The 56570-nt window shown below is 74.0% G+C and carries 51 protein-coding genes and 1 pseudogene (1 of these 52 running past the window's edge); 27 read left to right on the top strand and 25 right to left on the bottom strand.

The annotated features are described in order from the left end of the window. The 3 genes from merA to Q1V71_RS16760 all read left to right on the top strand — a co-directional run. Positions 1-767, top strand: partial view of a mercury(II) reductase gene (gene merA, locus Q1V71_RS16770; protein ID WP_300645274.1) — the 3' portion only. It extends 619 nt beyond the left edge of the window; only the last 767 of its 1386 coding nucleotides appear in the window; the start codon falls outside the window, past its left edge; its stop codon occupies positions 765-767. Between the two features lie 623 nt (positions 768-1390). Next, positions 1391-1738, top strand: a complete 348-nt coding sequence (locus tag Q1V71_RS16765; RefSeq protein ID WP_300645271.1) for a hypothetical protein — start codon at positions 1391-1393, stop codon at positions 1736-1738. Between the two features lie 163 nt (positions 1739-1901). Next, the gene (locus Q1V71_RS16760; protein ID WP_300645268.1) at positions 1902-2315 is read left to right on the top strand and encodes a hypothetical protein; all 414 of its coding nucleotides are present in this window, start codon (positions 1902-1904) and stop codon (positions 2313-2315) included. Positions 2316-2329: 14 nt separating this feature from the next. Here the strand turns inward: Q1V71_RS16760 and Q1V71_RS16755 are convergent, their stop codons facing one another. From Q1V71_RS16755 to Q1V71_RS16745, 3 genes are read right to left on the bottom strand one after another with little or no spacing between them, the layout of a single operon-like run. Further along, on the bottom strand, positions 2330-3217 hold the full coding sequence (locus tag Q1V71_RS16755) for a ThuA domain-containing protein (RefSeq protein ID WP_300645266.1): 888 nt from the start codon (positions 3215-3217) through the stop codon (positions 2330-2332). Positions 3218-3249: 32 nt separating this feature from the next. Then, positions 3250-4956, bottom strand: coding sequence for a GMC family oxidoreductase (locus tag Q1V71_RS16750; RefSeq protein ID WP_300645265.1), 1707 nt, complete (start codon positions 4954-4956; stop codon positions 3250-3252). Continuing rightward, entirely contained in the window at positions 4953-5903 is a 951-nt protein-coding gene (locus tag Q1V71_RS16745; RefSeq protein ID WP_300645263.1) for a gluconate 2-dehydrogenase subunit 3 family protein, read from the bottom strand. The genes Q1V71_RS16750 and Q1V71_RS16745 overlap by 4 nt, the downstream gene beginning before the upstream one ends. A 113-nt stretch (positions 5904-6016) precedes the next feature. On the opposite strand from Q1V71_RS16745, the gene Q1V71_RS16740 reads away from it, so the two are divergent. Next, entirely contained in the window at positions 6017-6274 is a 258-nt protein-coding gene (locus Q1V71_RS16740; protein ID WP_300645261.1) for a hypothetical protein, read from the top strand. Between the two features lie 68 nt (positions 6275-6342). On the opposite strand, the gene Q1V71_RS16735 is transcribed toward Q1V71_RS16740, so the two are convergent. From Q1V71_RS16735 to Q1V71_RS16725, 3 genes are all read right to left on the bottom strand, one after another. Next, entirely contained in the window at positions 6343-6777 is a 435-nt protein-coding gene (locus tag Q1V71_RS16735) for a hypothetical protein (protein WP_300645260.1), read from the bottom strand. 147 nt (positions 6778-6924) lie between these two features. Further along, a complete protein-coding gene (locus Q1V71_RS16730) occupies positions 6925-7944 on the bottom strand; it encodes a succinylglutamate desuccinylase/aspartoacylase family protein (RefSeq protein WP_300645259.1) in 1020 nt (339 codons plus the stop codon). Between the two features lie 73 nt (positions 7945-8017). Beyond that, positions 8018-8506, bottom strand: coding sequence for a RimK/LysX family protein (locus tag Q1V71_RS16725; RefSeq protein WP_300645257.1), 489 nt, complete (start codon positions 8504-8506; stop codon positions 8018-8020). Positions 8507-8541: 35 nt separating this feature from the next. On the opposite strand from Q1V71_RS16725, the pseudogene Q1V71_RS16720 reads away from it, so the two are divergent. The 3 genes and pseudogenes from Q1V71_RS16720 to Q1V71_RS16715 all read left to right on the top strand — a co-directional run. Continuing rightward, positions 8542-9399, top strand: a pseudogene (locus tag Q1V71_RS16720) (RimK family alpha-L-glutamate ligase); the annotation flags it as partial. A gap of 30 nt (positions 9400-9429) precedes the next feature. Then, positions 9430-9744 (top strand): cation:proton antiporter regulatory subunit, encoded by a 315-nt coding sequence (locus tag Q1V71_RS20080; RefSeq protein WP_367280156.1) that lies wholly within the window; start codon positions 9430-9432, stop codon positions 9742-9744. A 115-nt stretch (positions 9745-9859) separates the two neighbouring features. After that, positions 9860-12688: an alpha-amylase family glycosyl hydrolase gene (locus tag Q1V71_RS16715; protein ID WP_300645254.1), complete on the top strand. Its 2829-nt coding sequence runs from the start codon at positions 9860-9862 to the stop codon at positions 12686-12688. 68 nt (positions 12689-12756) lie between these two features. Here Q1V71_RS16715 and Q1V71_RS16710 read toward each other — a convergent pair whose 3' ends face one another. Both Q1V71_RS16710 and Q1V71_RS16705 read right to left on the bottom strand, forming a co-directional pair. Then, the gene (locus Q1V71_RS16710) at positions 12757-13611 is read right to left on the bottom strand and encodes an ABC transporter permease (RefSeq protein WP_300645253.1); all 855 of its coding nucleotides are present in this window, start codon (positions 13609-13611) and stop codon (positions 12757-12759) included. After that, positions 13608-14603 (bottom strand): ATP-binding cassette domain-containing protein, encoded by a 996-nt coding sequence (locus Q1V71_RS16705; protein ID WP_300645252.1) that lies wholly within the window; start codon positions 14601-14603, stop codon positions 13608-13610. Before Q1V71_RS16705 ends, Q1V71_RS16710 begins: the two co-directional genes overlap by 4 nt. Before the next feature lie 155 nt (positions 14604-14758). Here Q1V71_RS16705 and Q1V71_RS16700 point away from each other — a divergent pair, with 155 nt between their 5' ends. Genes Q1V71_RS16700 through Q1V71_RS16690 form a run of 3 tightly spaced genes read left to right on the top strand, consistent with a single transcriptional unit; the run spans position 14759 to position 17786 of the window. Further along, entirely contained in the window at positions 14759-15991 is a 1233-nt protein-coding gene (locus Q1V71_RS16700) for a cytochrome P450 (protein WP_300645251.1), read from the top strand. Then, positions 15988-16866, top strand: a complete 879-nt coding sequence (locus tag Q1V71_RS16695; protein WP_300645250.1) for a PfkB family carbohydrate kinase — start codon at positions 15988-15990, stop codon at positions 16864-16866. Before Q1V71_RS16700 ends, Q1V71_RS16695 begins: the two co-directional genes overlap by 4 nt. After that, positions 16863-17786: a pseudouridine-5'-phosphate glycosidase gene (locus tag Q1V71_RS16690; protein ID WP_300645248.1), complete on the top strand. Its 924-nt coding sequence runs from the start codon at positions 16863-16865 to the stop codon at positions 17784-17786. The genes Q1V71_RS16695 and Q1V71_RS16690 overlap by 4 nt, the downstream gene beginning before the upstream one ends. A gap of 254 nt (positions 17787-18040) precedes the next feature. Here the strand turns inward: Q1V71_RS16690 and Q1V71_RS16685 are convergent, their stop codons facing one another. Further along, on the bottom strand, positions 18041-19357 hold the full coding sequence (locus Q1V71_RS16685) for an MFS transporter (RefSeq protein WP_300645247.1): 1317 nt from the start codon (positions 19355-19357) through the stop codon (positions 18041-18043). 105 nt (positions 19358-19462) lie between these two features. On the opposite strand from Q1V71_RS16685, the gene Q1V71_RS16680 reads away from it, so the two are divergent. Genes Q1V71_RS16680 through Q1V71_RS16665 form a run of 4 tightly spaced genes read left to right on the top strand, consistent with a single transcriptional unit; the run spans position 19463 to position 26671 of the window. Then, positions 19463-20359 (top strand): ABC transporter ATP-binding protein, encoded by an 897-nt coding sequence (locus Q1V71_RS16680; RefSeq protein ID WP_300645246.1) that lies wholly within the window; start codon positions 19463-19465, stop codon positions 20357-20359. Continuing rightward, positions 20356-21264, top strand: coding sequence for an ABC transporter ATP-binding protein (locus Q1V71_RS16675; protein WP_300645245.1), 909 nt, complete (start codon positions 20356-20358; stop codon positions 21262-21264). Before Q1V71_RS16680 ends, Q1V71_RS16675 begins: the two co-directional genes overlap by 4 nt. Continuing rightward, positions 21261-23579, top strand: a complete 2319-nt coding sequence (locus tag Q1V71_RS16670; RefSeq protein ID WP_300645243.1) for an FtsX-like permease family protein — start codon at positions 21261-21263, stop codon at positions 23577-23579. Before Q1V71_RS16675 ends, Q1V71_RS16670 begins: the two co-directional genes overlap by 4 nt. After that, positions 23576-26671 (top strand): FtsX-like permease family protein, encoded by a 3096-nt coding sequence (locus Q1V71_RS16665; RefSeq protein WP_300645241.1) that lies wholly within the window; start codon positions 23576-23578, stop codon positions 26669-26671. Before Q1V71_RS16670 ends, Q1V71_RS16665 begins: the two co-directional genes overlap by 4 nt. Positions 26672-26850: 179 nt before the next feature. Here Q1V71_RS16665 and zwf read toward each other — a convergent pair whose 3' ends face one another. Next, positions 26851-28299 carry a glucose-6-phosphate dehydrogenase gene (gene zwf / locus Q1V71_RS16660; RefSeq protein ID WP_300645240.1) on the bottom strand — a complete coding sequence of 483 codons (1449 nt, stop codon included), beginning with the start codon at positions 28297-28299 and terminating at the stop codon, positions 26851-26853. Between the two features lie 144 nt (positions 28300-28443). Here zwf and Q1V71_RS16655 point away from each other — a divergent pair, with 144 nt between their 5' ends. Both Q1V71_RS16655 and Q1V71_RS16650 read left to right on the top strand, forming a co-directional pair. Then, the gene (locus Q1V71_RS16655) at positions 28444-28632 is read left to right on the top strand and encodes a hypothetical protein (RefSeq protein ID WP_300645238.1); all 189 of its coding nucleotides are present in this window, start codon (positions 28444-28446) and stop codon (positions 28630-28632) included. Positions 28633-28708: 76 nt separating this feature from the next. Further along, entirely contained in the window at positions 28709-29203 is a 495-nt protein-coding gene (locus Q1V71_RS16650) for a DUF427 domain-containing protein (RefSeq protein WP_300645237.1), read from the top strand. 124 nt (positions 29204-29327) lie between these two features. Here Q1V71_RS16650 and Q1V71_RS16645 read toward each other — a convergent pair whose 3' ends face one another. The 3 genes from Q1V71_RS16645 to Q1V71_RS16635 all read right to left on the bottom strand — a co-directional run bounded on the left by Q1V71_RS16645 (position 29328) and on the right by Q1V71_RS16635 (position 32645). After that, entirely contained in the window at positions 29328-30368 is a 1041-nt protein-coding gene (locus Q1V71_RS16645; RefSeq protein ID WP_300645235.1) for a glycoside hydrolase family 6 protein, read from the bottom strand. Between the two features lie 67 nt (positions 30369-30435). Beyond that, positions 30436-31287, bottom strand: a complete 852-nt coding sequence (locus Q1V71_RS16640) for an SDR family oxidoreductase (protein ID WP_300645232.1) — start codon at positions 31285-31287, stop codon at positions 30436-30438. Continuing rightward, a complete protein-coding gene (locus Q1V71_RS16635; protein WP_300645230.1) occupies positions 31284-32645 on the bottom strand; it encodes a cytochrome P450 in 1362 nt (453 codons plus the stop codon). The genes Q1V71_RS16640 and Q1V71_RS16635 overlap by 4 nt, the downstream gene beginning before the upstream one ends. A gap of 131 nt (positions 32646-32776) precedes the next feature. Here Q1V71_RS16635 and Q1V71_RS16630 point away from each other — a divergent pair, with 131 nt between their 5' ends. Together Q1V71_RS16630 and Q1V71_RS16625 are read left to right on the top strand one after the other, a co-directional pair. Continuing rightward, positions 32777-33394 carry a TetR/AcrR family transcriptional regulator gene (locus Q1V71_RS16630; protein WP_300645229.1) on the top strand — a complete coding sequence of 206 codons (618 nt, stop codon included), beginning with the start codon at positions 32777-32779 and terminating at the stop codon, positions 33392-33394. Positions 33395-33527: 133 nt separating this feature from the next. Next, entirely contained in the window at positions 33528-33842 is a 315-nt protein-coding gene (locus Q1V71_RS16625) for a hypothetical protein (RefSeq protein WP_300645228.1), read from the top strand. Between the two features lie 33 nt (positions 33843-33875). On the opposite strand, the gene Q1V71_RS16620 is transcribed toward Q1V71_RS16625, so the two are convergent. Next, positions 33876-34271 carry a hypothetical protein gene (locus Q1V71_RS16620; protein ID WP_300645226.1) on the bottom strand — a complete coding sequence of 132 codons (396 nt, stop codon included), beginning with the start codon at positions 34269-34271 and terminating at the stop codon, positions 33876-33878. A gap of 188 nt (positions 34272-34459) precedes the next feature. Here Q1V71_RS16620 and Q1V71_RS16615 point away from each other — a divergent pair, with 188 nt between their 5' ends. Then, on the top strand, positions 34460-35686 hold the full coding sequence (locus tag Q1V71_RS16615) for an acyl-CoA dehydrogenase family protein (RefSeq protein WP_300645225.1): 1227 nt from the start codon (positions 34460-34462) through the stop codon (positions 35684-35686). Between the two features lie 298 nt (positions 35687-35984). Next, on the top strand, positions 35985-36584 hold the full coding sequence (locus Q1V71_RS16610; protein ID WP_300645223.1) for a hypothetical protein: 600 nt from the start codon (positions 35985-35987) through the stop codon (positions 36582-36584). A 122-nt stretch (positions 36585-36706) separates the two neighbouring features. Here the strand turns inward: Q1V71_RS16610 and Q1V71_RS16605 are convergent, their stop codons facing one another. The 3 genes from Q1V71_RS16605 to Q1V71_RS16595 all read right to left on the bottom strand — a co-directional run bounded on the left by Q1V71_RS16605 (position 36707) and on the right by Q1V71_RS16595 (position 38586). Continuing rightward, on the bottom strand, positions 36707-37630 hold the full coding sequence (locus tag Q1V71_RS16605; RefSeq protein WP_300645221.1) for a GNAT family N-acetyltransferase: 924 nt from the start codon (positions 37628-37630) through the stop codon (positions 36707-36709). A gap of 78 nt (positions 37631-37708) precedes the next feature. Next, on the bottom strand, positions 37709-38281 hold the full coding sequence (locus Q1V71_RS16600; RefSeq protein WP_300645220.1) for a YceI family protein: 573 nt from the start codon (positions 38279-38281) through the stop codon (positions 37709-37711). A gap of 167 nt (positions 38282-38448) precedes the next feature. After that, positions 38449-38586, bottom strand: a complete 138-nt coding sequence (locus Q1V71_RS16595) for a hypothetical protein (RefSeq protein ID WP_300645219.1) — start codon at positions 38584-38586, stop codon at positions 38449-38451. Positions 38587-38863: 277 nt separating this feature from the next. Here Q1V71_RS16595 and Q1V71_RS16590 point away from each other — a divergent pair, with 277 nt between their 5' ends. Continuing rightward, positions 38864-40702 (top strand): DEAD/DEAH box helicase, encoded by a 1839-nt coding sequence (locus Q1V71_RS16590; RefSeq protein WP_300645218.1) that lies wholly within the window; start codon positions 38864-38866, stop codon positions 40700-40702. Between the two features lie 176 nt (positions 40703-40878). On the opposite strand, the gene Q1V71_RS16585 is transcribed toward Q1V71_RS16590, so the two are convergent. Then, complete coding sequence (locus tag Q1V71_RS16585) at positions 40879-41778, bottom strand: NAD(P)/FAD-dependent oxidoreductase (RefSeq protein WP_300645217.1); 900 nt, start codon at positions 41776-41778, stop codon at positions 40879-40881. A gap of 59 nt (positions 41779-41837) precedes the next feature. Here Q1V71_RS16585 and Q1V71_RS16580 point away from each other — a divergent pair, with 59 nt between their 5' ends. The 4 genes from Q1V71_RS16580 (at position 41838) to Q1V71_RS16565 (ending at position 47087) form a co-directional block, all read left to right on the top strand. After that, positions 41838-42314, top strand: coding sequence for a MerR family transcriptional regulator (locus Q1V71_RS16580; protein ID WP_300645215.1), 477 nt, complete (start codon positions 41838-41840; stop codon positions 42312-42314). Positions 42315-42354: 40 nt separating this feature from the next. Continuing rightward, on the top strand, positions 42355-44256 hold the full coding sequence (locus Q1V71_RS16575) for a penicillin-binding transpeptidase domain-containing protein (protein ID WP_300645213.1): 1902 nt from the start codon (positions 42355-42357) through the stop codon (positions 44254-44256). 331 nt (positions 44257-44587) lie between these two features. Further along, positions 44588-46063, top strand: coding sequence for an NAD-dependent succinate-semialdehyde dehydrogenase (locus tag Q1V71_RS16570; RefSeq protein ID WP_300645212.1), 1476 nt, complete (start codon positions 44588-44590; stop codon positions 46061-46063). 16 nt (positions 46064-46079) lie between these two features. Further along, complete coding sequence (locus Q1V71_RS16565; protein WP_300645211.1) at positions 46080-47087, top strand: DUF2332 domain-containing protein; 1008 nt, start codon at positions 46080-46082, stop codon at positions 47085-47087. Between the two features lie 133 nt (positions 47088-47220). Here the strand turns inward: Q1V71_RS16565 and Q1V71_RS16560 are convergent, their stop codons facing one another. The 7 genes from Q1V71_RS16560 to Q1V71_RS16530 all read right to left on the bottom strand — a co-directional run bounded on the left by Q1V71_RS16560 (position 47221) and on the right by Q1V71_RS16530 (position 53934). Further along, complete coding sequence (locus Q1V71_RS16560) at positions 47221-47352, bottom strand: hypothetical protein (RefSeq protein WP_300645210.1); 132 nt, start codon at positions 47350-47352, stop codon at positions 47221-47223. A gap of 277 nt (positions 47353-47629) precedes the next feature. Next, on the bottom strand, positions 47630-49156 hold the full coding sequence (locus Q1V71_RS16555) for a flotillin family protein (protein WP_300645209.1): 1527 nt from the start codon (positions 49154-49156) through the stop codon (positions 47630-47632). Between the two features lie 123 nt (positions 49157-49279). After that, positions 49280-49795 (bottom strand): NfeD family protein, encoded by a 516-nt coding sequence (locus Q1V71_RS16550; protein ID WP_300645208.1) that lies wholly within the window; start codon positions 49793-49795, stop codon positions 49280-49282. Between the two features lie 80 nt (positions 49796-49875). Next, the gene (locus Q1V71_RS16545) at positions 49876-50490 is read right to left on the bottom strand and encodes a maleylpyruvate isomerase family mycothiol-dependent enzyme (RefSeq protein ID WP_300645207.1); all 615 of its coding nucleotides are present in this window, start codon (positions 50488-50490) and stop codon (positions 49876-49878) included. Further along, a complete protein-coding gene (locus Q1V71_RS16540; protein ID WP_300645205.1) occupies positions 50487-51512 on the bottom strand; it encodes a sigma-70 family RNA polymerase sigma factor in 1026 nt (341 codons plus the stop codon). The genes Q1V71_RS16545 and Q1V71_RS16540 overlap by 4 nt, the downstream gene beginning before the upstream one ends. Positions 51513-51805: 293 nt before the next feature. Further along, a complete protein-coding gene (locus tag Q1V71_RS16535) occupies positions 51806-53344 on the bottom strand; it encodes a glycerol-3-phosphate dehydrogenase/oxidase (protein WP_300645202.1) in 1539 nt (512 codons plus the stop codon). After that, positions 53341-53934 (bottom strand): TetR/AcrR family transcriptional regulator, encoded by a 594-nt coding sequence (locus Q1V71_RS16530; RefSeq protein WP_300645200.1) that lies wholly within the window; start codon positions 53932-53934, stop codon positions 53341-53343. Before Q1V71_RS16530 ends, Q1V71_RS16535 begins: the two co-directional genes overlap by 4 nt. A gap of 17 nt (positions 53935-53951) precedes the next feature. Between Q1V71_RS16530 and Q1V71_RS16525 the strand changes: the two genes are divergently transcribed. After that, on the top strand, positions 53952-55553 hold the full coding sequence (locus tag Q1V71_RS16525; RefSeq protein WP_300645198.1) for an FAD-binding oxidoreductase: 1602 nt from the start codon (positions 53952-53954) through the stop codon (positions 55551-55553). Beyond that, a complete protein-coding gene (locus Q1V71_RS16520) occupies positions 55550-56455 on the top strand; it encodes a diacylglycerol kinase family protein (RefSeq protein WP_300645196.1) in 906 nt (301 codons plus the stop codon). Before Q1V71_RS16525 ends, Q1V71_RS16520 begins: the two co-directional genes overlap by 4 nt. Positions 56456-56570: the final 115 nt, after the last annotated feature.

The following is a 56570-nucleotide window of genomic DNA, read 5'->3' as shown; positions in this document are numbered from 1 at the left end:
CGGAGCCGGAGTTGCGGCAGGTGATGGCCGGGGTGTTCGCCGATGACGGCATCAGCGTGCTCGCCGAACACGCAACCGGTGTCGAGGCCGCCGAGGACGGCGGCGTCAGGGTGATGACCGCGTCCGGGGAGGAAGTCAGCGCCGAGCGGCTGCTGGTGGCGACCGGCAGACACTCCGACACGTCCGCCTTGGACCTGGCGGCAGCCGGAGTCGACACCGACGAGCGGGGCTTCGTCGTGATCGATGAACACCAGGCCACGTCAAACCCGCGTGTGTACGCGGCAGGCGACGTAGCGGGCACCCCGCAGTACGTGTACGTCGCCGCCGACTCCGGACGAGTCGCCGCAGCCAACGCGCTCGGACACAACGCCCCCCAGACCGTTGACTACACCGGTCTGCCATCGGTGATGTTCACCCGGCCACAGTTGGCCTCCGCCGGACTCACCGAGGAAGAAGCACTCAAGCAAGGCCACGAATGCGCCTGCCGCATCCTGGCCTTGGAAGACGTCCCCAGGGCGCTGGTGAACCGCGACACCCGTGGCGCGTTGAAACTCGTCGCCGACGCTAGCACCGGCAAGGTCCTGGGCGTCCACGCAGTCGCCGACGGAGCAGGAGAGATCATGCTCGCCGCTACCTACGCGATCAAGGCGCAGATGACCGTCGACGACCTCGCCGAGACCTGGGCTCCGTACCTGACCATGGCCGAGAGCCTGCGGATCGCCGCCGGACTGTTCCGTAACGAACTACCCACCTCCTGCTGTGCCTGACCCGGCCCGGCCCGCCGCTCTCGGAGCCCTCGCGATGGTTGTTGCTGCGCCGGGCATGCAGTGCTGCTAGCGGTCGGACTTGGTGGCATCACAGCGCTAGCGCGTTCGGGTTCTCCGCGCCCAACCTGGAGTACCCACTCAGCACCAACGTTCGCGGGTTCATCGCGCTCCTAGTGTTCGGCCTCGCCGTAGCCGCGAGCGTCGAGACCGGCTGGGCAATCATGCGACGCCTGCGCTAATCGCACCGGCAAGGTGTGTGAGACCGAACCGGTCGGCGGGCCCCCGACGCCGAACTTGAAACAGGGCTGCTGTTCACTGACCTCCCGAATGCGCAACACCGGCGTAGCAGTCGGCCGCGCCCTGAATCCCCAGGTTCGCCGGTACCTCAGTCATGGCAGCACCGGCCGATGCCTGTGGAGGAACGACATAAACGTGTCAGCACTGACATCAGTTGACGTGACCACTGTCAGGTACATGTCGCCCAACAACTGAGTCGCTCGGGTCGGGCCGGCCCAGACCGGCCGGGTCTAAGCGGCGATTTGCCACCAGTCCGCCCCGGGGCGGCCGATGGGAGGGGCAACGACCTCCCCGCCGTACGCGGCGACCACCCGTCGAGGACCGCCATGCCCCACCCCGAGGACCAGGACCCCAGCCCGAGCCAGGCCGGCGCGCCGCTGCAGCGGGACGCCATGGACCTGCCGCCGCCGGAGTGCGTCGCGCTGGACCGACGGCGCGCGATCGAGACCCAGCAGGCCACCGGCCTCCTGGTCGGGACCCTGGCCCTGGTGACCGCGGCGGTGCTGGGGCTCGACGCCGTGCTGCCGACCTGGGGCCGGGGGTTCCTGCTGCTGCTCGGCCCGGGGCTGGTCGCCGCGGTGCTCGGGCGGTACCGGCTGCCCGTGGGTGCTCGGGCGGCGCTGGCAGCGCTGGCGGCGACGTACGTCGTGGTGCTGCTGCTCGTGATCGGCTGATCGCGTCGAGCTCGGCCCGGGGTCTCGCGGCTCGCTGCGCTCGCACCTCGACCAGCGGGGGCGACTGCTCCTCGACCACCGGTGGGCGACTGCTCCTCGACCCGCGGGGCGCATCGTGCCGAAGGGCGGGCGGCGGGCGCCGGGAGGCGGCACAGTGTCACCTGTGAGCAGGTTCAACCGCCGTGCCGACGAGCACCCCGCGCACTCCGGGCCCGGTCGGCTGGCCGACATCAACGACCCGTCCGTGCCGGAGTCGCTGCGACGCGTGGTGAAGAGCGCCGGCGGGCGGTCCCACCCGCACGTGCTGCGGATCGTCGGCGGCCGACCGCGCGTGCTGGTCGCGGCCCGGCCCGAGGCGCTGGTGCACGTCAGCTTCGCGGGCGAGGACGAGGCCGAGGCGACAGCTGCCTTCTCGGTGGCGTTCGTGCCGTGGGCGCAGGTCGAGGAGGTGCGCGTGACGGGGGTGTCGATCGCCTTCAAGTGGTCCGGGCACAGCGTGTCCGTCGAGATGGACACCCACGAGGACGCGCTGCAGAAGGTGCTGTTCTTCCTCGACGTCGCCGCCGGCGGGAGCTGACCACCGGAGCGGGATCAGGAGCGGTTGCGGACACCGTGCCGCAGCACGGTCAGCAGCCCCCCGAGCAGGTGGTCGGTGAACTGCGGCAGGTAGTACATCCCGATCTCGTGGCCGAGCGCGGTGTACCAGGACCGCCCCCGTCCGACCCGGTGCGTCCAGGCCATCGGGTGGTCGCCCATCACGCCACTGACGCCGGGGAAGGTGGGCAGCGGGTTCTCCGGGCCGGTCGGCAGGTTCGAGGTGTTGGGGTCCTGCAGGTAGGTCGACTCGTCGATCGACAGCAGGACCCGCGACCGCCCGCGCACCGAGCTGGTGAAGGAGTAGAACTCCTCGAAGGGCACCAGCCAGGTCTCGCCGAGGTGCTTCGTGGAGCGGTGCCGCTCGTCCTCGCGGACGATCAGGCCCGGCTGCTGGAGCGGGTGCGCGAGGAACCGCCCGCCCGCGAGCAGCTCGGTGTAGAAGTCGTTCGAGTACTCCGTGTCGGCGGCCGAGTGCACCCCGGCCCAGCCGCCGCCGCCGCGGACGAAGCGTTCGAGCGCGGTCCGCTGGCTGCCCTCGAGGACGTCACCGGTGGTGTTGACGAAGGCCACGGCGGCGTACGCCGCCAGCGAGCGTCGCGTGAAGACCGTCGGGTCCTCGGTGGCGTCGACGCCGATCCCCCGCGCTGCGAGCATGCCCTGGATGGTCGAGACGGCCGTCTCGATCGAGGCGTGCCGGAAGCCGGTCGTGCGCGTGAAGACCAGCAGGCGCGGGAGCGACGCGGCCTGCGTCCCAGCGGCTCGGGCGACCGCCGCTGGGGCGAGGAGCGCGGCCGGTGTGGCGAGGGCGGCGCCGAGCAGGGCGCGCCGGCCCAGCCCGGTGCCGGCGCTTCCGCCGGTGGTGCAGGACGTCTCGGTGCACATGGGTCGCTCTCCTGGGTACGTCGTCGGGTCGCTCAGACCGCGGAGCCGTCGGCGATGCCGCGGGCGATGCGGAGCGCGTTGGCCATGACGGTCAGGGTCGGGTTGAAGCCGGGGAACGTAGGGAAGGTCGAGGCGTCGGCGACGAAGACGTTGTCGACGTCGTGGAGCCGGCCCGACGCGGTGGTCACCGAGGTGCGCGGGTCGGTGCCCATCCGGGCCGTGCCGGCGAGGTGGGCGGTGTAGGTGATGCCGTCGCTGAGGATCGGGAACGGCAGCGCGATCGCCGCCAGCGACTGCGGGGCCGCCTGGTGCGCCAGCAGCATCCGCGCGCCCAGCAGGGCTGCCGCGGCCTGCTCGTGGCGGTGCGGGGAGTAGGTGATGCGCGCCGCCGGGTTGCCGAGGAAGTCGCGCACGTCGGGGTCCAGGTCGACCCGGTTGTCGGCCTGGGGGAGGTCCTGGTGCACCAGCTGGGAGCCGGCGACGCCCGAGTGGGGCCCGACCCGCATCGCCGCCTTGTGGGCCAGGCCGTAGCCGGCGAAGCCCGCCAGCAGCTGGGCGCCGTTGATCGGCGGCCCGCCGGAGCCCAGCTGGATGATCCCGCCGGTGACGTAGGGGACACCGAGCGCCTGCACCTCGGGGCCGGTGAACGGTCCCACCAGGTCGTCGATCTGCAGGGTCGTGGACTGCGCGCGCAGCGGGTGGACGTCGTAGGGGAAGGCTGCGGCCACGATCGTGAAGTTGTGGAACATCATGTTGCGCCCGACCTGGTCCGAGCGGTTGCCGAGGCCGCCGGGGTGCGCGCGGCTGGCCGACATCAGCAGCAGCCGGGCGGTGTTGATCGGGCTGCCGGCCAGCACGACGGTCTGCGCCGGGACGCGGTGGACCCTGCCGCGCACGTCGCGGTAGCGCACGGCCCGCGCCCGCCGGCCGTCGCGGGTCGTCTCGACCCGGTCGACGAACGCACGGTCGACGACCCGCACGCGCCCGGTCCGGACAGCGGGGTTGAGGAACGAGACCAGCGCGTCGCCGCGGGCGTTCGTGGGGCAGCCGAAGCCCGAGCACAGCCCGCACGAGTTGCAGGCCGGTCGGCCGTCGCGCTCGACGGAGTTGACGGCGGCGGGGTAGGGGTAGGGCTCCATCCCGACCAGCCGGGCGCCCTCGGCGAGCAGGCTGGCGGCGTACCCCGTCGGGTTGGGAGGCATCGGGAAGTCACGCCGCCGCGGGGACTGCTCGAGCGTGCGCGCGGGCATCGCCGAGCGGTCGCCCTGCACGCCGAGCCGCTGCTCGACGGTGTCGTAGAACGGGCTGAGGTCGTCGTAGCCGATCGGCCAGTCCGCGACCTGGGCGCCGTCGATCGGACCCATGTCGGAGAGCAGGCTGAAGTCCTGCTTCCAGAAGCGCGGGGTCTTGGCGTTGTAGTGCAGCGTCGTGCCGCCGACGGCCGCGCCGAGCTGTCCGAGGGCTCCCTGCGCGGAGCGGGCCACGCCCGAGGCCGCCTCGGCCCGGGTGCGCGTCGTGTAGGGCTCGAGGTCGCCGTCGGGGAAGCCGAAGCCGCGGTAGCCCTTGATCTCGTCGGAGCCGTACGTCGTGCCCAGGTCGCCGCTGGCCCGCCGACCGAAGCCGGGGCGCAGGTTGCGACCGCGCTCCAGCACGGTCACGTCCCAGCCCTGACGGGCCAGCTCCCACGCCGCGACCGACCCGGCCGCGCCGGACCCGACGACCACTGCCTCGCGGCTCATCGCCGGGTCTGCTTCCCGCCGCCCAGGACCCCGCCGAGGAGCTCCTCCAGCGCGCCGCCCGGGTCGCCGTCGCGCACGCCCGCGGCGACGTCGTCCAGGACACCGGCGGCACCGCCCAGCAGGGCCTGCACGCGGTCGGCGAGCACCCGCGCGTCGCCGTCGGCCAGCGCCAGCAGCCCCATGGAGGCCTCGGAGGTCGCCAGCGCCAGCGCGGGCCCGTACGCCGCTAGAGCGCCCGTCACGTCGAGGACCGGCAGCGGCTCCAACGGCGGGTCGAGCACCTCGTCGTCGGTGTAGCCGCGGGGCTGACGGTCGCCCTCGAAGCCGATCGCCTGCCAGCCCAGGGTGTCGCGGTTGCCGCCGTACTCCGGCGCGCCCCAGGTGCCCTCGAAGGCGTGGGTGACCGCGAGGCCCGTCATGGCGGTGACCGCGGGGTCCTGGCTCGTCTGCAGCACCAGGTCGCGGGCGGGGCCGGGCAGCGTGGCGAAGCCCGGAGTCGAGGCGGCCAGGGCGTCGAGGCCGGCGGTGTAGGTCTCCTGGAACCGGCGGACCTTGCCCCGCCAGGCTTTCTGCTCGTAGGCGTCGAGCGGCAGGAACCGCTCGAAGTGGTTGACGCGCGAGCCGGCCCGGTCGGAGAAGGGGCCGCCGGCGTAGATGCGCGGAGGGTCGGTGCGGAAGGCGCCGAGCAGGGCGTCGATGCTCTCGTGCGCCCCGGCCTCGAGCGCACCCGGCGTCCCGTCCTCGCCCGGGACGACGCGGTCCACCACGGCGGCGAGGGTCGCCAGCTGCTCCTCGGACAGGAAGCGGTTGCGGTCACGACCGACCGGGACGGCCACGGTCGGCAGGCCGGGCAGCGCGACCAGGGCCACCGCGCCGAGGGCGGCACCGGCGAGGAGCCCGCGGCGGCTGGGCCAGGGCAGGTCGGTGCGTGGCGTGGTGGGGGTCACACGATCTCAACGCGCAGAACTGGAACGAGTTACACCTCGAGGTCCGACCCGTCCCGTCGGCTGCACCCCGCCGGTGCCGGTCGGGGCGGGTGGAGCGTGGGTAGCCTGCCGGCGTGGCAGACGGTCGTGGTGCGGGACGCACCTTCCTCAGTGACGCGGCCGGCGACCTGGGTGGGGACCTGAAGGCCTTCCTGGTCGCGGCGGTGCTGGTGCTCACCGGCGCCGGGGTGGGCTACCTGGTGGCCGAGGGGGAGGGCGTCGTGCTCGGAGGTCTCGCCGGCGGCGGCGTGTTCCTCCTCGTCGTCGCGTGGTGGGCGCTCAGCTGGGCCTGGCAGGCGGGTCACAGTCTGCGCGAGCGCACCCGCCGCTGACCTCCCGCCGACCATCGCACGGCCCTGGCTCACGGCGCTGGCTCACGGCCATGGGGCTGCAGCCCCGCTCAGCGCGTGAGTCCTGGGACCTGTGGTGGTTCCTCGCCGTAGTTGTAGTGCACGTTGGCCAGCTCGTAGGCCGGGACCTTCCAGTTGCCGTCGAGCCCGGTCAGGTGCCGGACAATCGGCTTCTCGACGGCCGCGCGGAAGACGAATCGCTTCTTGAAGTCAAGGCCCTTCAGGAACGCCTTGTAGGCGCGCAGGGCGTCGCGGACCCGGGCGAGCACCGTGGCCACCTTGCTGAGCAGGTTGGCGATCTTGGCGCCGGTGACGCCGGCCTTGGCCGCGGCGGTGGCCGCGCCCGCCACCGCGGAGGCGCCCAGCGTGACGATGGCCGTCGCGGCGCTGACCGCCAGGGTGATGGCCGCCCACTCGACCAGCTCCCGGACGAGGTCCTCGGCGTTGCGCACCTCCTCGGCGGCCTCGCGAAGGAAGCCGCTCACCCCCTCGAGCTGCCCGGCGATGTCGTCGATCTGGGTCGCCAGGTCGGCGGCTGCCGCGCCGAAGGCGTCGTGGGCTAGGCCCGCCCACGGTCCGACCGGGCCGCCTGGTGTTCGCTGCGGTCGGCCACGCGCGGGCCATTGCCACGCTCAGGCCTCGTCGGTCTCCTCGACGGTGTCCGGCTCGGGCTCGGCGGCCACGGTCGAGGTCGAGCCGTCCAGGACCTCGGCGAGGTGGACGACCGCGTCGCCGGAGCTGACCAGGGGCGCCTCGGTGCGGCCGACGACGATGCCGTCGCGGTCGGCGTGCACCAGCCGCACCCGCTTGCCGAAGGAGTCGAAGAGCCCGCCCAGCCGCTGTCCGCGGGTCACCCGTTGGCCGAGCTCGGCCTCCAGGTGCAGCATCCCGGTGCCGCGGGCGCGGACCCAGCCCGAGCGCCACGACTCCAGGGTGGGGGTCGGGGCGTCGCCCTCGAGCGGGTCGATCATCCCGAGGTGGGCCAGCACTCGGCGTACGCCGAGGACACCGGCGTCGACCGCCCAGCCGTCCATCCGCCACGCCTCGCCGGCCTCGTAGAGCAGCACCTTCGCGCCGGCCTCCCGCGCCGCCGCGCGGAGCGAGCCGTCGCGCAGGCGGGCGTGCAGCATCACCGGGGCGCCGAACGCCAGGGACAGCTCGCGGGTGCGCTCGTCCTCGAGGTCGGCGCGGATCTGCGGGAGGTTGGTGCGGCGGTCCGAGCCGGTGTGCAGGTCGATGCCGACCTCGCACTTGGCGACCACCTCGGTCATCACGAGGTGGGCGATCCGGGCGGCCAGCGACCCGCGCCTGGAGCCGGGGAAGGAGCGGTTGAGGTCGCGGCGGTCCGGCAGGTAGCGGTCGCCGTTCATGAAGCCGAGCACGTTGACGATGGGCACCGCGATCACCGTGCCGCGCAGCTTCTTGGCGTCCAGGTCGGCCAGCACCTGCCGGATGACCTCCACCCCCACGGCCTCGTCGCCGTGGATGGCCGCGTCGATCCAGACCGTCGGGCCCTCCTGCCGCCCGTGCACGACGCGGACCGGGAGGTCGACGTCGGCGCCGGTCACGAGCCGGGTGATGGGCAGGGCCAGCGCCTGCTTGCGGCCCGCACGGACCCGCACGGGACCGATCTCGAAGGAGTCGCGGGGCACGGGGGCAGCCTAGGGCGACCGGCCGGGTGGTCGGGCCGGGTCGTCCAGGCCGGGTCGTCCGGGCAGGTGCGGCTCAGCGCCCGCGGTTGCGGCGTCGTACGGCGACGGGCGGGCGCGGCCCGAGGTAGGACCGTCCCGGGTCGACGGCGTACCCCTGCCGCAGCGCCTCGCGCCCCACGAGCATCCGGAAGCCCATCTCGTCACGCCGCGACAGCGTCATCTCGCAGGAGATGGTGCGGCCCATCAGCGTGACGTCCATCGGCACGACCAGCCGCTCCTCGGCGTGGCCGGAGGAGGAGCGCACCTCGCGCACGTCGATCACCGGGCACCGCGCGGCGACGGCGTCCTCGTCGGTGGCCTGCCAGGGGTGGACGGAGAAGGAGACCCAGCGCTCGCCGCCGACCCGCTCCTCGCTCAGGTCGAAGGCGTGGATCGCCGAGCTGCGGGCGCCGGTGTCGAGCTTGGCCTTGATCCACGGGACTCCCACGCCGGGCAGGCTCACCCACTCACGCCACCCCGCGAGGGTGTAGGAAGGGTCGGGGGCGGGCAGGTCGTCAGGCACGTCCTCGACTCTCCTTCCTCCAGACTCGGGTGGTCATGAAGCTAGCGATCCTCTCCCGCGCACCCCGCTCGTACAGTACGCAGCGCCTGCGCACCGCCGCGCTGGACCGTGGGCACACGGTCAAGGTGCTCAACACCCTGCGCTTCGGCATCGACCTGTCGGGTGACGAGCCGGACCTGCAGTTCCGCGGCAAGCAGCTCTCGCACTACGACGCGATCCTGCCGAGGATCGGCAACTCCATCACCTACTTCGGCACCGCGGTGGTGCGGCAGTTCGAGCAGATGGACGTCTACACGCCCAACACCTCGTGGGGCATCGCCAACAGCCGCGACAAGCTGCGCGCGACCCAGATCCTGTCCCGCCACCAGATCGGGATGCCGGCCACGACCTTCGTGCAGGGCCGCGGCGACGTGATCCCCGCGATCGAGCGGGTCGGCGGGGCGCCGGTGGTCATCAAGCTGCTCGAGGGCACCCAGGGCATCGGCGTCATCCTGGCCCCCGACATCAAGGTCGCCGAGGCGATCATCGAGACGCTGCAGTCGACCCGGCAGAACGTGCTGATCCAGCGCTTCGTCAAGGAGTCCAAGGGCCGCGACATCCGCGCCCTGGTCGTCGGAGACCGGGTCGTGGCGGCGATGCGCCGGGTCGCGCAGGGCGACGAGTTCCGCTCCAACGTGCACCGCGGCGGGTCCGTGGAGCCGGTCGACCTCGACCCGGCCTTCGAGCGCGCGGCCGTGCGGTCGGCCCAGATCATGGGCCTGCGGGTCGCGGGCGTCGACATGCTCGAGGGCAACGACGGTCCGCTGGTGATGGAGGTCAACTCCTCCCCGGGCCTGGAGGGGATCGAGACCGCCACCAAGCTCGATGTCGCCGGCGCGATCATCGACTACATCGACAACCAGGTCGCCTTCCCCGAGATCGACGTGCGGCAGCGGCTGACCGTCTCGACGGGGTACGGCGTCGCCGAGATCCAGGTCGGTGAGGCCTCCGACCTCGTGGGCAAGACGCTCGGGCAGTCGAGCCTGCGGGAGAAGGACATCAGTGCGCTGACCCTGCACCGCGGCACCCAGGTCATCCCCAACCCCAACGCCCAGCACGTCCTCGAGGCCGGCGACCGGCTGCTCTGCTTCGGCAAGCTCGAGGAGATGCGCTCGATGATCCCCAGCCGTCGCAAGCGCAGCCGGAAGCTGAAGAAGCTGCCCAAGGAGCCCATCCACGACGTGCCGCCGGGTGGCTGAGCCCGTCACCCGTACTCGCCTGGTTGACCGGTCCACCTCCGGCTGGCTAGCCTCCCGCTCGTTGTGAGCCGGGTCACAGGGCCTGGCTCGTCCTCACACTTCTCGGGAGGAATCCATGGGTCACACCCCTGCCCGGACGCGGCGCTCGCTCGCCGCCTCCGCGGTCGGCGCCCTCACGCTGGGCGCCCTGACCTTCGCCGGGCCGGCCACCGCCCCGGCCCGGGCCGACGACGGCGCCGGACCGACCGCCACGCCGGCGGCCGCCAAGCCCGGCCGCCCGGGCAAGGGCGTGCGGTCCCTCGCCGACCACGCGCTGCGCCCCGCGGGCGCCGACCAGAACTTCTACTTCGTCATGGGCGACCGCTTCGCCAACGGCGACCCCGCCAACGACACCGGCGGGATCGAGGGCGGCCGGCTCGAGCACGGCTTCGACCCGAGTGCCAAGGGCTTCTACCACGGCGGCGACCTCGCCGGCCTGACCGAGAAGCTCGACTACGTCCAGGGCCTGGGCACCGACGCCATCTGGCTCACGCCGATCTTCAAGAACAAGGCGGTCCAGCTCGAGGACGGTCCCTCGGCCGGCTACCACGGCTACTGGATCACCGACTTCACGCAGGTCGACCCGCACCTGGGCACCAACGAGGAGCTCGCCGCCCTCGTCGACGCCGCCCACGAGCGGGGGATGAAGGTCTACTTCGACATCATCACCAACCACACCGCCGACGTGATCGGCTACGAGGAGGGGGCGCGCACGGCGTACGTCGACAAGGACGTCGAGCCCTACCGCACCGCCGCCGGGGACCCCTTCGACGACCGCGACTTCGCCGGCACCGGCGACTTCCCGCTGATGGACCCGGCGACGTCCTTCCCCTACACCCCCGTGCTGGAGGAGGGCGAGGAGGACCTGAAGGTCCCGGCCTGGCTCAACGACCCGAGCCTCTACCACAACCGCGGCAACACGACCTTCGTCGGCGAGGACAGCCAGTACGGCGACTTCTTCGGTCTCGACGACCTCTTCACCGAGCACCCGACCGTGCGCGACGGGATGATCGACATCTACCGCACCTGGGTCTCCGAGTTCGGCATCGACGGCTTCCGCATCGACACCATGAAGCACGTCGACGACGAGTTCTGGAAGGCCTTCGGCCCGGGGCTGCTCGACTACGCCCGCGCCAACGGCAAGCCGGATTTCTTCATGTTCGGCGAGGTCGCCCTCGACGGCAGCGACGCCGAGGCGACCTCCTTCACCTCGCACTACACGACCCACCTCGGCATGCAGGCGATCCTGGACTTCCCGTTCCAGTGGGCCGCGCGCGACTTCGTCTCCCGCCAGGGCAGCGCCGCCGCGCTGCGTGACTTCTTCCTCGCCGACGACTGGTACACCGACGCCGACTCCAACGCCTCGGTGCTGCCGACCTTCCTGGGCAACCACGACATGGGCCGGATCGGCCACTTCCTGGGCGCCGACGACCCGGACGCCACCGCGGAGGTGAAGCTGGCCCGGTCGCGGCTCGCCCACGACCTGCTCTACCTCTCGCGTGGCAACCCGGTCGTCTTCTACGGCGACGAGCAGGGCTTCACCGGCACCGGCGGCGACCAGCTGGCGCGCCAGGACATGTTCCCCAGCACCACCCCGGAGTACGTCGACGACGAGCAGCTCGGCTCCTCCTCGACGCCCGCCGAGGACAACTTCGACACCGACCACCCGCTCTACCAGCACATCTCCGGGCTGGCCGCGCTGCGCGAGGAGCACCCGGCCCTGAGCACCGGTGCCATGCAGGTGCGCACCGCCGAGGGCGGCGCGCTGGTCTTCTCCCGCATCGACGCCGAGGAGCAGGTCGAGTACGTCGTGGCCGTCAACAACAGCGAGGAGCCCGCGCGCGTCACGACCTCGACCTTCGCCGGCGGCCAGCGGCTCGAGCGCATCTACGGTGAGGGACCGGACCGGCTGCGCACCGACCGGCGGGGCGAGGTCAGCCTCGAGGTCCCCGCGACCGGCTCGGTCGTCTACCGCGCGACCGCCGCGCTGCCCGCGTCGCGCACGGCACCGAAGATCACGCTGCGTGCCCCGGCTCCGTCGCAGGAGGCGCACAGCCGCTACCTCGTGCAGGCCGACCTGCGCGACTACTCCTCCTTCGCCGAGGTCACCTTCCTGGCCCGCGAGCCCGGCGAGGAGTGGACGCCCATCGGCACCGACGACGCCGCGCCGTACCGCGTCTTCCACGACCTGTACGACGCCGAGCCCGGCACCCGGGTGCAGTACCGCGCCGTGGTGCTGGACAACGCCGGTCACACCCGGGCCTCGGAGGTCCGGCGCGCCACCGTGGCACCGCCGCGCCTGGAGGTGACCACCTCCGGCTCCGACGGCTCCGTGACCGCCATCGACCCCGTGCGGGTCTCGACCGTGCCCGACCCGGAGCACCCCGACCAGGTCGTGACCTTCGAGCGCCGCGTCGGCGACGGGTCCTGGACCGAGATCGGCACCGACTCCTCCTCGCCGGTCTACACCGTCGACGACGACGTGAGCGAGCTCGACCTGGGCACCTCGGTGTCCTACCGGGCCTCGATGGTCGTGGGCGACCGGGTCGTGCGTTCCCGCCCGGTCACCGTCGTGACCGCCGCGCCCACGCCGGCCCGGGAGTCGGTCACCGTCGCGGGCAGCCTGCAGTCGGAGATCGGCTGCCCGGACGACTGGCAGCCCGGCTGCACCGAGAGCCGGCTGGAGTTCGACGAGACCGACGGGCTGTGGCGGGCGACCTTCACGCTCCCCGAGGGCGAGTACGAGTGGAAGATCGCCGTCGACGGGTCCTGGGACGAGAACTACGGCGCGGGCGGTGCCGCCGGCGGGGACAACCTCGCGCTGTCGGTGCCGGCCGGGGGCGGTGAGTTCACCTTCACCTGGGACCAGGTGACCAAGGTGCCGGCGGTCGCGCCGGCCGGCTGAGGCGGTCGACGTCATACGGACGGGACCGATGGACGTCCCGTCCGTATGACGTCACGCGAGCGGTGGCCTCAGGCCTTGCCGGCGGAGAGGCGGTACTGCCGCACCGAGAGCGGCACGAAGACCGCCAGAATGATCGCCACCCAGATCAGGGTGTAGAGCTCGGCGTTCTGCTGGGGCCACGCCTCGGGGGCCGGGATGCTCGGGTCGATGTTGCCGAAGAGCTCCCGGCTGGCCTGGGTGAGCGCCGAGACCGGGTTCCACTCCACCAGCGTGCGCAGGAACCCGCTGAAGGACTCCAGCGGCACGAAGGCGTTGGAGACGAACGTCAACGGCATGATCACGATGAACGAGGCGTTGTTGATGACCTCGACGCTCGGGACCATCAGGCCGACCCAGGCCATGACCCAGCTGACGGCGTACGCGAAGAGCAGCAGCAGCCCGAAGCCGAGGATCGCGTCGACGACGCCCTCGCGGATGCGCCAGCCGACGGCCAGGCCGGTGAGCGCCATGATGATGAGGCTCAGCACGTTGTAGACCACGTCGGAGGTCGTGCGGCCCACGAGCACCGCGGCCGGCGACATCGGCAGCGACCGGAAGCGGTCGATGATGCCCTTCTGCATGTCCTCGGCCAGGCCCGCGCCGGTGAACGTCGCGCCGAAGACGACGGTCTGGGCGAAGATCCCGGCGATGAGGAACTCGCGGTAGGCGACCTCGCCGCCCGGGTCGATCGCGCCGCCGAAGACGAACGCGAACAGCAGCACGAACATGATCGGGCTGATCAGCACGAAGACGAGCACCTCGGGCACCCGCTTGATCTTGATCAGGTTGCGCTTGGCGACGACCCAGCCGTCGGTCAGCGCGCGCACGACACCGTTGGGTCGGGCCTGCTCGAGCGGGCCGGCGGGGGTGGTGGGGGAGGTCATCGGGTCACCTCGGGGGTCGGGGCGTCGGCAGGAGTGGAGGCACCGGTCGCGTCCTCGGTCGCGTGCCCGGTGAGGGTGAGGAAGACGTCGTCGAGGGTGGGGCGGCGCAGGCCGACGTCGAGGACCTCGATCCGCTCGCGCTCGACGCCTTCCAGGAGGCGGCGCAGCGCGCCGACGCCGCCGTCGACGGCGGCGGTGAGCTCACGGCCGTTCTCGGCGAGACCGATCTCACCGGTGGCGACCTCGGCCAGGAGCCGCTGCACCCGGTCGCGGTCGGCGGGGTGGGCCAGCACGACCTCGACCCGCTCGCCACCGGTCTGGGCCTTGAGCTCGTCGGCGGTGCCGCGCGCAATCGCGCGGCCGTGGTCGATGACCAGGATGTCGTCGGCGAGGCGGTCGGCCTCCTCGAGGTACTGCGTGGTCAGCAGCAGCGTGGCCCCCGAGGAGACCAGCTCGCGGATGACGTCCCACATCTGCACCCGGCTGCGCGGGTCCAGCCCGGTCGTCGGCTCGTCGAGCACCAGCACCGGCGGCGCGGCCACGAGGGCGCCGGCGAGGTCAAGGCGCCGGCGCATGCCGCCGGAGTAGGTCTTGGAGGGCCGGTCGCCGGCGTCGGAGAGGGCGAAGCGCTCGAGCAGCTCGCGGGCGCGCGCCCGCGCGGCGGTGCGGGACATGCCGTAGAGGCGGCCGACCATCTCGAGGTTCTCGAAGCCGGTCAGGTGCTCGTCGACGGCGGCGTACTGCCCCGACAGGCCGATGCGCGAGCGCACCCCGTCGGGGTCGGCGAGCACGTCGACGCCGGCCACGACGGCCGACCCGGCGTCGGGCTTGAGCAGCGTGGTGAGCACGCGCACGGCGGTGGTCTTGCCGGCGCCGTTGGGGCCCAGGAGCGCGAGCACCTTGCCCTCGGGCACGTCGAGGTCGAGACCGGCCAGCGCCTCGACGTCCTTGTACCTCTTCACCAGGCCGGTGGCCCTGATCATGTCGGTCATGGCGTCCTCGTGGTCCTCGCGTCCGGTGTGTGGGGGATGGCTCCCGCGTCGGCACCTGACGATGCCGTGTGCAGGCTATGGACCGCCACCGACATTCGGACTCATCGGTGCGCGCCACCCTGGACATCAGCGGTCGTGTGGTCCAGCGTGTCGGCGTGGACGGACGGGCGGACGTGCGGGCGGTGACCTTCCGGCAACGGGGGGCCGAGGACTGGGCGGACCCCTGGGCGGAGTACGCCGCGCTGCGCGACCACGACCCGGTGCACCACGTGGTGCCGCCCGCCCGGCCCGACCACGACTTCTACGTGCTGTCCCGGCACGCCGACGTCCTCGCCGCCGCGGTCGACACCGCGACATTCTCCTCCGCGCAGGGGCTGACGACGACGTACGGCGAGCTGGAGGCGCTCGGCCTGGCCGAGCCACCGCTGGTGATGCAGGACCCGCCGACGCACACGGCCTTCCGGAAGCTGGTGGCCCGGGGGTTCACGCCGCGCCAGGTGGGCGACCTAGAGCCGGTCGTGCGCGACTTCGTGCGCGAGCGGCTGCCCGCGTTGGCCGACGGCGGGGACGTCGTGGAGGCGCTCTTCAAGCCGCTGCCGAGCATGGTGGTGGCGCACTACCTCGGCGTGCCCGAGGCCGACCGGGTCTCCTTCGACGGCTGGACCGAGGCGATCGTGGCCGCCGGCGGCGCGGGAGACGCGCTGCGGGCGGCCGAGGCGGCCGGGGAGATGCTCACCTACTTCGCCGCGCTGGTGGAGCGGCGCCGGCGCGAGCTGCGCGAGCGGCCCGGCACCGACCCCGGTCCGGACACCGTCTCCCACCTGGTCGCCGCCGGGCGCGCCGACGACCCCGACGGGCTGGTCGCGGTGCTCGGCTACGTCTTCACGATGGTCACCGGTGGCAACGACACCACCACCGGCCTGCTCGGCGGTGCCGTCCAGCTGCTCGCGGAGGCGCCTGGGGAGCGCGCGCGGCTGGTCTCCGGCGAGGTGCCGGTGGGGGTCGCGGTGGAGGAGCTGCTGCGCCTCACCTCGCCCGTGCAGGGCCTGGCCCGCACCACCACCCGCGACGTCGAGCTGCACGGCGTCGAGATCCCCGAGGGCCGCAAGGTCCTGCTGCTGTACGCCGCCGGCAACCGCGACCCGCGGCGCTACGGCCCCGACGCCGAGCGGCTCGACGTCGGGCGCCGACCCAGCCAGGTCCTCAGCTTCTCCCAGGGCGCGCACCACTGCCTCGGGGCGGCCGTGGCCCGGCTGCAGGCGCGGGTGGCGCTGGAGGAGCTGCTCGCGGCGTACCCGGACTTCGAGGTCGGCACCGCGGGTGTCACCTGGGCGCCGGGCCCCTACGTCCGGCGGCCGCTCTCGGTGCCGTTCGTGGGTCGCCCGTGACGGGCGTCGGCCCGGTCGTCGTGGTGGGCGGCATCAACGCCGACCTCAAGGCCCGCACCAGCGCCCCGCTCGTGCCCGGGACCTCCAACCCCGGCACCGCCACGCTCACCCCGGGCGGGGTCGGGCGCAACGTCGCGGAGAACCTCACGCGCCTCGGCACCCCCGCGGCGCTGGTCGGCGTCGTGGGCGAGGACACCATGGGGACGCTCGTGCTCGAGGCGACGGCGGCGGCCGGCGTCGACGTCGCGGCCGTGCGGCGCCGCCCGGGGCCGACCGGCTCCTACACCGCCCTGCTGGACCACCGCGGCGAGCTGGTCGCCGGGGTCGCCGACATGTCGGCGACCGACGACCTCGCCCCCGGCGACGTGCCGCCCGCGCTGGTCGCCTCGGCCGCCCTGCTCGTGCTCGACGGCAACCTGCGCGTCGACACCTTCGCCGAGGCCCGGGAGCTGGCGCGCGCGGCCGGGGTGCCGGTCGTCGTCGACCCCGTGAGCGTGCCGAAGGCGACCCGGCTCGCACCCGAGCTGCGCGACCTGCGCTGCGTCACGCCCAACGCCGAGGAGCTCGTCGCACTCGGCGGCGCCGCGGTGCTGCACGCCCAGGGGTGCGCGCTGGTGTGGGAGCGGCTGGGCGCCGCCGGTTCCCGCCTGCACGTGGCCGGGTCGCCGCCGGTGGAGGTGGCCGTGGGAGTGCTGGCGGCGGAGGTCGTGGACGTCACCGGTGCGGGCGACGCGATGCTCGCGGCGTGGTGCCACGCGGTGCTCGGGGGTGCGGGTGACGCCGAGGCGGCGGCGTACGCCCAGGAGGCCGCGGCGCTCACCGTGGCCTCCCCGCTCACCGTCCGCCCCGACCTGCGCGAGATGCTGGCCCGATGAGCCGTCCGACGCCGCACCCGATGCTGACCCTCACCGACGAGGTCGCCACCGCCCTGCGCGAGGGGCGACCGGTCGTGGCGCTGGAGTCGACGATCATCAGCCACGGCATGCCCTACCCCGACAACGTCGCCATGGCGCTCGAGGTCGGGGGGATCGTCCGCTCGTGCGGTGCCGTGCCGGCGACCATCGCGGTGCTCGACGGCCGCCCGCGGATCGGGCTGACCGGCGAGGACCTCGAGCTGCTCGCCTCGCACCCCGACGTGGTGAAGGCCAGCGTGCGGGACCTGCCGTACGTCGCCGCGCGCGGCCTGCACGGGGCCACCACCGTCGCCGCCACGATGCGGCTCGCGGCGATGGCCGGCATCGAGGTCTTCGTGACCGGCGGCCTCGGCGGGGTGCACCAGGGCGCGGCGACCTCGATGGACGTCTCCGCCGACCTCACCGAGCTCTCGCGCACCCGGGTCGCGGTCGTCTCCGCCGGGGTGAAGTCGATCCTCGACATCGGGCTGACCCTCGAGGTGCTCGAGACCATGGGCGTCCCGGTGCTGGTCGAGGGGGCTGAGGAGTTCCCGTCGTTCTACTCCCGCGCCAGCGGCTTCGCCGCGCCGATGCGGGTCGACGGTGCGGCGTCGGCCGCGGCCGTGGTGCGGGCGACCTGGGACCTCGGGCTCGACTGCGGCGTCGCGATCGCCCACCCCGTCCCGGCGGAGGACGAGATCCCCGCCGACGAGATCGGCGTGGTCATCGACCGGGCGCTGGCCGACATGGCCGCCCTCGGGATCACGGGCAAGGCCACCACGCCCTACCTGCTCGGGCGGATCGTCGAGCTCACCGACGGCGCCTCCCTGGCCACCAACATCGCCCTCGTCCGGGCCAACGCGCGGTACGGCGCCGCCCTCGCCGTCGCCCTCGCCGGCTGACCCGGGGGCCTCGCCCCGGCTGCCCGGCGCGTGCGCTGACTCGGCGCCAGTTCGAGTGTGAGTCGGCGCTGGTTCGAGCGTGAGTCGGCACCAGTTCGAGCGTGAGTCGGCGCTGATTCGACGCAGGTCTTGAACGAGTGCCGAGTGGGCCTTGAACGAGCGCCGAGTGAGCGTCGAACGAGCGCCGAGTGAGCGTCGAACGAGCGCCGAGTGAGCGTCGAAACAGCGCCGAGTCACCGACCCCTGGGCAACGGTCAGCGGGTGGGGGCGGTGGTGACCCGGTAGCGGACGAACGAGGGGACCAGGACCGCGGCGGCGACGACGCCGACGACGACGAGCACACCGCCGCCGGCCGCGGCGGCGCCGGCCCCGACGGCTGCGGCGGTGGCGCCGTGCGCGACGTCGGCGACCCGGGGGCCGCCGGCGACGACGACGGTGAAGACCCCCTGCAGGCGGCCGCGGACCGCGTCCGCCGCAGCGGACTGCAGCATCGAGGACCGGAACGCCGCGGAGGCCATGTCGGCCGCGCCTCCGACGACCAGCATGAGCAGCGCGGTCACCAGCATCAGCCGCTGCCAGGACTCCCCGAACGCGCCGGCCAGCAGCACCGCGACGCCGAAGCCGGCCATCGCCAGGCCCCACACCACGATGCAGACGACGACGGCCAGCCCCTGGCGCGAGACCCGCGAGACCCACCCGCTGAGCACCCCGCCCACCACGGCACCGGCCGGGATGCCGGCGAAGAGCAGGGCGAAGACCAGTCCGCCTTCGGCGGGTCCGCCGAAGTCGCGGTTGGCGATCTCGGGGAAGAGCGCCCGCGGCATCCCGAAGACCATCGCGATGATGTCGACGACGAAGGACATGAGCAGCACCGGCTGGTGGCGCAGGTAGGCGAAGCCGTCCACCACCGCGCGCACCCCCGGCACCCCGCCGACGACCCCGTCGACGGCGAGCGGCGGCAGGCGCAGCACGGCGTAGATCGTCGCGAGCAGGCAGAGCGTGTCGGCGGCGTACAACCAGGCGAAGCCGGTGAACGGGATGAGGATGCCGGCCACCAGCGGCCCGGCGATGGCGCCGGCCTGGAAGACGGTCATGTTGAGCGAGTTGGCTGCGGGCAGCAGCTCGTCGGGGAGCAGCTTGGGCAGCAGTGCGGCGCGGGTCGGCTGGTTGACCGCGAAGAAGGCCTGCTGCACCGAGAACAGCGACAGCAGCAGCCACACGTTCGTCGAGCCCGCGAAGGCCTGCGCCGCGAAGAGCCCGCTGGTCACGACCAGCCCGAGCGTCGTCACGACCAGGATCGACCGGCGGTCGAACACGTCGGCAAGGGCCCCGCCGTACAGGCCGAACACCACGAGCGGGACGAGCCCGAACACCCCCGTGAGCCCGACGTACGCCGAGGAGCCGGTGTCGGCGTAGATCTGGGCCGGCACCGCGACGACCGTGAGCTGGGCGCCGACGACGGTGATGATGTTGGCGGTCCACAGGCGGCGGAAGTCCGGGACCCGCAGCGGCCGGGTGTCCGCGGTCAGCGCGCGCAGCCGCCCGCCCCGTCCTGATGACCCGCCCGCCACGGCTGGGAACCTACGCCGGGTCACGAGCGCGCAACGAACCGGCGCCCCGCGTTGCGACCGCGGCAGGCCTTGCTGTCTGCTGGCCCCCGGACAGGAGGTCATCTGGTGACGGTCGTCGATGCCGACGTCGACTTCGGGGAGTTGGACAGGCGGGGCGGGCTGGGCGTGCGGTGCCTGGGCGTCGTGCACCTGTACCGCACCTTCGAGGGCCACGACGTCGTCGCGCTCCAGGGGGTCGACCTCTCCATCCGACCGGGGGAGCGGGTCGCGTTCCTGGGGCCATCGGGCTCGGGCAAGTCGACGCTGCTGACCCTGCTCGGCGGCATCCAGCGTCCCAGCGCGGGCCGGATCTTCCTGGGCGAACACGAGATCTCGCGGCTGCCCGAGACCGAGCTGGCGCGGCTGCGCAGCCGTCGGGTCAGCACGATGCTGCAGGGCGCCACGCGCAACCTGCTGCCCTACGCCACGGCCCGCCAGAACATCGCCTTCGCGCGCCTGGCCCTCACCTCCGCCGAGCGCAAGGAGGTCGCGCCCGACCGCGAGCTGCTCGCCCGCGTCGGCCTGGAGGGCGTCGCCGACCAGGTCGTCAGCACGATGTCCGGCGGCCAGCGCCAGCGACTCGCGCTGGCCTGCGCGGTCTCCACCGGGCCGGAGCTGCTGCTCGCAGACGAGCCGACCAGCCAGCTCTCCCACGAGGACCGCGACGCCGTCATCGGCCTGGTCCACGACCTCGGCGACGAGCTCGGCACGACCATCGTCGTGGTCACCCACCAGCCCGAGGTCGCCGCGACCTTCCCGCGCACCATCACGATGAAGGGTGGCCGGGTCGGGCTGGAGGGCCGCGACGGCGCGGAGTACGTCGTCATCGGCGCCGAGGGCGTCGTCCACCTGCCGACCCACCTGGCCGAGCAGTGGCCGCAGGGCACGCTGGTACGGATCGAGCCGGAGGCCGCCGACCGGCTCGTCGTGTCCAGGTCGGCGGAGTCGGTGGAGGACGCGTGACCGACCTCGAGCTGCGAGGTGTGCGCTACGAGCTCACCCGCACCCTGCTGCACGACCTCGACCTCACCTTCCGTGCCGGTCGGATGACCGCCCTCTCGGGCCCGTCGGGCTCGGGCAAGACCACGCTCCTCTCGATCGCGGGCGGGCTTCTGCAGCCCTCCCTCGGGGAGGCGACGTACGCCGGGGAGCCGATGTGGCGCGGCACCGGCGACCCCCGGCCGGAGGTGGCGTTCGTGCTGCAGGTCTACGGCCTGGTGCCGATCCTCTCCGCGCGCGAGAACGTCTCGGTGGCCCTGCGCGCCCGCGGGGTCGACCCCGACGAGGCCGACGAGCGGGCGAGCGCCGCGCTGGCCCGCTTCCACATCGGCGACCTCGGCGACCGCCAGGTCGAGGAGCTCTCCGGCGGCCAGATGCAGCGCGTGGCCCTGGCCCGCGGGCTCTGCGTCGACGCCGCCGTCCTGCTCGCCGACGAGCCCACCAGCGAGCTCGACGAGGGCAACCGCGCGCTGGTCCTGGCCGAGCTGCGCCGCGAGGCCGACCGCGGTGCCGTCGTCGTCGTGGCCACCCACGACCCGGCCGTCGTCGACGCCTGCGACGACCACCACGCGCTGGACGAGGGACGGCTGGTCGACCACACGGAGCCGGTCCACCTCGGGGGCGGCCGACACCGCGCGGCCGAGGGGGCCTCCGCGGCCGGGACGTCCCCCGCTGGTCGAGGTGCGAGCGCAGCGAGCCAGGAGACTCCGCCGCAGCCGATCCAGCCCGTCGCCCCGGTCCCAGCGACGGCTCCAGCACCGGCCGCGCCCCCGGCACCCGCGCCGCCCGCCCCGGGGCCGCCCTCGGTGCCGCCCATCGACCCCGACGACGACCCCCACCGGATCTACCGCCGCCCGGGGAGCGCGTGAGCGCCTCCGCGCCCCGGATCCGTTCCCGCACCCTCCAGGGCGCGTGGTCGCGCCGGGGCACGCTGCTGCCCCTGATGCTGCTGACGGCGGTGGTCGTGGCGGGCGTGGTGGCGGTGGTCGGGTTCGCCGCGGCGGCCGGCACCTCCCGACTGCTGGCGGTGCCGCTGCTGCTCATCGGTGCGGTCGCGGTGCCCGCCACCGGGCGGGAGCTCGCCTCGGCCCGGCGTCCCGAGATCGCGCTCGCGCGGCTCCGCGGTCTCGAGGGCGGGGAGCTGTTCACGCTGCTGGCGCTCGAGCCACTCCTGGTGCTGCTCGCGGGTGCCGGCCTCGGCACCGGCGCGGGGGTCGGCGTGTCGGCGCTGGCGACCCGCGCCTGGCTCGACGCACCCGTCACCGTGCCCGGGTGGGACGTCCTGTCCGCCGTGCTGGTGGTGCTCCTCGTCGCGCTCGCGGCGGTGCTCCTCGGGATGGCCACAGCGTTGCGCGAGCCGCTCGTCGCCCAGGTCCGGGGATCGGCGCGACCGCGCACCTCCACCTCCGCGGCGGTCTTCGGACAGGTCCTGGTCGTGGTGGGCGCGGCCGTCGCGATCTACCGCGCCCGGGTCGTCGACGGCACCCAGTCCGACCTGCTGGTGCTCGCCGGCCCCGCGCTGGTCGGCCTCGCCGCCGGGCACGCGAGCCTGTGGCTGATGGCGCGCTCCGCGCGCCTGGCCGTACGACGCACGCGCCGCCGCGGCCTGCCGACGTACCTCGCCTCCCGGCGCCTCGCGCGCTCGGCCGACGCCGCGGCCCCGCTGCGGGTCCTCGTGGCGGCAGGGGCGGTGGCCGGGCTGGCGGTCACCGGTGCGGCCCAGGTCTCGGCCTGGGCGGACGAGACGGCGCGGCTGCGCGCGGGTGCCCCGCTGCGGATCGACCTGGAACGCGGCGCCGGCGGCGACGCCACGAGCGTGCTCGCGCTGACCCAGCGGCTCGACCCCGAGGGGCAGTGGCTGATGGGCGCGGTCGTGGTGCCGGGTGAGGGCTCGGTGCCGGCCCGGCGGGCGTTCGTGGACGTGGCGCGGGCCGAGCGCGTGGTGGGCGACTTCTTCGAGGCGACGAGCGCCGCCCGGATCGGCGGGCTCGCCGACCGGCTCACCGATGCCTCGTCGGCATGGGCGGTGCCGTCGACGGGCACGAGCATCCAGGTCGAGGTGGCCGGTGTCTCCGCGCGTGCGGACGGGACGCTGCGGCCGCGCGTCGACGTGGAGATCGCCGACCCCGCCGGGCAGGTGCTGGTGGCGGGCATCCGGCTGGAGCTTCTGACGTCCGGCGCGCCGGTCGGCTCGAGCATCCCTGTCGACTGCGTCGCGGGCTGCACGGTCCGCTCGGTCACCCTGTCGCGCACCCCGGGCGACCGCGACCTGCCCTTCGTCCTGACCCGGCTGCAGATCGGCAGCACCGACCTGGTCGAGAGGGAGTGGGAGCCAGCGGAACCAGCCACCGACGCCGGGCCCGGCGGTCCGGTGGAGGTCAGCGACGGTCTGCTCGCACCGGCCTCGCCGGGCCGGCTGACCGCGCTCCCCGCGCGCGGCGAGGGCCCGGTGCCGGTGCTGGTCACCCGCACCGCCACGTGGGAGGGCGACCCCGTGCTGGAGTCGCCCGGCGGCGAGGACCTCCCGGCCCGGGTGGTCGCCCGCTTCCCCGCGCTGCCGCTCGTCGAGGCCGACGGGGTCTACGCCGACCTCCCGCGCGCCGCGGCAGGCGCCCCGCCGACCGTGCCCGCGGCCGAGGTGATGGTCCTGGCCCGCGCCGACACCCCGGCGGCGCTGCTCGCCGAGCTGCGCGAGGAGACCAGGGCCGAGCCGCGGGCGCTCGAGGTCGTCACCGCCGACGTACGCGAGGCCACGGGCGCCGCCCAGGCGCAGGCCTACCTGCTGATGGCCGCGTTCTGCCTCCTCGTGGCGCTGCTGGCGCTGTTGACCGCCGTCGCCCGGCAGCGCCCGACCTGGGTGCGCGACGTCGCGGCGCTGCGCGCCGTCGGCGTCACCCCCGCCACCCTGCGCCGCAGCACCCTGGTCGAGGCCGGGCTGCTGCTCGTGGTCACCGGTGTCGCCGTGGCGCTCGGCACCTGGGCCTCGGTCGGGCTGCTGCTCGGCCGGCTCGGCCTGGTCACGGTGCCGGAGCACGCCGTGGACCTGCGCACCGCCGTGGCCCCGCTGCCGCTGGCCGTCGCGGCGGCGGTGTGCGCGGTGCTGGTCGTCGCCGTGGTGGTGCGGGGCCGGGCCGTCGACCCGGCCCGGTCCAGCCCCGGCCGGCTGCGGGAGGAAGTGCGATGAGGCTGCCCACGCCGGGGTCCACCCTGCTCCCCACCGTCCTGCGCGGCCTCCGCTCCCGGCTGCTGCTCTCCCTCGGCTCGGTCGTGCTCACCGCGCTGGCGGTCGGCTCGGCCGTCCTCGGCCCGGCCTTCCAGGGCGCGGTCACCAGCTCCTTCCTCGTCACCCGCCTGGCCGAGGCGCCGCAGAACCTCACGGGCCTGTCCTGGGTCTGGACCCCCGACCCCGCCGACACGGGCTTCGACGTCGACGCCACCCTGCTGCGTGCCGGGGCCGCCGCCGAGCAGGCCACCGAGGAGGGTGACGAGGCCGGCGGGGGCGCCGAGCGCTACCTGCCCCCGCAGTTCTTCGTGCGCACGTTCCCGACGGAGGGCCTGGGCGGCGAGGCGCAGCTGGGCTGGGCGCCCGGCTACTGCGCCCACCTCGTCATCGAGGGCGCCTGCCCCGAGGAGCCCGACGAGGTCCTGCTCCTGGCGCTGGACTCCACGATCACCGGGCTCGGCATCGGCGACACGACGCCGGTCGAGGGCCTGGGCGAGGTGCGGGTCGTGGGCACCTACGCCACCCCGGGGCCGGAGGAGGAGGACTACTGGTTCGAGTACGGCCGGCTCGCCAGCCGTCCGCCGACGCCCGCCCCGGCCAACCAGCCCTACCAGCCCGCGCCGATGCTCGGCACGAAGCAGGCCGTGGCGGAGGCGGCCGACACGGTGGGCTACGAGGTCCTCGTCGACCGTCGGCTCGACGTCCCGGCCGACCTCGCGGTCGAGGACCTCGACGAGGTCGTCGCCGTCGCCCGGGCCCAGGACGACCTGGTGCTCGAGGGCGACCGGGGCACGCTCACGGAGTTCTCCATCAACGACATCGGCGGTGTCGTGGAGGAGGTCCGCGACCAGCAGGCCACCGCCCGCGCGTCGGTCTCGCCGGCGGTGATCAGCCTCGTCCTGGTCGCGCTCGCGCTGCTGCTGCGCCTGCTCACCGCGGCCGCCGACCTGCGGATGCCCGAGCTCGCGCTCGCCTCGCTCCGCGGCCTGCCGCGTCGGCGCATGTGGTCGCTCGGCATGTCCGAGCCGCTCGCGCTGCTGGCGCTCTCGCTCCCGGTCGGCGGCGCCCTCGGCGTCGGCGCCGTCGTGCTGCTCATCGAGTCGTGGCTGGTCCCCGGGCTGCCGCTGCGGGTGCCGTGGACCTCGGTCCTCGCCGGGGGACTGGTCGGCATGGGCGCTGCCGTCGTGGCGCTGGTCGCGGTCGGCCTGGTCGTGCGGATCCCGCTCGAGGCCCAGCTCGGCGGCGTACGTCGTCCGCGGCGCGCCCGGCGGGCGGCCGTCGTCGCGCAGCTGGCGCTGGTGGCCGCGGCGGCCGCGGTGCTGCTCAGCAAGCTCAGCTCGACCGAACGCGGCCGGCCCGACGTCACCGACCTGGTGCTCCCCGTGCTGCTCGCCGTCGTGGCGGGCCTGGCCGCGAGCCGGGCCACCTCCTCCCTGGCCGGCTGGTGGACCCGGGCCGTGCCGCACACCCGCTCGCTCGGGTCCTACGTCGCGGTCCGCGCCCTGTCGCGGCGCCAGGAGGGGACGCTGGTGATCCTGCCGGTCACCGCTGCGATCGCCATCTGCGTCTTCGGTGCCGGGGTCTACGACTCCTCCTCGGCCTGGCGCGGCTCGGTGGCGGCCACCCGAGCACCCGCCGCGACGGTGTGGACCTCCTCCCAAACCCTCGAGGACACCGTCGGACTCACCCGTCGCCTCGACCCCGAGGGGCAGTGGCTGATGGCCGGCAGCACGATCATCACCCCGCAGCCAGGTCCCGTCTTCGCGGTCCTGGACACCTCCCGGCTGGAGCGCGTCGGGCTCTGGAACGAGCAGTGGACCCCCGGCACCTCCGCCGGCGAGGTCGCCGAGCTGCTCGCCACCGGACCCGTGCCCGTGGTGGCCGGCCGGCGCATCGGCGTCCAGGTCGAGAACGCGCTCGAGACCAGCGACGACCTGGTCGTCCGGCTGCGGCTCGTCCCGCCCGAGGGTCGGCCGCGCTCGATCTTCCTCGGCCCGGTCGGGCCCGGGGTGTCCGAGGTCAGCGAGCCCGCGGCGTACTGCCAGCAGGGCTGCCGGGTCGAGGAGATCACCCTCGGTGGTCCGGCCGCCCAACAGGTCGAGATGGAGGGCTCGCTCGCGGTCCGGGCGCTGCTCGTCGACGGCGAGCCCGACCGTGCGGCCATGACCGACGGCGGCTGGACGCTGGTGCCCGGCGCGACCGGCAATGACGCGGTCGACGACGTGTCGGTCGGCGCCGACGGCCTGGAGGTGCTCGTCGCCACCAGCAGCCCGGCGATCGTCCAGTTGGGGGCCGGCGACCCGCCCGCGGCCCTCCCGGTCGTCGCGGGGGAGACCGCCCGCACCAACACCTCCTCCGCGACGTACGGCGGCGGCTCGGCGTTGGACTTCGAGGTCGACCCGGTGCTCACGGCGGGGAGCGTCCCGCTGCTCGGGCCGCGCGGACTGCTCATCGACTACGACACCTTCGCGGTCGGCCGCGCGGTCTACGACCAGGACACCGACGTCTACGTGCTGGCCCGCGACGACCTCCCCGACGGCCTGGTCACGCAGATGCGCGACGCGGGGCTCGTGGAGGACACGTCGTACGCCGAGGTGAAGGGCGAGCTCGACGGCACGGCGTACGCCCTCGCGCTGCGGCTCTACGCCGTCGTCGCTGCCCTCGTGCTGCTGATGGCCGTCGCGTCACTGGCCGTCAGCACCGCCGTGCAGCTGCCCGCCCGGCGCCGCGACGCCGCGGCGCTGCGGGTCGTCGGCGTGCCGCGGCGCCAGGTGATGGGCTCGGTGCTGCGCGAGCTGGTGCTGGTGCTGGGCGGCACGGCCGTGGCGGGACTGGCCGCCGGGGCGCTGGCGCAGTACGTCGTGCTGCGCACCGTCACCCTGGGCTTCTCCGAGACGCTCTCGACCCCGGCCCTCGTCGCGGCCATCGACCCCTGGCGGCTCGCGCTGCTCGCGCTCGTCACCGCCCTGCTCTTCGGCACCGTGGCGCTGGTGTCCGCGGTCCTCACCGTGCGCGGGGCGCGGGGGTCGACGCTGCGGGAGTCGGCGCGGTAGGTGGGTGGGGCAGCGCAAGGTTCATCGGCCGGCCGATGAACGTTGCAGTCGGCCGATGGAGCATTATCGGCCAGCCGCAAGGTTTGTCGGCCGGCCGACAAACCCTTCTCTGCAGCCGCCGACCAGACCCACCAGCCTCCCGCGGCTGGGCCAGTTCCGCGGCACCCGGGCCGCCGGCCTCACCCGTCGTGCGCGTGCCGCCCCACGTGCCAGCCACCCGGCGGCAGCTCGAGCGCGGCGCTCGGGCCCCAGGACCCCTGCTCGTAGGGCTGGACCTCCGGCGGGGAGTCGAGCAGCGGCTGGCAGACCTGCCAGATCCGGTCGACCTCGTCGGCGCGGGTGAAGAGCGTCTGGTCGCCGCGCAGGACGTCGAGGACCAGCCGCTCGTAGGCCTCGAGCGGGTCGGCGTCGGGCACGGCGTCGCCCAGGTCGAGGCACATGGTGGCCGCGGCCAGCTCCATCTCCGGACCGGGCTTCTTGCCCTGGAGGTCGACGCGGACCTGCGGGGAGTCGGTGAGCTCGAGGACCAGCTCGTTGCAGCCGGCGGTCTCCCCGAAGAGCGCCGAGGTGGGGGTGCGGAACCGGACGGTGACGGTACGCCGGGTGGCGGCGAGCGCCTTGCCGGTGCGCAGCAGGAACGGCACGTCGCGCCAGCGGTCGCAGTCCAGCCGGACCTCCAGCGCCACGAAGGTCTCCACGTCGGAGTCGTCGTCGACGTCCTCGTCGTCGCGGTAGCCCTCGAACTGGCCGAAGACCGCCCGCTCCGGGTCCAGCGGCAGGACCTTCTCGAAGACCGCCGACTTGGCGTCGCGCAGCGACTCGGCGTCCCCGGCGCCGGGGTCCTCGAGCGCCACGAAGCCCAGGATCTGCATGAGGTGGGTGGAGATCATGTCGCGCAGGCAGCCGGTCGACTCGTAGAACGAGCCGCGGCCCTCCAGCCCGAGCTCCTCGGGCACGTCGATCTGCACCGATTCCACGTGCCGGGCGTTCCAGGACGGCTCGAACAGGCCGTTGGCGAAGCGCAGCGCCAGGATGTTCTGCACCGCCTCCTTGCCCAGGAAGTGGTCGATCCGGAAGACCTGGTCCTCGTCGACGACCTCCTTCAGCGCGGCGTCGAGGGAGCGCGAGGACTCCAGGTCCAGCCCGAACGGCTTCTCCACGACCAGCCGCGCCCGCTCGGTCAGGCCCTCCTTGCCGAGCATCGCGATCATCGGCTCCATGGCCGCCGGGGGGATCGAGAGGTAGACCAGGCGGCGTACGTCGTCGGCGTCCGCGCCCATGGACGACTCGGCCTCGCGGACCGCCGCGGCCAGCTCGCCGCCGTCCTCGGCGTCGGAGGTGCAGAAGGTGACCCGGGAGAGCAGCTGCTCGGCGACGTCCTCGTCGAGGTCCTCGACGGTGTCCTGCAGGCCCTTGCGCAGCCGGTCGCGGAACTCCGCGTCGGAGCCGGGGGAGTGCCGGCCGCTGCCGATCACGGCGTACTCCTCCGGCAGCCGGCCGGCGGCGGCCAGCCGGTAGAGACCGGGGAAGAGCTTGCGGGCGGCGAGGTCGCCGGTGGCGCCGAAGAGCACCAGGACGTGCGGCGGGACGGTGTCGGTACGCGGGTCGCGGGGGTCGGGGGAGGTCACCGTTCGAGCGTCCCCCGCGGCCCGGGGCCGGACACCACCCGGCCGGGCCCGCGATCCCGCCCGAGCGGCCCACCGAAGGGGTGGGCGGGGTGGTCCGGCCCACATGCGACCCCGCGCGGGGTTCTGACCTGGCATATTGGTGACATGAGTCTCGACAACGACACCGCGACGCAGGCCATCGGGGCCTACTTCGGGAGCAGTGTCCTCACCGACGAGCCGACGTGGACCAGCGTGGTGCTGGAGGAGGCCACCACGGCCTTCGACTCCACCGACGAGCTCGTCGCGGCGCTGGGCCTGATGAACCTGCGCGCGGAGACCGGCCCCGCCGCCTGACCTCCTCGCCGGCCGTCGTCCGTGCCGGAGGGCCGCCGGCCCGACCGACCACCGACGGCTCCGTAGGCTCGCATCCGTGAGGCCCCGCCCAGAGAAGCCCGGTCCCGGCCAGGAGTCCGTCTGGGACTACCCCCGACCGCCGGCGCTCGTGCCGAGCAGCCAGCTGGTCGAGGTGGTCCTCGGCGGCGTCGTCATCGCCCGCACCACCACCTCGTGGCGGGTGCTGGAGACCAGCCACCCGCCGACCTACTACCTGCCCCGCGAGGCCTTCGTGGACGGCGCGCTCGTCCCCACCCCCGGCAGCTCGGCGTGCGAGTGGAAGGGGCTGGCGGCGTACGCCGACCTGCACGGCGGCGGGGTGGTGGCTCCCCGCGCGGCCTGGACCTACCCCGACCCGACGCCGGCGTTCGCCGCCATCAGCGACGCGTGGGCCGTGATGCCGGGCGCCGTCGACGAGTGCCGGGTCGACGGCGAGGTCGTCCGCCCGCAGGAGGGCGGGTTCTACGGCGGGTGGATCACCGACGCGGTGGTCGGGCCGTTCAAGGGGATCCCGGGCTCCTGGGGCTGGTGAGGCACCCGCTCCGGTCGGGCTCGGCGACCGCGTCACCCGCTCTCGACACGCGGGTCGCGACCTCGTCCCTCGGTCGCGCCGCTCGCTCGACCACCGACCAGCGCATCCGCTGACGCGTCTGCGATCAGCAGCCCGGACCGGGCTCCTTCTTCCCCAGCAGCCGGTCGGCGAGCAGGTCGCACCACTGCCCCGAGGCCGGGCCGCCGTTGACGGTGCCGTCGGACTCCCCGGGGTGCTTGACCCACAAGGCCCCGTCGAAGGCCCCGTCGAAGGCCAGCCGCGGGGCCTTGCCCAGTCGCGCCCAGGTCGGGTTGATGACGTCGGCGTCCACGGGCTTCTTCGCGCCGTTGCGCGAGGTGTCGACGACGTACTTGGTGCCCTTGACGCCCAGCCGCTTCAGCTCACGCACCATCCACCGTGCGTAGTGGTGCTCGTCCTTGGTGCGGCGGAAGTTGGAGACGTTGGTGCTGAAGCCGCGCGCGTCGGCGACGCCGGCCTTCCTCAGCAGCTCGGCCCGGCCGTCCCAGGGGGTGTCGTCGGTGGTCGGGTCCCCGGTCGTCCAGCCGGAGTGCCCGGCGTCGATGTAGACCCACGCCCCGGCGTCGGCCAGGCGACGCGTCGCCCAGCGCAGCAGCTTGACCCGGTTGTCGGCGTTGCCGCACTCGCCGCCGTGGTAGAAGGGCAGGGCGTCCGGCTCGAGCACCAGCAGCGGGCTGGAGCCCTCGAGCCCCTCGGCGACCTGGGCGACCCACTTCTTGTAGGCGTCCACGCCGGGCAGCCCGCCGGAGGAGTACTGCCCGCAGTCGCGGTCGGGGATGGAGTAGACGACCAGCATCGGCGTCTTGTCGGCGGCCTCGGCCAGCCCGACGTACTCACCGACCACGTCCGCGACCCGGTCGGTCGGGTAGTACTCCGAGCCCAGCCACAGCGCCTGGGCCTTCTTCGCGATCGGCTCGTACGCCGGGCCCTGGGCGTGCACGGGCATGCGGCTGTCCACGTAGAGGCCCCGCACCGTGCGCGGGTCGGGAGCGCGCCGCTCGGCCGCGGTCCCGGTGGGGGCGGCCGCGCCGGGGCTGGCGGATCCCACGCCCGGTCCCAGCAGCCCGAGGACGCCGAGGGCGAGGGCCAGGGCGAGCGCGAGCAGGCGGGCAGGACGCAGGAGCACCCGACCAGGGTGCGGCACCCGGGGCTCGCGTGTCCGGACTATCCGCGGACCGGCGCCGCCGACGCGCTCAGCGACCGGCGCGGCGCTCGTACTCCGCCCGCGCCTCGAGGTCGACCTTCGACAGCGACGTGTCGGCGCCCATGGCGTGGCTGACGGCGTCGCGGGCGCGGCGGGGCAGGGTGTTGGAGGAGTAGAAGATCCCCTTGGCGTAGGCCGGGACCCAGGTCTCGAAGCGGGGGCGCCGGGCCACGGAGAGGATCGCGTCCGCGACCTCCTCGGGCTTGCACGGGCGCATGCCGCGGGCGGCCTGCACGCCGGCGCCGAGCTCGGTGGCCACGACGGTGGGCAGCACGACCGAGACGTCGACGCCGCCGGGGGCCAGCTCGGCGGACATCGCCTCGGAGAAACCGACCACGCCGAACTTGCTGGCGGAGTAGACGGCGCCGCCGGCCATGCCGATCCGGCCGACCGCGGAGGCGACGTTGACGACGTGGCCGTGACCGCGCTCGAGCATGGTGCGGGCGGCCAGCTGGGTGCCCGTGATGACGGCGCGGAGGTTGACCTCGAGGATCTTGTCGATCGACTCGTCGCTCTGCTCGACCAGCGGGGAGAGCGGCATGATCCCGGCGTTGTTGACCAGCACCTCGACCGGGCCGAGCGCCTCGGCCTGGGCCAGGAACGCGGCGAACGAGGCGCGGTCGGAGACGTCGACGACGTACCCCTCGGCGCCTCCACCGACCTGGGCGGCTGCCTTGGCGGCGACGTCGTCGTCGAGGTCGCCGATGACCACGCGGGCCCCGGCGTCGGCGAAGCGGCCGGCGGTGGCCAGGCCGATGCCGCGACCGGCGCCGGTGATGGCGACGACCTTCCCGCGCAGGTCACGGTCGGGGGTGCGGGCGAGGCGGGAGGAGCGGGTCATCGGTGGCCTCCGAGGGGGTAGAGGTCGACGGGCTGTCCGTCGACCGGGAACGGGAGGGAGTGGTTGTCGAGGGGGGCGGTGTAGTCGGGGTCCACCCGCCACTCGAAGCGGCGCAACAGGTGGTGCATGACGGCCTTGACCTCGGCGCCGGCGAAGAACAGGCCCAGGCACTTGTGCACGCCGCCACCGAAGGGGTCCCAGGCGTGGCGGTGCCGCTTGTCCTCGCGGCGCTCGGGCCCGAAGCGCTCGGGGTCGAAGCGGTGCGGGTCGTCCCACAGCTCGGGCTGCAGGTGCGTGAACTGCGGGGAGACCATGAGGAAGGTGCCCTCGGGTATGCGGTGGCCGAGCACGACGGTCTCCCGCACGGCCTTGCGCACCACGACCGGCACCGGGGCCCGCAGCCTCAGGCACTCGCGCATCACCAGGTCCAGCGAGGTGAGGGTGTCCAGCTCGGCCAGGGACGGCTGCCCGCCGAGGGCGCGGGACTCCGCCCGGCAGCGCTCCTGCCAGTCGGGGTGCTTGCCGAGCAGCTCCAGCATCGTGGAGAGCGTGATGGTGGAGGTGTCGTGCGCGGCCATCATGAGGAAGACCATGTGGTCGACGACCTGGTCGTCGGTGAGGCCCTCGCCGTCCTCGCTGCGCACGTGGCAGAGCTGGCTGAGCAGGTCCGGGGTCTCGCTCGCGCGCCGCTCGGGGAGGTAGGAGCGCAGGAACTCCTCCAGCAGCCGGCGGCCGCGGTGGCCCCGCCACCAGCGGCCCGGCGGGACCGGCATCCGCACCACGGAGGTCGCCGCCTGCACGCAGTCGATGAACGCGCGGTTGACCCGGTCCATCTGCTGGGGCGAGGTGTGCTCGGCCCCGCCCATGAAGATGTCGGCGGCGATGTCGAGGGTCAGCGCCTTGAGCGCGGGGTAGGCGCGGAAGTCGCGCCCGGGCTCCCAGGAGGCGACCCCACGGGCGACGGCCGGGTGCACGCGCGCGGTGTAGCCCTCGAGCCGGTCGCGGGTGAAGGCCTGCTGGAGGATCCGCCGGTGCAGGTGGTGCTCCTCGAAGTCGAGGAGCATCAGTCCGCCGTGGAAGAACGGCCCGACCAGGTACGACCACGCGGGCTGGTTGGCGAAGGCCTTGTCGCGGTTGGTGAAGACGGCCTCCAGCGCGTCGGCGCCCAGCAGCATCGCCCACCGGTGGCGGCCGGCGACGCGCAGCGGCGACACCGCGCCGTACGTCGTCCACTGGCGCTCGAAGAGGGCCTGCGGGTCCCGGGCGTAGTCGAGCAGCTGGCCGAGGACCGGCAGCCCGTGCGCCCCGCGCACGGGCGCGGGGATCTCACGCACCCGCTCTCCCGTGGTCTGCGTCACGCCGCGATCGTATTCTGACAGGAGCCTCTGTCAAGTGTTGTCCCGCGCCGGCCCGGACCGGCGGGGCCCGCGTTCCAGGGGTCGGGCGCGCCGGGGTGCGTGCTGTCGGGCGCCCGTGGCAGCCTGTGCCCGTGGCGGTGAAGAAGGGCGTCTACCGGGGTCTGACGGCGCAGGAGCGCGCCGCGGAGCGACGCGAGCGGCTGCTCGAGGCGACCCTCGAGGTGTGGGGTCGCGAGGGCGGTCCGCCGGTCACCATGACCCGCATCTGCCAGCAGGCCCAGCTCACCGAGCGCTACTTCTACGAGCAGTTCGCCAACCTCGAGGAGGCCCTCGAGGAGGTACTGAAGTCGATCTACGACGAGATCGTCGAGGTCACCGCCGCCGCGCTGGAGCAGACCAGTGGCGACCCCGCCGACCGCGCCCGGATCGGCATCGCGGCCTTCCTCGACGTCTTCGTGAAGGACCCGCGCAAGGGACGGGTCGCGATGATCCTCGCTCCCGGCCGCGCCGAGCTGCGCGAGCGGCGCCAGGAGATGCTGCGCTCGCTCAGCTCGTTCGCCGCGATGGAGGCCGGCGAGCTGTACGGCGAGGAGGCCGAGCCCGGCTCGCGCGGCGAGCTGGCCGGCATCCTGTTCGTGGGCGGACTCTCCGAGCTGGTCGCCGGCTGGATCGAGGGCACGCTCGACACCGAGCCCGCCGAGCTCGTCGACGCCGCCACCCGCGCGTTCACCCGGCTCGCCCACCGCTGAGCCGCCCCGGCGGGCCGGGCCGGCACCCCGTCGTACGCCGTCCTGCTGCTCGGAACCGCGTCCCCGCGGCCCCCGGCGGGGGTACGTTGCGCAGCGCCGCCGCCCCGCGGCGATCCCCCGACAGGAGAGCCCCATGACCAGCCGCCCGTTCACCCGCCAGTCCACCGTCGCCGAGCTCGCCACCACGGCCCCGGGCCGGGCGTTCAAGGCGATGATCCTGCGCCAGCTCCCGCCGACGCAGACGGAGAAGGAGCGCCAGGAACTGGAGGAGATGACCCTCAACTTCCCGCTCGAGACGCTGGTCGAGCTCTCCGAGGGCAAGCTCACCTGGGGCGTCGCCGACTCCCTCGTCGACCTGGCCAACCGCAAGCCGCACCGCGTCGCCGGACGTGCCGCCGGTGCGGGGTTCGGTGCCGTGAAGAAGGTCGTCCGCACCGTTCGCCGCTGATCCACCTGCGTCGGTCACGGGCGCGGCGGCGGGTCAGCAGGCGCAGAAGTCAGCGTCCGGTCCCTCGCAACGCGGGTGCCGCTCGGCCAGGATCGCCAGCTGCGGGCCACCGAAGGCGGCCGCCAGGAGGCGGTCGCCCAAGGCCGCGCGTCGGAGGTACTCCACGCCGAGGACGGCCTGCACCGGGTGGTGGTCGAGGTGCTCGAGCAGCAGCCGCACGGCGACGTCGAGTGGGGGCACGTCTCGGGGCACCGGCTCGGACTCCCGCAGGAGGAGGAGCTGCATGAGGGCGCGGATCTCGCCCGCTGTCGCGAAGACCGGCGTCCACCCCCCGTCGCAGCGCTGGTGGGTCAACCTGCACTGGGCGTGCTCGAAGGACAGCCGCCCCCGCCCCACCCGTTCCAGTGCCTCGATCAGGTCCTTGTCCACGGCAGCCCCCCAGCAACCCGGCGTCCTGCGCCGTGGTCACGACGCTGGCGACATGCTGGCCCACCAGAGGTGTGGAAAGCGACGGCTGTTGCCAAGCCGTGGGCAAGGCTTTGCCTGCCTCGAGAGGTGCTGAGCGAACCGCTGAGATTCCTCCGCACTGACACCGTGTCGCAGTTACTCTCGGGTACGTGACGGACGCACCCGTGCCGAGCTTCGGCCCCTCCCCCGACCACGTCGAGCTGCAGCAGTGGCTGCACACCTTCGCAGCGGATGTCATCCGACCCGCGGCCGCGGAGTGGGACGAGAAGGAGGAGTTCCCCTGGCCCGTGGTCGAGGAGGCCGCGAAGGTGGGGATCTACTCCCTCGACTTCTTCGCCACCCAGTCCTTCGACCCCACCGGACTCGGCATCCCGATCTTCATGGAGGAGGTGTTCTGGGGTGACGCCGGCATCGGCCTCTCGATCGTCGGTACGGCGCTGGCCGCGGCCGGCCTGGCCAGCAACGGCACCCCCGAGCAGCTCGCGGAGTGGGCTCCGGAGATGTTCGGGACGCCCGGCGACCTGAAGATCGCGGCGTTCTGCTCCTCCGAGCCCGACGCGGGGTCCGACGTGGGCGCGATGCGCACCCGTGCCGTCTACGACGAGGCCACCGACGAATGGGTCATCAACGGCACCAAGACCTGGGCGACCAACGGCGGCCTCGCCGACGTCCACGTCGTCACCGCCGTCGTCGACCCCGACCTGCGCACCCGCGGCCAGGCCTCCTTCATCGTCCCGCCGGGGACCAAGGGCCTCTCCCAGGGCCAGAAGTTCCACAAGCACGGCATCCGCGCCTCCCACACCGCCGAGGTCGTCCTCGACAACGTGCGCGTGCCCGGCCGCTGCCTGCTCGGTGGCAAGGACAAGCTCGACGCCCGCCTGGCCCGGGCCCGCGAGGGCGCCAAGAGCGGTGGCGGCAATGCGAGCATGGCGACCTTCGAGCGCACCCGTCCCGCGGTCGGCGCGCAGGCCGTCGGCATCGCCCGCGCGGCGTACGAGACCGCCCTGGACTACGCCAAGACCCGCGAGCAGTTCGGCAAGCCGATCATCGAGAACCAGGGCGTGGCCTTCCAGCTCGCCGACATGGCGACCCAGATCGACGCCGCCCGCCTGCTGGTGTGGCGCGCCTCGTGGAAGGCCGCCACCGGCGGTGCCTTCGACAAGGCCGAGGGGTCGATGTCGAAGCTCTTCGCCGGCGAGACCGCCATCCGGGTAACCGGCCAGGCGATGCAGATCCTGGGCGGCAACGGCTTCACGCGGGAGTACCCCGTCGAGCGCTGGGCCCGCGACGCCCGGATCTACACCATCTTCGAGGGCACCTCGGAGATCCAGCGCCTGGTCATCGCCCGGACGATCTCGGGCGCGCCGATCCGCTGAGTCGCCCGGAGCCGGGGGTACTCCGCATCATTCCTGATGCTTGCTGCGAGCTCGGCAGCAGAAATGATGCGGAGTACCCGCCCGCCCGCCCCACAGGTCACAGCAACCACGACCCGGCCACGCCCGGACCTCCCGGGGTGAGCCGGGCCGGCCACGGCAGCGGGAGGGTCGGGTCATGAAGATCCTGATCGGCCTGGCCATCATCGTCGCGCTGGCCTACCTCGGCTACCGCATGTTCTTCGTCAACGCCCACAAGAAGTGACCGCCTGAGGCCACCCTCGAGAAGGGACGCAGCGCGGTGCGACAGCGCTTCGAGGGCGCCATCGCCGGGATCGGGTCGACCTCCGGCGTGCGGGTCGTCGTGGGGCGCTGGGACCGCTCGCCCCTGGGCAGCTTCGCCGACGCCATGGTCGCCGAGGCCGACGGCCGCCGCGTCCTGCTCGCGCCGAGCCAGGAGGTCGCGGACTTCGTCGCGGCGACGTACACCTTCGACGAGGTGCGGATCGAGCCGCTCACCGTCGAGGGCGAGACCCGCTGGCTGGTGCGCTCGCCGTCCCTGCTCCTCGACCTCGAGCTCGGCCACCGCACCACGCTGGGCCGGCTGCTGCGCGCGGTCCCGACGGCGGTCGGCACGAGTCCCGCGTGGTGCGCCGTCACCGACCCGGTCGCCCGGGTCGTCATGCGGGGTGTGCGGACACGCGGCTCGGCGGGCAACGGCAGGCGTGAGTGGTACGCCGCCACCGACCACCACGTCCTCCGCTCCGCGACCGGCTCGTACGACGGGGTGGACCTCGGCGCGCTCCGGCCGGTCAGCCCCGAGCCGGGCTTCGGGTTCTCCTCGACCCCGGCGCGGCCGTCGGTCACCTCGCTCGTGACCACCGTCGAGGTCCCCGGCTGATCGCGCGGCCCGGCGTGGCTCGCCGACCCGGGAGATCCTTCCGCGAGGCCGATGGTGAGGGTCTCGTGGCTCGCGGCGCTCGCACCTCGACCAGCGATGGTGCGCCGGGGAGGCGGGCAGGGTCAGGCGAGGTCGATGGCGCGGTTGACCCAGTTGGACGCGACGACCATCCCGACCTTCTCGTAGAGCCCCAGCGCGCCGGTGCGGGAGTCGGTGGACAGGGCGCTGCGGGAGGCCCCGTGCTCGGAGGCGACGCGGAAGGCGTCGACGAGCAGGGCCTGGCCCAGGCCCTTGCCCCGCTGGTCGCCGCGGGTGGCGAGCCGGTCGATGAAGCCCTCGGTGCCGCCACCGTCGCGGGCGGCCATCACCAGGAAGGCCATGCCGACCACGTCGCCGGCCGGGTCGACCACGACGCGCAGGTGCCACGGCTCGAACCCCGGACGCAGCACGGTGCCGGCCTGCCACTCCTCGAAGGTGTCCCGCGGGCGGTCGGACCACTCGAGGAAGGCGTCCTCCTGGACGGTGTAGGCGCCGTGGTGCTCCGCCTCGGTGGCCGCACGCACGGCGTACCCCTCGGGGACCGGTCGATCGGGGATGCTCGCGCCCTCGGGAAGCACCAGGAGCCAGGAGTTCCAGCGCACCTCGTAGCCCAGGGCCTCCAGGAGCCGGTCGCCGGCCGAGCCCTCCGGCACCGGCATCCCGACCTTCGCGGCACCGCTGCGGCGGGCGGTGTCCTGCATCCACAGCGCGAGCTGGGTGCCCAGGCCGCGTCCCCGGTGGTCGGGGTGGACCGCGGCGTCACCGCGGTCGTTGCGCACGTGCTCGGCGTACGCGACCAGCTCCGAGCCGTGGAAGACGCCGATGCCGTGCTCCTCGACGACGTACCCCGGTCGTTGCCAGTCGGCGACGATGTCGGCCTCCTCGATCTCGACGGTGCCGACGTCGTGCTTCTCCTGCGCCGCCATCACCTCGAAGACGCCGCGGGCGTCGCTGGCGGTGAGGGGGCGGGCGGTGTAGCCCTCGGGGAGCGTGAGCGGTGCGGTCATGAGCGGCATCGTGGCGGCAAATGCGGCGCGGGGCCTCCGATTTTCTCGGAGGCCCCGCGGGCGGGTGCGAGCGCGTGCTCAGGCGTTGCGGATCGCGGAGACGTCGAGGTCGAGCTTGATCTTCTCCGAGACCAGGACGCCGCCGGTCTCGAGCGCGGCGTTCCAGGTCAGACCCCAGTCCTTGCGGTTGATCGTCGTCGAGCCCTCGAAGCCGATGCGCAGGTTGCCGAACGGGTCGCGGGCCGAGCCGGTGTGCTCGAACTCGATGGTGACCGGCTTGGCGACGCCCTTGATGGTCAGGTCGCCGGTGATGGTCCAGTCGTCACCGCTGCGCGAGACCTGGGTGGAGACGAAGGTGATCTCCGGGTTGGTCTCGGCGTCGAAGAAGTCGGCGGAGGCGAGGTGGCCGTCGCGGTCGGGGCTGCCGGTGTCGATCGAGGCGGTCTTGATCGAGAGCTCGACCTTGGAGGCGGCGGGGTTGGCGGCGTCGACGTGGGCGGTGCCGCTCCAGTCGCTGAACTGGCCGCGGACCTTGGTCACCATGGCGTGGCGGGCGGTGAAGCCGAGGCGGCTGTGGCTGGTGTCGATCGTGTAGTCGCCCGAGATGTCGTCGAGGGCGGTGGTGGGGGCGTCGAAGTCTGCGGTGGTCATGGTGGCTCCTGGAGGCGTCCGTGGGTGAATGTTCAACGACTCTAACCGGACCCAGGTCCGCTTTCATTCCCCCGGTCGGATGGCTGGTCTGGACCGGACGCACGCGAGCCCCGCTCCCGGCGTGGGGGAGCGGGGCTCGTGGACTGGGTCCGCCAGCGGAGCCGGCGTCAGGCAGCGTGCGTCGCGTGCAGGACGACAGCCTGCTCCGCAGAGGTCCAGCGCGACTCCAGGCGGGACGACCCGTCCGTGTCGGTCACCGTGATCCACACCTGCGTCAGGCCGCCGGTCATCTTCATGTCCTGCATGGGACACCTCCTGTTCACCTTCTGTTCACCAACGTAGCACGTGCTCCACCCGGACGGCCAGGAACCGCCCCCGGAGGTCGCGGCGCTCCACCTGGTGGGGTCGTCGGTGCCGTGACCACCGGGCAGGCGCTCCCCGCTCCGCGTGCGCCCGGCCGGACCCGCGCGCCCCCCGTCGTACGCCGTGGGGCGGGTGCGGCCACGACGCACGCGTGCTGGTGACCGACCCCACCGCGGCGAGGACTCGGGTGCCGGGGCCGCAGCCCACTACCGTGGACGGGTGAGCGAGGCAACAGGCATCCCCGATGGCAGCACCACCACCGACGACAGCGGCAGCGCCCAGACCGAGGCGCCGGTGACCTTCGAGGACCTCGGACTCTCCGCGCCCGTGCTCAAGGCGCTGCGCGACGTCGGCTACGAGACGCCCTCGGCGATCCAGGCGGCGACCATCCCGACCCTGCTCGGTGGCCGCGACGTCGTGGGCCTGGCGCAGACCGGCACCGGCAAGACCGCTGCCTTCGCGCTGCCGATCCTCTCCAACCTCGACGTCTCCCAGAAGTCGCCGCAGGCGCTCGTGCTGGCCCCCACCCGCGAGCTCGCGCTCCAGGTGTGCGAGGCCTTCGAGCGCTACGCCGCGCACCTGCGGGGCGTCCACGTGCTGCCGGTCTACGGCGGCCAGGGGTACGGCGTGCAGCTCTCGGCCCTGCGCCGCGGCGTCCACGTGGTCGTCGGCACCCCCGGCCGGATCATGGACCACCTCGAGAAGGGCACCCTCGACCTCACCGAGCTGCGCTTCCTGGTGCTCGACGAGGCCGACGAGATGCTGAACATGGGCTTCGCCGAGGACGTCGAGACGATCCTGGCCGACACCCCCGACACCAAGCAGGTCGCGCTCTTCTCCGCGACCATGCCCGCGCAGATCCGCCGGCTGAGCAAGCAGTACCTCACCGACCCGGCCGAGATCACCGTCAAGAACAAGACGGCCACGGCCAGCAACATCACCCAGCGCTACCTCATCTGCAGCTACCCGCAGAAGGTCGACGCCCTCACCCGCATCCTCGAGGTCGAGAACTTCGAGGGGATGATCGTCTTCGTCCGCACCAAGAGCGAGACCGAGGCGCTGGCGGAGAAGCTGCGGGCCCGGGGATTCACCGCCGCTGCCATCAACGGCGACGTCCCGCAGAACGTGCGCGAGCGCACCGTGCAGCAGCTCAAGGACGCCAAGCTCGACATCCTGGTCGCCACCGACGTCGCCGCCCGCGGCCTCGACGTCGAGCGGATCAGCCACGTCGTCAACTACGACATCCCCACCGACACCGAGTCCTACGTCCACCGGATCGGCCGCACCGGCCGCGCCGGTCGCAGCGGCGACGCGATCTCCTTCGTCACCCCCCGCGAGCGCTACCTGCTGCGCCACATCGAGAAGGCCACGAAGCAGCCGCTGGCCGAGATGACGCTGCCCAGCGTCGAGGACGTCAACAGCACCCGCCTGACCCGCTTCGACGACCAGATCACCGCGGCGCTGGAGCAGACCGACCGGATCGCCGGCTTCCGCGACATCGTCGCCCACTACGTCCGCAACCACGACGTGCCCGAGGCCGACGTCGCCGCGGCGCTCGCCGTGGTCGCGCAGGGCGACACGCCGCTGCTGCTGGACCCCGCGGCCGACAAGGTCCGCACCCCCCGGGTCACCCCCGGCGACCGCGACGACAGGGAGCGTCCCGCCCGCCCGGCCCGCTCCCGCAACGGCGACACCCCGATGGCGATGTACCGCATCAACGTCGGCAAGCGGCACAAGGTCGAGCCCCGCCAGATCGTCGGCGCGCTCGCCAACGAGGGCGGCCTCAACCGCAAGGACTTCGGCAAGATCCTGATCAAGCCCGACTTCTCCCTCGTCGAGCTGCCCGCGGACCTGCCGTCGGCGACGTACGCCGCGCTGGCCGACACCCGCATCTCCGGCAAGCTGATCGAGCTGTCCCCCGACAACGGTCCGCGGCCGCGCAGCAGCTCGGGTCCGCGTGGCGGCTCGGGACCGCGCCGCGCCCGCGAGGACCGTGGTCCCGAGGTCACCACGTGGGGCGACGACAAGCCGTCGAAGAAGCCCCGCCACAAGGGCTGATCGAGGCCGCGCCCGTCCCCCGTTGGTCGAGCAGCCCGAGCGCCAGCGAGGGCGTCGTCGAGACCGCAGCACCTGTCCGTGGTCGGCGACCACATGCAGCTCACGCGGTCTCTACGACGGCTCGCTGACGCTCGCCTGCTCGACCCGCCCAGGGTGTCGCTGAGCGAGCGCCGGCCTCAGAGCAGGGCGGCCACCAAGGACCCGGCCGCCATCGCGCCGGAGGCGGCCGCGCTGATGACCGAGGACATCGGCATCGGCAGGGCCGCGACGTGCGCCATGTCGCCGGCCGCGTGGGCCCGTGGCAGCGACGTGCGGCCCATGACGTCGACCTCGACGCAGCCGCTGGGCAGGGTCCGCAGCCCCAGCTGCTCCGCGAACGGGGTCGTCTGCTCCAGGGTCGTGGAGACGTAGACGCCCGCGACCTCGAGGTCGGGCCCGGTCACGAAGGTGACGCGCACGCCGGTGCCGGAGGGGTGCAGCCCGGTCACGCGCTCGGTGCGGGTCGTGCTGGCCGCGGTCGGAACGGGGGCAGCCCCGTCGGTGAGCACGGTCGTGTGCGACACGACCGGGGCCAGGATCGCCGGCAGGTGGCCCGCGGGGACCGTCCCCAGGACTGCGACGGGCTGCCCCGCGAACTCGTGGCCGTGGCAGAACGGGCAGTGCACCACCCGGTCGCCCCACAGCTCCGCCAGCCCGGGGACCGCCGGCAGCACGTCGCGCACCCCGGTCGCGAGCACCAGCCCGCGAGCGGTGAGGACGGTGCCGTCCGGGTCGTCCAGCTCGACGGCGTACCCCTCGCCCTCGGGGCGGACCGCGACGACGGTGTCCTCCCAGGTCGTCGCGGTGGGGTACGCCGCCACCTGCTCGCGCGCGAGCTTCCGGAAGTCCGCGGGCGGGGTGCCGTCGTGGGCGACGACGTTGTGCATGTGGCTCGCCGGGTCGTTGCGGTAGCGACCCGAGTCGAGCATGAGCACCCGGCGGTGGACCCGGGCGAGGGTGAGGGTGGCCTGGAGGCCGGCGGGTCCGCCGCCGATGACGATTGCGTCGTAGTCCGTGCTGTAGGCGTGGTCGGTCATGACTGCTCCTGCGAGAAGTGGGACTTGTGCTGGTCAGAAGCCTGTGACTTCATGTCGACATGAAGTCAAGTGAGCGGCGCTGGAGTGTCGGTGAGCTCGCCGCGCGCTTCGGCCTGGCCACCCACGTGCTGCGGCACTGGGAGGACGTCGGGCTGCTGCGCCCGGACCGGGACGGAGCCGGGCGGCGGGTCTACGGCGAGAAGGAGGTCTACCGGGTGGCCGTCGTCGTCCGGAGCAAGGCGGCCGGCATGAGCCTGGAGCAGGTCGCCGTGCTGCTGGACGCCGACGCCCCCGACCGGCACCGGGTGCTGCAGGCCCACCTCGCCGAGCTCGACCGACGTACGGCGGAGATGGCCCTGCACCGGGAGATGACCGAGCACGCGCTGCGCTGCCGGGCGCACGACATCGCGACCTGCCCGCGCTTCGCCGCGGCCGTGGCCGACCTGGTGGACGGGACCGCCCCGGGGCCCTTCGACGGCCGCAGCGCCGAGCCGGCCGGGGTGGCGGAGGCTGTCGAGGTCCCGGGTGACCGGTGAGGGGCATCACGGTGTCGACGGGGGCTGGTAGAACCGCGGCATGCCGCGCTCTCGGACCCTCGCCCTGCCGCTGGCGACCGCGCTCCTGCTCCTCGCCGGCTGCACCGAGGTCCAGGAGGCCGTCGCCGGCCCCGACCCGGAGCCGACCGCCCGGGAGCTGGCGGAGGCGCTGACCGCGCAGGACCTCACCGGCGCCCCGGTCGGCGGCGCCGAGCGCGCCGAGGAGGAGCGCGCCGCGATCGTCGAGGGGATGGGCGGCGTGGCGCCGCAGGTCGGGGTGATCGACCTGGAGGAGTCCGGCGACACCGCGACCGCCACGCTGTCGTGGTCCTGGTCGGTGGTGACCGGCGGCGAGGGCGTGGAGTGGACCTACGAGTCGAGCGCCGAGCTGGAGCGCGTGGCCGACGACTGGTCGGTGGTGTGGGCGCCGTCGGTCGTCGAGCCCTCCCTGGCCGACGGCGAGCGGCTGGACCTCGTCACCCTGGCCCCGCGTCGCGGCGACGTCCTCGGCGCGGACGGGCTCGCGGTCGTGACCCAGCGGCCCGTCGTGCGCTTCGGCATCGACCGCAGCCAGGTCGGCCGGGCCCGCGCGGTCGAGGGCGCCCGGCGCCTGGCGGCGCTGCTCGACGTCGACGCGAAGGCCTTCGCCGAGCGGGTCGAGGCGGCCGGGGAGGCGCAGTTCGTCGAGGCCATCACCTACCGCCGTGACGACGTGCCGCCGGCCGTCGCGCAGGGCTACGACGAGGTCCCCGGCGCCCTCGCGGTGCCTGGCGAGCTCGCGCTCGCCCCCACCCGCGACTTCGCCGCGCCGATCCTCGGCTCGGTCGGACCGGTCACCGCCGAGATGGTCGAGGAGTCGCCGGAGACCTACCGACCCGGTGACGTCGCCGGCACCTCCGGGCTGCAGGCGCGCTACGACGACCGGCTGCGCGGCACCCCCGGCGCCAGCGTCGACGTGCTGCCCGCCGAGGAGGGTGGCGAGGCCCGCGAGGTGTTCCGGGCCGAGCCGACCCCTGGTGAGCCGCTGCGCACGAGCCTCGACCTGGACCTGCAGCAGGCCGCCGAGCAGGTGCTCGCCACCGTGGGTCCGCCCAGCGCGCTCGTGGCCATCGACCCCGGGACCGGCGCGATCCTGGCCGCGGCCAACGGCCCCGGCACGGGGGGCACCAACCTGGCGACGTACGGGCAGGCGGCGCCCGGGTCGACCTTCAAGACCGTCTCCTCGCTCGCGCTGCTGCGCGCCGGGCTCTCGCCCGACAGCGCGGTCGAGTGCCCGGCCACGACGACGGTCGACGGGCGGCAGTTCGGCAACTACTCCGACTACCCCGCCTCCGCGATCGGTCGCATCACGCTGCGCCAGGCGGTCGCGCAGTCGTGCAACACCGCCTTCATCACCGAGCGCGGCGAGCTCGGCGGCACCGAGCTCTTCGACGCCGCCGCCTCCCTGGGCCTCGGACTGGACCAGGACCTCGGCTTCCCGGCGTACTTCGGCCAGGTGCCGCAGCCGGAGACCGAGACCGAGTCGGCCGCGGAGCTGATCGGTCAGGGCCGCGTGCTGGCCTCGCCGATGGTGATGGCGACGGTGGTGGCCTCCGTGCAGTCCGGTCGCACCGTGGTGCCGTGGCTGCTGCGCGACTACCGCCCGGACCCGCCCGAGGGTGCCGCGCCTCTGACCGGCGCCGAGGCCGCGGCGCTGCGCTCCATGCTGCGCGCCGTGGTCACCGACGGCAGCGGCCGCGGGCTGCTCGACGTGCCGGGCCCCGAGCTGATCGCCAAGACCGGCACCGCGGAGTTCGAGCGGGAGGGGCAGGTGCTCACCCACGCCTGGATGGTGGCCGCCGGCTCCGACCTCGCCGTCGCGGTGTACGTCGACGAGGGGGTCTCCGGGTCACGCACCGCCGGCCCGCTGCTGGAGGAGTTCCTGCGGGCGGCGCGGGGCTGAGGGCGTCGTCGAGACCGCCGCACCTGTCCGTGGTCGGCGACCACAGTCAGCTCACGGGGTCTCGACGACGGCTCGCTTGCGCTCGCCGGGAGAGACCACCAGGACGACGGACGAGGGGCCCGGCGGACCGGGCCCCTCGCGGCGGCGTTGGGCGGGGGACGTGGGGGACGGGCCGCCGGACGTAGATGAACCCCTCGCCGCATGGGGTCAGCAAGGGGTTCACAGCCGTCTTCTGAGTGCTCCCTCCGAAGTCGACAGCACCAATCATGCCACCACCCCGTCACCCGTGTTGCGGATTGGTGCGAAGTGGCGGAAGTGCCAGGATTCGGACATGACTGGTCCAGACACATCTGCCGTGCTCGACCGCCTGCTTCCCGCCGGCCACCGACGCCTCTGGGTGGCCGGTGAGTGGCGCGACGCCGAGGGAGGGGACACCTTCGAGGTGGTCGACCCGGCCGACGGCCAGGTGCTCACGCGAGTGGCCGACGGGTCGGTCACCGACGCCGTCGAGGCGCTGGACGCCGCCGTCGCCGCCCAGCCGGCGTGGGCTGCGACCCCGCCCCGCGAGCGCGGCGAGGTCCTGCGCGGGGCCTTCGAGCTGATCCGGGAGCGCGCCGAGGACCTCGCGCTGCTGATGAGCCTGGAGATGGGCAAAGCCGTGGCCGAGGCCAAGGGCGAGGTGGCCTACGGCAACGAGTTCTTCCGCTGGTTCTCCGAGGAGGCGGTGCGCATCCACGGCCGCTGGATGCAGGCACCGGCCGGTGGCTCGCGGCTGCTCACGATCAAGAAGCCGGTGGGTCCGTGCTTCTTCGTCACCCCCTGGAACTTCCCGCTCGCGATGGGGACCCGCAAGATCGGCCCGGCCGTCGCGGCCGGCTGCACCATGGTGGTCAAGCCGGCGCACCAGACGCCGCTGACGATGCTCGCGCTCACCGCGATCCTCACCGAGGCCGGACTGCCCGACGGCGTGCTCAACGTCGTCCCGACCACCCGCGCCAAGGAGATGAGCGAGGCGTTGCAGGCCGACGACCGGCTGCGCAAGGTCTCCTTCACCGGCTCCACCGCCGTGGGCCGCACGCTGGTGCGGCAGTCGGCCGACCAGCTGCAGCGGGTCAGCATGGAGCTCGGCGGCAACGCGCCGTTCCTGGTCTTCGAGGACGCCGACGTCGACGCCGCCGTGGACGGCGCGATGGTCGCGAAGATGCGCAACATGGGCGAGGCCTGCACCGCGGCCAACCGCTTCCTCGTGCACGCCGACGTGGCCGAGGAGTTCGCCGAGAAGCTCGCCGCCCGGATGGGCGCGCTGACCGTCGGCCGCGGCCAGGACGAGGGCGTCGACGTCGGCCCGCTGATCGAGGAGAAGGCCGTGGAGTCGGTCTCCCAGCTGGTCACCGACGCCGTGCACGACGGGGCGCGCGTCCTGGTCGGCGGCACGGTGCCCGACGGGCCCGGCTTCTTCTACCCGCCGACGGTCCTGGTCGACGTCCCGGCCGACTCCGCGATCAACGCCGAGGAGGTCTTCGGACCGGTCGCGCCGATCACGACGTTCCGCACCGAGGACGAGGCGGTCGAGCGCGCCAACGCCACGGAGTACGGCCTGGCCTCCTACGTCTACACCCGCGACCTGTCCCGGACCATCCGGATGGCCGAGCGGCTCGACTACGGCATGGTCGGCATCAACACCGGGCTGATCTCGAACCCCGCAGCCCCCTTCGGCGGCGTGAAGGCGTCCGGGTTCGGGCGGGAGGGTGGCTTCGAGGGCATCGAGGAGTACCTCGAGACGACGTACGTCGCCCTGCCGGTCTGACGCGCGGCGGGCAGGCGTGGACCTCTTCGGCGGCACCCGCGAGACCTACCTCGGGTTCGCCGAGCAGGCGGCCGACTCCCCGACGCTGGCCGGGTGGTCGCGCGCGGTCGCCGAGGACGAGGAGGTCCTGGCCTGGCTGGGGGGGCTGCCGGTCCTCAAGCAGCAGCCCAACCTGGTGTACGCCGCCGCGCGCTGGCACGGGCTGGCGCCCACGGCGGCGTACGCCGACCTGCGCCGGCTGCTGCTCGACGACGACGGGACGGTGCGCGCCACGATCCTGACGCGCGCCACCCAGACCAACGAGGCCGGGCGGCTGGCGACCCTGCTGCCGGTGCTGGCCCGGATCGCTGCCGAGGACGGGCCGATCGCGCTCGTCGAGGTCGGCGCGAGCGGAGGGCTGACGCTGCACCCCGACCGGTGGGCCTACCGCTACGCGACGCCGCACGGGGAGGTGCGGGTGGGCGCGCCCGACGCCCCGGTCCTGGCGTGCGCGGTGGAGGGGCCCGCACCGCTGCCCGACCGGCTGCCCCAGGTCGCTTGGCGCGGCGGCCTGGACCTCCACCCGCTCGACGTCACCGACGACGACACCGCCCGGTGGCTCGAGACGCTGGTCTGGCCCGAGCACGAGGACCGTCGGGCCCAGCTGCGGCGGGCGATCGAGGTGGCCCGGGCCGCCCCGCCGCACCTCGTGCGCGGCGACCTCCGCACCGACCTCGACCCCCTGCTCGAGGAAGCGGGCCGGCATGGGCGCGTGGTGGTCCAGCACAGCGCTGTCGTCGCCTACCTCGAGGAGCCGGACCGCGAGACCTTCCACGACGCCATGCTCGAGCGGGTGGCCGCCGGCACCTGCCGCTGGGTCAGCAACGAGTCGCCTCGGGTGCTGCCGCGGGTGCTGGCCGGCACCGTCGGGGCGCTCGGCACCCCGCCCGTCGGCCGCTTCGTCCTCGCCCTCGACGGACGAGGGCTGGCCTGGACCCACGGGCACGGACGGTCGCTGTCGTGGTGGGACGCCGCCCCGGTCTGAGCCGACGGGCGCTGGCGGGTGCGGGGCCGCCGGGCGTCGGAATCCCCGGACATCAGGCTCTTCTCGCGGTTCGGGAGGGTTGCAACCCCTGACAAGTGACAGGAAAGCCTGATGTCCGGGGATTCCTGCAACCTCAGCCCGCCCTCGCGGCGCGGCGGCCCAGCGCGGCCAGCAGCCGTACGTCGTCGGGCGCGCCCCGCGGGACGGGCAACGGCTCCGCGAAGTGCTGCGCGTCGGCCGCGGGCTCGCCTGGACGCACGGCCACGGGCGGTCGCTGTCGTGGTGGCCGGAGGGGGCCGGCTGACGGGGCCGGCTGACGGGGCCGGCTGGCTCGGCGAGCACACGGGCCGGGCGGGTGTCGGGATCCCCGGACATCAGGCTCTCCTGACACCTCGGGAGGGTTGCAGCCCCTGACATGTGACAGGAGGGCCTGATATCCGGGGATCCCTGCAGGTCGCGGTCGCGGTCGCGGTCGCGGTCGCGGCCAGCGGGCAGCCCGGCTCAGTCGTACGTCGCCAGCGCGACCCCGACGGGCGGTGCCGTCACGGGGCGGGCTCGGCCGGCGTACCCCCCGTGACGGCGAGGCCGGACCCGGCCGCGGCCTGGTCGACCGACTTCTTGATGAGGGCCTCGAGGTCCAGCCCGGTCGCCGTCCGGAGCATCGACAGCGTCTGGGTGACGTTGTCGGTGACCTGGCGGGGCAGCGCCCCGGCGCCGTCGGTGGAGACCACGGTGAGCTGGTCGATCGCCGAGATCGGTTTGGCGACCTCCGCGGCGATCTGGGGCAGCACCTCGATGAGCATCTGCAGGACCGCCGCGTCGTTGTAGTGCGCGAACGCCTCGGCCCGCTTGTCCATCGCCTCGGCCTCGGCCTGGCCGACCGCGAGCACCGCGGCCGCCTGGGCCTCGCCCTCGGCACGGGTGGCCTCCGCCTCCGCCGTACGACGGGCGCGCTCGGCCGCACCGCGCCGCTCGCCCTCGATGGCCTCGGCCTCGGCCAGCGCGGCGCGGCGGGACTTCTCGGCCTCACCGGTGAGGCGGGCCTCCTCCGCCTTCGCCTCGGCGGCCGCGATGGTCGAGGCCTTGCGCGCCTCGGCGGCGGCGATCTCGGCGCTGCGGCGCGCCTCGGCCTCCTGCTCGACGCGGTACCGCTCGGCGTCGGCCGGCTTGCGGACCTCGGTCTCGAGCTGGCGCTCGGTGAGGGCCGCCTGCCGCACGGCCACCTTCTCCTGCTCGGTGAGGATCGCCTGGTCGCGGTCGGCCTGGGCCAGCGGGCCCGCGGCGGCGGCCTGCGCCGAGGCGGCGTCGGTCTCGGCCTTGATCTCGGCCTGCTTGAGGGCCAGCACCCGCTGGGCGACCGCGATCTCCTGCTCGGCGGCGATCTGCGCCTGCTCCGCGGCCTGGCGGGCGTTGGCCTCGGCGATCCGCGCCTCCTGGGCCACGCGCGCGGCCTCGGGCCGGCCGAGGTCGGCGAGGTAGGTGCCGTCGTCGGTGACGTCCTGGATCTGGAAGGTGTCCAGGATCAGGCCCTGGCCGGTGAGGGAGTTCTCCGACTCGTCGGCCACCCGCTGGGCGAAGGCCGCGCGGTCGCGGATGATCTGCTCCACCGTCAGGCCGCCCACGATCGAGCGCAGCGCGCCGGCGAGGACCTCCTGGGTGAACGGCTCGACGTCCTGCTGCTGGGCCAGGAAGCGCTGCGCCGCCAGCCGCACCTGGTCGGCGTTGCCGCCGACCTTGACGATCGCGACGCCCTCGACGTTGAGCTTGATGCCCTGCCCGGACACCGCCCCGCGGATCTGCACCGAGATCCGCCGAGAGGACAGGTCGAGGGTGCCGAGCTTCTGCACGAACGGGATGACGAAGGTGCCGCCACCGAGGATGACCTTTTGCCCGGACAGGTCGGTGGTCAGCTCGCCGGTCTCGGGGTTGATCACCGCCTTGCCCTTGCGGCCGGTGACGATGAACGCCTCGTTGGGCCCGGCGACCTTGTAGCGGCTGGTCACCAGGAGCACCAGCAGGACCAGCAGGACGACGAATCCCACGACGGGGACCAGGACGGACGAGCTCACGGGTGTCTCCTCGAGTGACGGGGGGCGGGCGGTGCGGGCGGTGCGGGTGCTGCGGGTCGTGCGGGGTGCTGCCGGTGCTGCGGGCGGTGCGGGTCGTGCGGGTCGTACGGCGGCCCGGGCCGGTCAGGCGAGCTCGCGCCAGGTGGGGGTGACCACGACGGCGGTGGGGGAGAGGGTGCCCGTGACGTGCACCTGCGTGCCGGGCTCGATCGGGAGGGGGTGGTCCGCGTCGAGCCGGGCGTTGAGCCGCAGGGCGTGGCCGCCGAGCAGCACCTTGACGGTGCCGAAGCCGTCGGCCGGGATCGCGGTCACCACGACGCCCTCGTGCCCGACGACGTCCTCGGTGGCCGGCGTCCCGCCGCTGGTGCCGGTGCGCAGCAGCCGGGTCAGCCAGGCGGCGAACCAGCCGAACCCCACCCCGGCCGCGACGCCCACCGGTAGCGACACGACCAGCGGCGTACCCAGGCCCTGCGCCAGGGCACCCCCCAGGCCGAGGGCCGAGAGGAACGCGCCGATCACCGCGGTCGAGAAGGCGTCGCCCGCGAGGGCGTCGAAGGCCCCGTCGAGCAGGTCGCCGAGCACCAGCGAGACCAGGAGCAGCGCCATCCCGAGCCCGGCCACCACCAGGTACGTCGTCACGGGCCCCACCCTCCCGCACCCGGACCGTGCTCCGCATCCCCGGGAGAGGGTGCGCCGCGCGGCCGGGTCGGTGGGACGGGTCAGGCGGGGCTGCGGCCGAGCAGCCCGAGCAGGCGTACGCCGGGGGGCGCGTCGTCGGGGGTGGGCAGCGGCGCCGCGAAGGGACCCAGCGGTGCGACGTCGCGGGCCACCGGCAGCAGGGCCTCGGCCAACCCGTCCGGCAGCGGGTGGTCGAGCCCGAGAGCGGTCGCGACGTCCCAGCCGTGCACGGTGATCTCCAGCGCCGCGGCCGAGACCAGCAGATCGGCCAGCACCGGGAGGCCGTCGACCTCGACCAGCCGCTCGTGGTCCTGGCGGGGACCAGAGGTGCCCGCGGGGCCGCCGGGGTCGGCGGCACCCGACGCCGCCACGGTCCACGTGCCGAGCAGCGCGCACGCCTTGTCCCGCAGACCGGCGACGTCGACCGGTCCGGAGGGCGGCCGGCTGCCCGCGGCACCGCCGGCGACCGACCCGCCGGCGGCCTCGAGGAAGGCGTCGAGCGCGTCGTCCATGTGGGCGAGCAGTGCGCCGAGGTCCCAGCGGGCGCACGGGGTACGCCGGGTCAGCGAGGTCGGGCGCACCTCGGCGAGGGCGACCCGCGTGTAGGCCAGGGACCGCTCCAGCAGCTCGACGCCGACGCCGAGCCGCGTGCTCACGGGACCGGCTGGGTGGGCGCGGCGGTGGGTGCGGCGGTGGGTGCGGCCGGGCGGTGGTCGGCCGGCAGCGACATCGGCAGCCCGAACTTCTCGAACAGCCGGGTGTCGAAGAACGCGTCGACCTGCGAGACCTCCGGCGAGTCCGGGTCGCCGTCCCACTGGAGCACCTGCAGCTGGAACGGGACGAACCCGCCCTCCGGCGTACGCATGTAGAGGCCGAAGGCGGGCTGGCCGTTGGCGCGCGTCTCGATCATCGGCATGTCCTCCGAGCCGCCCGGGCACTCGTTGCCGATCAGCCACGCGATGTTGGCCCGGCCCTTGAACCAGCTCGTGAACGGCGGCATCTCCCACACCGCCTCGGCGGTGAGCATCGAGACGATCGTGTCGACGTCCTTGCGCCAGAAGGCCTCGACGTAGCGCTCGAGCAGCTGGCGCTGGGCGGTCGTCAGCTCGTCGGCGACGGTGTCCTCGGTCAGGGCGCGGTCCTTCATCTGCGCGTGCGCCCGCTGCAGGGCGGAGTTCACCGCCGCGACGGTGGTGTCCAGCGCCTCAGCGACCTCGGCGGCGCTCCAGCGCAGGACGTCGCGCAGGATCAGCACCGCGCGCTGCCGGGCCGGCAGGTGCTGCAGCGCGGCGACGAAGGCCAGCCGGATCGAGTCGCGCTCGGCCACCGTCACCGCGGCGTCCGGGACCGGCTCGAGCCAGGTGATCTCGTGGTCCTGCTCCAGGGCGTCGCCGGCCGGCTGGTCGGCGGTGCCGATGCCGGAGGGCAGCGGACGCCGCGGCCGGCCCTCGAGGTTGGTGAGGCAGACGTTGGTGGCGATCCGGTAGAGCCAGGTCCGCACCGAGGAGCGGCCCTCGAAGTCCGCCGACGCGCGCCATGCGCGCAGGAACGTCTCCTGCACGAGGTCCTCGGCCTCGTGCACCGAGCCGCTCATCCGGTAGCAGTGCGCCAGCAACTCGCGCTGGTACCGCTCGGTGAGCGTCGGGAAGTCCGCCAGCTCGTTGTCCTTCGTCGTCATCGTGACGCCCTCCGCCGTTCCCACCGCACCCATGCCCTGCCTCCGACCCGGTCCATCCTGCCTGCGAGGGGACCGACCGGCCAGGGGGCCCGAACTCATCGGTGCGTCGCAGCGTGGTCTCTTCCGCGAGCGCCAGCGAGGGCGTGGGTCCCGCTGTCGGTCGAGCAGCCCGAGCGCCAGCGCGGGCGTCGTCGAGACCGCCGCACCTCTCCGTGGTCGGCGACCACAGGCAGCTCACGCGGTCTCGACGACGCCTCGCTGGCGCTCGCCTGCTCGACCACCGGGCGTGCCGGTCAGGTGCGGGTGAGCGCGAGGGCGCGCTCGGCGAGTGGCTCGGCGTGGGTGCGGTCCTCGGGGACCAGGCCGACGCGGGTACGCCGGTCGAGCAGGTCGTCGACGTCGTGGGCGCCCTCATGGGTGATGCCGAAGACCAGCTCGGCGAGCGTCACCGGCACGGTGTCGGAGACGGGGGACAGCAGCTCGTGGTCGGGCAGGCCGGTCATCTCGCGGGCCGAGGACAGCACGAGCGCGGCGTCGGTGCCGTAGCGGCGCACGAGCCGAGCCGGCTCCTCCAGCGAGGCCAGCTCGGTGCGCGAGGCGGCGCCGAGCAGCGGGAGCGAGGCGGTCACGCACGGGCCGGCGGCCAGGCCGTGGTGGGCGACGGCCGCGTCGACGGCGTCCTGCGCCATCCGTCGGTACGTCGTCAGCTTGCCGCCCACGACCGTCGTGACCCCCGAGGGGCCGGTGATGACGGCGTGCTTGCGCGAGAGGTCGGCGGTCGAGCCGTCGCCGCCGTCGAGCAGAGGGCGCAGCCCGGCGAAGGCACCGACCACGTCCGAGCGGTGGAGCGGCCGGGCGAACGCGGCGGAGACGACGTCGAGCAGGAAGCCGATCTCGGTCTCGGTCGGCTCCGGCACGTCGGGCACCGGGCCGGGGGCCGGCTCGTCGGTGAGCCCGACATACACCGTCCCGTCGGGTTGGGGCAGCACCATGACGAAGCGGTTGGTCTCGCCCGGGACCGGCGCGAAGACGCTGGCGCGCAGGTCCGGCACCGACTCCGCCCGCAGCACCAGGTGGGTGCCGCGGCTGGGGCGCAGCCGGATGCCGTCGGTGCGGCTGCCCTCCTCGCCGAGCACCTGGTCGGCCCAGACGCCCGCGGCGTTGATGATTGCGCGGGCCCGCACGACGACCTCCGACCCGGTGGTCTCGTCGCGCAGCCGCACCTCGCCGTGCGCCGCGGACAGGACCCGGGCACGGGTGCGCACCTGGGCGCCGTGCTCGGCGGCGGTGCGAGCGAGCGTGATGACGAGCCGGGCGTCGTCCTCCAGCTGGCCGTCCCAGCCGAGCAGTCCGCCGCGCAGGCCGGCCGCCCGCAGCGACGGCGCCATCGCGAGGGTCTCGGTGGCGGAGAGGTGCCGCGGCCCGGGGAGGGTCTCGGCGTCGGTGCGGGCACCACGCCGGAGCAGGTCGCCCGCGCGCAGCCCGGCGCGGGAGAGCCCGCCCTGCAGCCGCGACATCGAGGAGGTGATGGGGATGAGCATCGGCATGGAGCGGGTCAGGTGCGGCGCGGTGACCTCCATGAGGATGCCGCGCTCGACCGCGCTCTCGTGGGCGACGCCGACCTGCCCCTTGGCGAGGTAGCGCAGGCCGCCGTGCACCATCTTCGAGCTCCAGCGCGAGGTGCCGAAGGCGAGGTCGTGGGCGTCGACGGCCAGCACCGACAGTCCCCGGGTGGCGGCGTCGAGCGCCACGCCGGCACCGGTGACGCCGAGGCCGACGACGAGCACGTCCACGTGCTCGCGGACACCGGCCAGTCCGGGCGAGATCCTCACGAGAGCCCCCGGGTCAGCAGGGTGCGCAGCTCGGCGTCGAGCGCCTCGGCGGACACCTCGCCGTCGACCATGGTGTGCACCGAGAGCACGAAGCCGTGCGCGGCCAGCACCATGCCGCGCGCCATCGCGACCGGGTCGCCGTCGCGCACGCTGCCGGCGGCCTGGGCCGCGCGCAGGCGGGCGCCGAGCAGGTCGATGATCAGCTGCTGCGACCGGCCCCGCCGGCTCAGCAGGTAGGGCAGCACCAGCTCGGGGTCGAGCTCGACGATCCGCACGAAGAGCTCGTTCTCCCGCAGGGCCGCGATCGTGGTGACGACGTCGTCGACCAGTCGCTCCAGCGGGTCGCTCGCGGTCGAGGTGCCGACGGTCGCGGCCACCAACCCGGTCCACTCGCGCGTCATGAGGTCGGCGAGCAGCGTGGGCATGTCGGCCCAGGTGCGGTAGATCGTCATCCGGGACACACCGGCCCGGCGCGCGACCTCGGTCAGCGTCGTACGTCGCCAGCCGACGTCGAGGATGCAGGCGCGGGCGGCGTCGAGGTAGGCGTCCGAGGGAGTTCTCGATTCCTCGTTGTGACGAAGTGACGTCATATGTCACACTGTAACACATGAGCACGCAGACACCCCCTGCTCCGGCCGGCGGCCTGGGCGAGATGCACCCCCAGCGCTGGGGCGCCCCCAGTGCGGCGACCGACCTCCCCGACAGCGCCCGCGGCCTGGTCGAGATGGCCTTCGGGTTGCGGCCCACGCCCGCCGCCGACGACGCCCCGCTGCCGGCGCCCGGCATCGGTGAGGCAGCGCTCGAGGCGCTGCGCGAGGCCGTCGGGTCGGAGCACGTGCTGCTCGACGACGACGTACGCCGCCTGCGGACCCGCGGCAAGTCCACGCCCGACCTGCTGCGGGCTCGCGCGGGAGACCTCGCGGACGCCCCCGACGTGGTCGTGCGTCCGGGTGGCCACGACGACGTCGCGGCCGTGCTGGCCGTCGCGGTCGAGCACCACCTCGCGGTCGTTCCGTTCGGTGGCGGCACCTGCGTGACCGGCGGGCTGGCCGCGCGCCGCGAGGGCTACGCGGGACTGGTCTCCCTCGACCTGGTCCGGATGAAGCGGCTGCTCGAGGTCGACGAGGTCTCGATGACCGCGACCCTCGAGCCGGGCCTGCGTGGCCCCGAGGCAGAGGCGCTGCTCGCCGAGCGCGGCCTCGTGCTCGGTCACTACCCGCAGTCCTTCCAGTTCGCCTCGATCGGCGGGTTCGCGGCCACCCGCTCCAGCGGGCAGTCCAGCGCCGGCTACGGCCGCTTCGACGCGATGGTCGTGGGGCTGCGCGTCGCCACCCCGCGCGGGGAGTGGGTGCTCGGCTCCGCGCCGGCCAACGCCGCCGGCCCCGACCTGCGCCAGCTCGTGCTCGGCTCGGAGGGTGCCTTCGGCGTCATCACCGCCGTCACCGTGCGCGTCCGCCGCCTGCCCGAGGTCAAGGTCTACGAGGGCTGGCGCTGGGGCTCCTTCGCCGAGGGCCGCGAGGCGATGCGCCACCTCGCGCAGTCCGGCCTGCTGCCCACCGTGCTCCGGCTCTCCGACGAGTCCGAGACCGCGATCAACCTCGCCCGCCCCGACGCGATCGGTGCCGGCGAGGAGGACGGCGCCTGCCTGATGATCGTCGGCCACGAGGGCACGGCCGAGCAGGTCGTGGCCCGGCGGGCGGCCGTCACCGAGGCGCTCACCGCCCTCGGCGGTCGGCCCCAGGGGGAGGGCCCGGGCGAGTCCTGGGCGCACGGGCGGTTCGACGCGCCGTACCTCCGCGACTCGCTGCTCGACGTCGGCGTCCTCGTCGAGACCCTCGAGACCGCCACGTTCTGGTCCAACGCGGACGCGCTGTACGCCGGGGTCAAGCAGGCCCTGGAGTCCCACCTCGACGGTGCGCTCGTGCTCTGCCACGTCAGCCACGTCTACGAGACCGGGTGCTCGCTCTACTTCACCGTCGCGTCCGCCCAGGGCGAGCAGCCGCTCGAGCAGTGGTTGGCCGCCAAGGCCGCCGCCAACGACGCGATCGTCTCCGCCGGCGCCACCATCACCCACCACCACGCCGTCGGCACCGACCACAAGCCCTGGCTCGGCGCGGAGATCGGCGACCTCGGCGTCTCGGTGCTGCGGGCGGTCAAGGCCGACCTCGACCCCACCGGTGTCCTCAACCCGGGGGTGCTCGTCCCGTGAGGTCCTTCTCCTTCCTGGTCAACCCCGCCTCCGGCGGTGGCGCGGCACCCGGCGCGGTCGTGCCGGTCGCCCGCCTTCTGCGCGAGGCCGGTGCGAGCGTCGACGTCACCTACTCCCCGGGCCCCCGTGCCACCGACGACCTCGTCCGCGCGGCCGTCGACCGCGGGGACGTCGTGGTCTGCGTCGGCGGGGACGGGATGGTGTCGCACCTCGCCGGCGCGGTCGCCGAGGCCGGTGGCGTCCTGGGGCTGCTGCCCGCCGGCCGCGGCAACGACTTCGCCCGGATGCTCGGGCTCCCCAGCGAGCCCGCCGCCATCGCGCAGGTCCTCATCGAGGCACCCGAGCGTCCCGTCGACCTGCTGCGCTGGACCCTCCCCGGCCAGCCGTCGCGGCTCGTCGCCGGCTCGGTCTACTCCGGCATCGACGCGCGCACCGCCGAGATCGTCGACGGCATGCGCTGGACCCCGATCAAGGCGCAGTACCCCCTCGCCGCCCTCCGCGCGATCCTCACCTACTCCCCGGGCCGCTTCCGGGTCGCCGTCGACGGCGAGGTGGCCGAGTACGCCGCCGCCACCGTCGCCATCGCCAACTCCGCCTACTACGGCAAGGGCATGAAGATCGCCCCCGGCGCGTCGGTCGAGGACGGGCAGCTCGACGTCGTGGTCGTCGAGGCCGCCTCGCGGACCGCGCTCGTGCGGAGCTTCCCGAAGATCTACGACGGCTCGCACGTCGACCTGCCCGAGGTGCACGTGCTGCGCGGCACCCGGGTCGAGGTCGCCGCCGACGGCGCGCGGCCGCTCCCCGTCGGCGGGGACGGCGAGCCGCTCGGGGTCCTGCCGGGGCTAGGTGCGGAGCCGGCCGTGGTGGAGGTCGTCCCGGGGGTGCTGCGGGTCCTGGGCTGAGTTCTGGGTGGGTCGGTGGGGTGCGCGGCCCGGTGGCCGCCCCCGGTGAGGGGCGCGTGGCGCCGCGGTCGGCCGGGGCGCCCCCTTCGTCGCTACCAGGCCGCTCGCTCACTGG

This window comes from Nocardioides sp. (assembly GCF_030149505.1).
Taxonomy (GTDB): Bacteria; Actinomycetota; Actinomycetes; order Propionibacteriales; family Nocardioidaceae; genus Nocardioides.
The sequence above is the reverse complement of the archived record's forward strand: the minus strand, read 5'-3'. Positions and strand labels throughout refer to the sequence as shown.

What these genes read in the sequence shown, in the direction of transcription:
- Q1V71_RS16570 (WP_300645212.1), top strand. Translation starts at nt 44,588, where the DNA reads ATGACTGGTCCAGACACATCTGCCGTGCTCGACCGCCTGCTTCCCGCC.
- Q1V71_RS16575 (WP_300645213.1), top strand. Translation starts at nt 42,355, where the DNA reads ATGCCGCGCTCTCGGACCCTCGCCCTGCCGCTGGCGACCGCGCTCCTG.
- Q1V71_RS16710 (WP_300645253.1), bottom strand. Translation starts at nt 13,611, where the DNA reads ATGACCTCCCCCACCACCCCCGCCGGCCCGCTCGAGCAGGCCCGACCC.
- Q1V71_RS16665 (WP_300645241.1), top strand. Translation starts at nt 23,576, where the DNA reads ATGAGGCTGCCCACGCCGGGGTCCACCCTGCTCCCCACCGTCCTGCGC.
- Q1V71_RS16705 (WP_300645252.1), bottom strand. Translation starts at nt 14,603, where the DNA reads ATGACCGACATGATCAGGGCCACCGGCCTGGTGAAGAGGTACAAGGAC.
- Q1V71_RS16750 (WP_300645265.1), bottom strand. Translation starts at nt 4,956, where the DNA reads ATGAGCCGCGAGGCAGTGGTCGTCGGGTCCGGCGCGGCCGGGTCGGTC.
- Q1V71_RS16640 (WP_300645232.1), bottom strand. Translation starts at nt 31,287, where the DNA reads ATGACCCGCTCCTCCCGCCTCGCCCGCACCCCCGACCGTGACCTGCGC.
- Q1V71_RS16690 (WP_300645248.1), top strand. Translation starts at nt 16,863, where the DNA reads ATGAGCCGTCCGACGCCGCACCCGATGCTGACCCTCACCGACGAGGTC.
- Q1V71_RS16525 (WP_300645198.1), top strand. Translation starts at nt 53,952, where the DNA reads ATGAGCACGCAGACACCCCCTGCTCCGGCCGGCGGCCTGGGCGAGATG.
- Q1V71_RS16655 (WP_300645238.1), top strand. Translation starts at nt 28,444, where the DNA reads ATGAGTCTCGACAACGACACCGCGACGCAGGCCATCGGGGCCTACTTC.
- Q1V71_RS16605 (WP_300645221.1), bottom strand. Translation starts at nt 37,630, where the DNA reads ATGACCGCACCGCTCACGCTCCCCGAGGGCTACACCGCCCGCCCCCTC.
- Q1V71_RS16765 (WP_300645271.1), top strand. Translation starts at nt 1,391, where the DNA reads ATGCCCCACCCCGAGGACCAGGACCCCAGCCCGAGCCAGGCCGGCGCG.
- Q1V71_RS16585 (WP_300645217.1), bottom strand. Translation starts at nt 41,778, where the DNA reads ATGACCGACCACGCCTACAGCACGGACTACGACGCAATCGTCATCGGC.
- Q1V71_RS16540 (WP_300645205.1), bottom strand. Translation starts at nt 51,512, where the DNA reads ATGACGACGAAGGACAACGAGCTGGCGGACTTCCCGACGCTCACCGAG.
- Q1V71_RS16600 (WP_300645220.1), bottom strand. Translation starts at nt 38,281, where the DNA reads ATGACCACCGCAGACTTCGACGCCCCCACCACCGCCCTCGACGACATC.
- Q1V71_RS16595 (WP_300645219.1), bottom strand. Translation starts at nt 38,586, where the DNA reads ATGCAGGACATGAAGATGACCGGCGGCCTGACGCAGGTGTGGATCACG.
- Q1V71_RS16715 (WP_300645254.1), top strand. Translation starts at nt 9,860, where the DNA reads ATGGGTCACACCCCTGCCCGGACGCGGCGCTCGCTCGCCGCCTCCGCG.
- Q1V71_RS16580 (WP_300645215.1), top strand. Translation starts at nt 41,838, where the DNA reads ATGAAGTCAAGTGAGCGGCGCTGGAGTGTCGGTGAGCTCGCCGCGCGC.
- Q1V71_RS16755 (WP_300645266.1), bottom strand. Translation starts at nt 3,217, where the DNA reads ATGTGCACCGAGACGTCCTGCACCACCGGCGGAAGCGCCGGCACCGGG.
- Q1V71_RS16530 (WP_300645200.1), bottom strand. Translation starts at nt 53,934, where the DNA reads ATGACGTCACTTCGTCACAACGAGGAATCGAGAACTCCCTCGGACGCC.
- Q1V71_RS16625 (WP_300645228.1), top strand. Translation starts at nt 33,528, where the DNA reads ATGACCAGCCGCCCGTTCACCCGCCAGTCCACCGTCGCCGAGCTCGCC.